Source organism: Desulfobacter latus (assembly GCF_013389365.1).
Taxonomy (GTDB): domain Bacteria; phylum Desulfobacterota; class Desulfobacteria; order Desulfobacterales; family Desulfobacteraceae; genus Desulfobacter; species Desulfobacter latus.
Map to the genome: position 1 here is coordinate 1 of NZ_JACADJ010000001.1, position 57,671 is coordinate 57,671.

General features: G+C 49.2%; 40 protein-coding genes, 2 tRNA genes and 1 pseudogene. 26 read left to right on the top strand and 17 right to left on the bottom strand.

Going from position 1 to position 57,671, the window contains the following annotated elements:
• Positions 1–241: 241 nt before the first annotated feature.
• From HXW94_RS00005 to HXW94_RS00035, 7 genes and pseudogenes are all read left to right on the top strand, one after another.
• Positions 242–1,429 carry a nucleotidyltransferase domain-containing protein gene (locus HXW94_RS00005; RefSeq protein WP_178364851.1) on the top strand — a complete coding sequence of 396 codons (1,188 nt, stop codon included), beginning with the start codon at positions 242–244 and terminating at the stop codon, positions 1,427–1,429.
• A 6-nt stretch (positions 1,430–1,435) separates the two neighbouring features.
• The gene (locus tag HXW94_RS00010) at positions 1,436–3,208 is read left to right on the top strand and encodes an ATP-binding cassette domain-containing protein (RefSeq protein WP_178364852.1); all 1,773 of its coding nucleotides are present in this window, start codon (positions 1,436–1,438) and stop codon (positions 3,206–3,208) included.
• Complete coding sequence (locus tag HXW94_RS00015) at positions 3,205–4,179, top strand: AAA family ATPase (protein WP_178364853.1); 975 nt, start codon at positions 3,205–3,207, stop codon at positions 4,177–4,179. The genes HXW94_RS00010 and HXW94_RS00015 overlap by 4 nt, the downstream gene beginning before the upstream one ends.
• Positions 4,176–5,852, top strand: coding sequence for a cobaltochelatase CobT-related protein (locus tag HXW94_RS00020; RefSeq protein WP_178364854.1), 1,677 nt, complete (start codon positions 4,176–4,178; stop codon positions 5,850–5,852). Before HXW94_RS00015 ends, HXW94_RS00020 begins: the two co-directional genes overlap by 4 nt.
• A gap of 2 nt (positions 5,853–5,854) precedes the next feature.
• Positions 5,855–6,283 carry a hypothetical protein gene (locus HXW94_RS00025; protein ID WP_178364855.1) on the top strand — a complete coding sequence of 143 codons (429 nt, stop codon included), beginning with the start codon at positions 5,855–5,857 and terminating at the stop codon, positions 6,281–6,283.
• A gap of 200 nt (positions 6,284–6,483) precedes the next feature.
• Positions 6,484–7,776, top strand: coding sequence for an RNA-guided endonuclease IscB (gene iscB / locus HXW94_RS00030; RefSeq protein ID WP_178364856.1), 1,293 nt, complete (start codon positions 6,484–6,486; stop codon positions 7,774–7,776).
• 102 nt (positions 7,777–7,878) lie between these two features.
• Positions 7,879–8,373 (top strand): annotated as a pseudogene (locus HXW94_RS00035) (reverse transcriptase domain-containing protein); the annotation flags it as partial.
• 668 nt (positions 8,374–9,041) lie between these two features.
• Here the strand turns inward: HXW94_RS00035 and HXW94_RS00040 are convergent.
• The 5 genes from HXW94_RS00040 to HXW94_RS00060 form a co-directional block, all read right to left on the bottom strand.
• Positions 9,042–10,982, bottom strand: a complete 1,941-nt coding sequence (locus HXW94_RS00040) for an asparagine synthetase B family protein (RefSeq protein WP_178364858.1) — start codon at positions 10,980–10,982, stop codon at positions 9,042–9,044.
• A gap of 66 nt (positions 10,983–11,048) precedes the next feature.
• The gene (locus tag HXW94_RS00045; RefSeq protein ID WP_178364859.1) at positions 11,049–13,259 is read right to left on the bottom strand and encodes a B12-binding domain-containing radical SAM protein; all 2,211 of its coding nucleotides are present in this window, start codon (positions 13,257–13,259) and stop codon (positions 11,049–11,051) included.
• A gap of 1 nt (position 13,260) precedes the next feature.
• A complete protein-coding gene (locus HXW94_RS00050) occupies positions 13,261–14,184 on the bottom strand; it encodes a hypothetical protein (protein WP_178364860.1) in 924 nt (307 codons plus the stop codon).
• Entirely contained in the window at positions 14,184–14,570 is a 387-nt protein-coding gene (locus tag HXW94_RS00055) for a lasso peptide biosynthesis B2 protein (protein ID WP_218576502.1), read from the bottom strand. The genes HXW94_RS00050 and HXW94_RS00055 overlap by 1 nt, the downstream gene beginning before the upstream one ends.
• A 37-nt stretch (positions 14,571–14,607) precedes the next feature.
• On the bottom strand, positions 14,608–14,892 hold the full coding sequence (locus tag HXW94_RS00060; protein WP_178364862.1) for a lasso peptide biosynthesis PqqD family chaperone: 285 nt from the start codon (positions 14,890–14,892) through the stop codon (positions 14,608–14,610).
• Between the two features lie 434 nt (positions 14,893–15,326).
• Here HXW94_RS00060 and HXW94_RS00065 point away from each other — a divergent pair, with 434 nt between their 5' ends.
• Positions 15,327–15,944, top strand: a complete 618-nt coding sequence (locus HXW94_RS00065; protein WP_178364863.1) for a GAF domain-containing protein — start codon at positions 15,327–15,329, stop codon at positions 15,942–15,944.
• 73 nt (positions 15,945–16,017) lie between these two features.
• On the opposite strand, the gene HXW94_RS00070 is transcribed toward HXW94_RS00065, so the two are convergent.
• The 5 genes from HXW94_RS00070 to HXW94_RS00090 form a co-directional block, all read right to left on the bottom strand.
• On the bottom strand, positions 16,018–19,167 hold the full coding sequence (locus HXW94_RS00070) for an NAD-glutamate dehydrogenase domain-containing protein (protein WP_178364864.1): 3,150 nt from the start codon (positions 19,165–19,167) through the stop codon (positions 16,018–16,020).
• Positions 19,168–19,186: 19 nt separating this feature from the next.
• Entirely contained in the window at positions 19,187–20,137 is a 951-nt protein-coding gene (locus tag HXW94_RS00075; RefSeq protein ID WP_178364865.1) for a helix-turn-helix transcriptional regulator, read from the bottom strand.
• Between the two features lie 88 nt (positions 20,138–20,225).
• Entirely contained in the window at positions 20,226–21,575 is a 1,350-nt protein-coding gene (gene gdhA / locus HXW94_RS00080; RefSeq protein ID WP_178364866.1) for an NADP-specific glutamate dehydrogenase, read from the bottom strand.
• 157 nt (positions 21,576–21,732) lie between these two features.
• Entirely contained in the window at positions 21,733–24,324 is a 2,592-nt protein-coding gene (locus tag HXW94_RS00085) for a PEP/pyruvate-binding domain-containing protein (RefSeq protein WP_178364867.1), read from the bottom strand.
• Between the two features lie 399 nt (positions 24,325–24,723).
• Positions 24,724–25,281, bottom strand: a complete 558-nt coding sequence (locus HXW94_RS00090; RefSeq protein ID WP_178364868.1) for a hypothetical protein — start codon at positions 25,279–25,281, stop codon at positions 24,724–24,726.
• Between the two features lie 337 nt (positions 25,282–25,618).
• On the opposite strand from HXW94_RS00090, the gene corA reads away from it, so the two are divergent.
• Entirely contained in the window at positions 25,619–26,683 is a 1,065-nt protein-coding gene (gene corA, locus HXW94_RS00095) for a magnesium/cobalt transporter CorA (RefSeq protein WP_178364869.1), read from the top strand.
• 4 nt (positions 26,684–26,687) lie between these two features.
• A complete protein-coding gene (locus tag HXW94_RS00100; RefSeq protein ID WP_178364870.1) occupies positions 26,688–29,285 on the top strand; it encodes a mechanosensitive ion channel domain-containing protein in 2,598 nt (865 codons plus the stop codon).
• A 48-nt stretch (positions 29,286–29,333) separates the two neighbouring features.
• Here the strand turns inward: HXW94_RS00100 and HXW94_RS00105 are convergent, their stop codons facing one another.
• Both HXW94_RS00105 and HXW94_RS00110 read right to left on the bottom strand, forming a co-directional pair.
• Complete coding sequence (locus tag HXW94_RS00105; RefSeq protein ID WP_178364871.1) at positions 29,334–30,512, bottom strand: thiolase family protein; 1,179 nt, start codon at positions 30,510–30,512, stop codon at positions 29,334–29,336.
• An 11-nt stretch (positions 30,513–30,523) separates the two neighbouring features.
• The gene (locus HXW94_RS00110; RefSeq protein WP_178364872.1) at positions 30,524–32,932 is read right to left on the bottom strand and encodes a 3-hydroxyacyl-CoA dehydrogenase/enoyl-CoA hydratase family protein; all 2,409 of its coding nucleotides are present in this window, start codon (positions 32,930–32,932) and stop codon (positions 30,524–30,526) included.
• 266 nt (positions 32,933–33,198) lie between these two features.
• On the opposite strand from HXW94_RS00110, the gene HXW94_RS00115 reads away from it, so the two are divergent.
• The 16 genes from HXW94_RS00115 (at position 33,199) to HXW94_RS00190 (ending at position 51,911) form a co-directional block, all read left to right on the top strand.
• Positions 33,199–34,239 (top strand): phenyltransferase domain-containing protein, encoded by a 1,041-nt coding sequence (locus tag HXW94_RS00115; RefSeq protein WP_178364873.1) that lies wholly within the window; start codon positions 33,199–33,201, stop codon positions 34,237–34,239.
• 3 nt (positions 34,240–34,242) lie between these two features.
• The gene (locus HXW94_RS00120; RefSeq protein WP_178364874.1) at positions 34,243–34,968 is read left to right on the top strand and encodes an acyltransferase; all 726 of its coding nucleotides are present in this window, start codon (positions 34,243–34,245) and stop codon (positions 34,966–34,968) included.
• A gap of 100 nt (positions 34,969–35,068) precedes the next feature.
• Positions 35,069–36,778: a DUF2868 domain-containing protein gene (locus HXW94_RS00125; protein ID WP_178364875.1), complete on the top strand. Its 1,710-nt coding sequence runs from the start codon at positions 35,069–35,071 to the stop codon at positions 36,776–36,778.
• Positions 36,775–38,184, top strand: coding sequence for a GTPase/DUF3482 domain-containing protein (locus tag HXW94_RS00130; protein ID WP_178364876.1), 1,410 nt, complete (start codon positions 36,775–36,777; stop codon positions 38,182–38,184). The genes HXW94_RS00125 and HXW94_RS00130 overlap by 4 nt, the downstream gene beginning before the upstream one ends.
• A gap of 103 nt (positions 38,185–38,287) precedes the next feature.
• Positions 38,288–38,363: transfer RNA gene (locus HXW94_RS00135), tRNA-Thr, on the top strand.
• 70 nt (positions 38,364–38,433) lie between these two features.
• On the top strand, positions 38,434–40,152 hold the full coding sequence (locus tag HXW94_RS00140; RefSeq protein ID WP_178364877.1) for a cache domain-containing protein: 1,719 nt from the start codon (positions 38,434–38,436) through the stop codon (positions 40,150–40,152).
• Between the two features lie 235 nt (positions 40,153–40,387).
• Complete coding sequence (gene tatA / locus HXW94_RS00145) at positions 40,388–40,576, top strand: twin-arginine translocase TatA/TatE family subunit (protein ID WP_178364878.1); 189 nt, start codon at positions 40,388–40,390, stop codon at positions 40,574–40,576.
• 389 nt (positions 40,577–40,965) lie between these two features.
• Positions 40,966–43,599, top strand: a complete 2,634-nt coding sequence (gene glnD / locus HXW94_RS00150; protein WP_178364879.1) for a [protein-PII] uridylyltransferase — start codon at positions 40,966–40,968, stop codon at positions 43,597–43,599.
• On the top strand, positions 43,586–43,924 hold the full coding sequence (locus HXW94_RS00155; protein ID WP_178364880.1) for a P-II family nitrogen regulator: 339 nt from the start codon (positions 43,586–43,588) through the stop codon (positions 43,922–43,924). The genes glnD and HXW94_RS00155 overlap by 14 nt, the downstream gene beginning before the upstream one ends.
• Positions 43,925–43,975: 51 nt before the next feature.
• The gene (gene glnA, locus HXW94_RS00160) at positions 43,976–45,388 is read left to right on the top strand and encodes a type I glutamate--ammonia ligase (protein ID WP_178364881.1); all 1,413 of its coding nucleotides are present in this window, start codon (positions 43,976–43,978) and stop codon (positions 45,386–45,388) included.
• 237 nt (positions 45,389–45,625) lie between these two features.
• On the top strand, positions 45,626–46,522 hold the full coding sequence (locus HXW94_RS00165) for a lytic murein transglycosylase (RefSeq protein ID WP_178364882.1): 897 nt from the start codon (positions 45,626–45,628) through the stop codon (positions 46,520–46,522).
• Between the two features lie 71 nt (positions 46,523–46,593).
• Positions 46,594–46,812 carry a PLDc N-terminal domain-containing protein gene (locus HXW94_RS00170; protein ID WP_178364883.1) on the top strand — a complete coding sequence of 73 codons (219 nt, stop codon included), beginning with the start codon at positions 46,594–46,596 and terminating at the stop codon, positions 46,810–46,812.
• A gap of 107 nt (positions 46,813–46,919) precedes the next feature.
• Positions 46,920–46,994, top strand: a tRNA-Glu gene (locus tag HXW94_RS00175).
• Between the two features lie 806 nt (positions 46,995–47,800).
• On the top strand, positions 47,801–50,524 hold the full coding sequence (locus HXW94_RS00180; protein WP_178364884.1) for a cation-transporting P-type ATPase: 2,724 nt from the start codon (positions 47,801–47,803) through the stop codon (positions 50,522–50,524).
• A 40-nt stretch (positions 50,525–50,564) separates the two neighbouring features.
• Complete coding sequence (locus HXW94_RS00185) at positions 50,565–50,933, top strand: pyridoxamine 5'-phosphate oxidase family protein (protein ID WP_178364885.1); 369 nt, start codon at positions 50,565–50,567, stop codon at positions 50,931–50,933.
• A 57-nt stretch (positions 50,934–50,990) separates the two neighbouring features.
• Entirely contained in the window at positions 50,991–51,911 is a 921-nt protein-coding gene (locus HXW94_RS00190; RefSeq protein ID WP_218576503.1) for a hypothetical protein, read from the top strand.
• Positions 51,912–52,108: 197 nt separating this feature from the next.
• Here HXW94_RS00190 and HXW94_RS19355 read toward each other — a convergent pair whose 3' ends face one another.
• The 5 genes from HXW94_RS19355 to HXW94_RS00215 form a co-directional block, all read right to left on the bottom strand.
• Positions 52,109–53,911: a HEAT repeat domain-containing protein gene (locus HXW94_RS19355; RefSeq protein ID WP_246293657.1), complete on the bottom strand. Its 1,803-nt coding sequence runs from the start codon at positions 53,909–53,911 to the stop codon at positions 52,109–52,111.
• Between the two features lie 148 nt (positions 53,912–54,059).
• On the bottom strand, positions 54,060–55,328 hold the full coding sequence (locus HXW94_RS00200; RefSeq protein ID WP_178364887.1) for a metal ABC transporter permease: 1,269 nt from the start codon (positions 55,326–55,328) through the stop codon (positions 54,060–54,062).
• Positions 55,328–56,089, bottom strand: a complete 762-nt coding sequence (locus HXW94_RS00205) for a metal ABC transporter ATP-binding protein (RefSeq protein WP_178364888.1) — start codon at positions 56,087–56,089, stop codon at positions 55,328–55,330. The genes HXW94_RS00200 and HXW94_RS00205 overlap by 1 nt, the downstream gene beginning before the upstream one ends.
• Positions 56,082–56,591, bottom strand: coding sequence for a hypothetical protein (locus HXW94_RS00210; RefSeq protein ID WP_178364889.1), 510 nt, complete (start codon positions 56,589–56,591; stop codon positions 56,082–56,084). Before HXW94_RS00210 ends, HXW94_RS00205 begins: the two co-directional genes overlap by 8 nt.
• An 11-nt stretch (positions 56,592–56,602) precedes the next feature.
• On the bottom strand, positions 56,603–57,544 hold the full coding sequence (locus tag HXW94_RS00215; RefSeq protein ID WP_246293658.1) for a metal ABC transporter solute-binding protein, Zn/Mn family: 942 nt from the start codon (positions 57,542–57,544) through the stop codon (positions 56,603–56,605).
• Positions 57,545–57,671: the final 127 nt, after the last annotated feature.

Below are 57,671 nucleotides of genomic sequence, written 5' to 3' on the forward strand. Positions count from 1 at the left end.
GACAAAACAGTACAGGGCATTAGCTGGAAATACTGCAGGCTGCTTCATGCATCTGACGGTTATTCTTACAATACGACGTGTTAAGGTCCGGTGCCTGGGCTACTATCTTAATTATAAGGAGGACGGCAATTCCTCCCCTGAGCTAAAGACTCAGGGGTTTCCTTGCCGCATTTTATGAAATTAAATTTGATTAACCCCCACAAAGTGGGTGAAACGATGATCAAGGCCATAAAAAAATAGTATGACTATATCTCAATTTCCGCCGGAACTTTCCCTCCTAACCACCTGCCTCAGGCAGTTCAACAGGGAGGCGCCTATCGATGGCTTTGAAAAACGGATCGGCAAGGGCATGGACTGGCACCTTTTTTTTCAGCTGGTGGAACGTCACCGTGTGGCTGTGCAGGCCTACCACAGCCTGAAAAGACTTCCCCAGGGGCATGTCGATCCCCATATTCTGAATCGGTTAAAAAATCAATCCGGACTTGTTGTCCAGAGAAGTCTGGCCATAACAGCACAACTGGCATCCCTGGCACAGCAATTTGACGATGCCCGGATTCCGTTCCTGGCGTTTAAAGGGCCGATTGCCGGGTATGATCTTTATGGAAATCCCGGTGTCAGACAGATGAGAGATCTGGATATCCTGGTCGATCCTGATCAACTGACCCGTGCAGAAACCGTTTTACGTGAACGGGGCTACCATAGGACGGTGCCGGATTTTACGATGACCGCCAGGCAGTTCAGCTACTACAAAAAGAACCAACACCACTTTGTGTATGCCCATCCCGAAAAAACCTGTGTGGTTGAGCTGCATTGGCGTTTGTTTAATAATCCGGCTCTGCTCCCCATGGAATACCGCACGCTATGGCAGCACAAAAGAGAGATCAAGGTGGGACATCAGCGTGTTCGTACCTTCGGGCCGGAACACACGTTCCTGATTTTAAGTATCCATGGATCAAAACATCATTGGAATCGCCTGTTCTGGCTGAATGACATCGCCCGCCTGATGCGAAAGGAGGTGATTTCGGACTGGTCAGAATTTATTGAAAGGGTCAAAGGGATGGGGCTTGAGCGTATGGTGGCCGAGGCAGTCTTCCTGTCTCACCGGATCTTGGGTACGTCTCTGCCGGAACCTGTTAGGCAGATAATCTCAGGCGATTCTGTCATTCAGAAAATGATCCATCGTTCTTTGTTTTTAATTGCTTCTCCAGAGGGACGGATATTCCCCTTTAGCCGGGCCTATTGGTACATAAGATGGCACAAGACATACCTGGTCCAAAATATCCGATATCACCTCTGGTATGCCGGTATGAATGCCGGGCCAAGACTTGGCGACATGAAAAATGTTCCCCTGCCTGACCCGTTATTTCCCCTGTATTATCTTATCCGTCCCTTTACCTGGTTTAACCGGTTTTTCATCCAGCGGAAATAATCTGCCGTGCTGAACCAATACCTTCGCGCCATTATCGCGTTTGATCTGAAAAAAATCTGTATCTCACTGGTCTTGACGGTTGCCCTGGGACTCGGCCAGGGGATCGGGCTGGTGATGCTGGTACCGCTGTTGACGCTTCTGGGCCTGGGTAAAACCGGAGAGCCTGCCGGCGGTATTTCCACGGCTGCAGTGGGGATTTTTGAATGGGTCGGCCTGCCGTTTACGCTTCTCAGCATCTTGTGTCTCTATGTGGTGATGGTTTCACTGCATGCCGCTGCCACCCGGTATCAGGCTGTCCTCAACACCCGCATTACCTCGGGATTCACCCAGGCGCTCCGCAACCGGATGTATCGTGCCCTGTGTCGGGCCGACTGGACCTGTTTCTTAGAGATGAAAACCTCAAGCGTGGTGCATGTCATGACCAGCGATCTCCAGAAAGTGGGTTTTGCCACCCAGCAGCTGCTGCAGTTGATCGGCACGGTCATGATCTCCCTGGTTCACATCGGGGTTGCCCTGCTTCTTTCTGTACCCATGACGCTGTTTGCCTTGGTGTGCGGCGGTATTTTCCTGATGATTCTGCGCCCCTTGAACAGCCGAGTCGGCCGGTTCGGGCACTATCTTCGTGATGCATCGGACAGCCTCTATGCCGCCTTAACAGAGCACCTGGGCGGCATGAAGGTGGTAAAAAGCTTAGGGCTTGAGCCTGAAAACATCCGCCGGTTTGAAACGGTCACCAACGATGTAACCCTTCAGACGGTGCGGTTTACCGCCATCAATACCGCGACCCGGATGTGGTATCAGGTCGGTGCGGCAACAGCCCTGTCCCTTTTTTTCTATTTTGCGGTAACTTTTGGCGGCATGGCCGCAACAGATCTCCTGATCATGATATTTCTTTTTGCCCGGATCCTGCCCCGGTTTTCAACCCTTCAGCAGCATGTCCAGCGGATTGCTCATGCCCTGCCCTCATTTAAAGGGGCTCTGGAGATGGAAAAACAATTTCAGACCCATCAAGAGGCCGTGATACCGGCGGGTGCAAAAAACCTCTCACTGAATCATGAGATCTGCTTTTCACAGGTCTATTTCCGATATCCTCAGACCAACGGGGCCTGGACCCTGGAAAACATCACCTGCTCCCTTCCGGCCGGAAAGACCACGGCATTGATCGGCCCTTCCGGTGGGGGGAAAAGCACTCTGGCGGATCTGCTGCTCGGTTTGATTACGCCGGACAGGGGCAGCATCACCATTGACGGCGTACCGCTCCAGGGTCCGCATATTCACCAGTGGCGGCGGACTGTCGGTTATGTGCCCCAAGACACCTTCCTGTTCCATGATACTGTCCGGGCCAACCTGATGTGGGCGATGCCGGAAGCCGAAGAAGCGGATCTCTGGCATGCCCTGTCCCAGTCTGCGGCAGAAGAGATGGTCAAAGGTCTTCCCGATGGACTGGATACGATTCTGGGTGATCGAGGTGTCCGCCTGTCCGGTGGAGAACGCCAGCGCATCGCTCTGGCAAGGGCACTGCTCAGGAAGCCCTCCTGCCTGATCCTGGATGAGGCCACTAGCGCCCTGGATCAGGACAACCAAGCCCGCATCATGGATGCGGTGTCACGACTCCATGGCCGGATAACGATTCTGATTATTGCCCATCGGCAGTCGACCATTCAGGGGGCGGACAAAATGATTGCGCTGCATAACGGTAAACTTTTACAGAAAACCAGGAACTTGAAGTCAATTACCCCTCGGCTGAAGACCAAGGGGCTTGAAAAGGCCCAAAAATGAATGATCATACCCCGGATAAAACCTGCCAGATTCGCCAAAGATTCGGCCTGGACACCGATCTTGAAGTCCCCTGTTTCAGTGCGCCTGGCGAGCATGTGCCAGACGTAGACCCTGATTATGTGCTGGATGCTTCCACCACGCTTTCCATACTGGCGGGGTTTGCCCATAACCGCCGGGTGCTGCTCCAGGGAAATCACGGCACGGGAAAATCCACCCACATTGAGCAGGTGGCGGCCCGGTTGAACTGGCCGTGCATCCGCGTGAACCTGGATGGGCACATCACCCGCATGGACCTCATCGGAAAAGACGGCATTGTGATTGAGAACCAAAAGCAGGTGACCCGGTTTCAGCCGGGCATCCTCACCTGGGCATTGGAACATCCGGTGGCCCTGATTTTTGATGAATATGACGCAGGCCGGCCGGATGTGATGTTCGTGATCCAGCGGGTTTTGGAAACCGATGGAAAACTGACCCTGCTGGACCAGAACCGGGTGATTACGCCCCACCCGGCTTTTCGCCTCTTTGCCACGGCCAACACCATCGGCTTGGGTGATGCCACCGGTCTTTACCACGGCACCCAGCCCTTGAATCAGGGGCAGCTCGATCGGTGGCACATCATCGCCGTACTCAATTACCTGCCTCCGGACCAGGAAAAGGCGGTACTCTTGGCCAAATGCCCGGAACTCAACACCCCCGATGGTCGGGAACAGGCCGAATCCATGGTGCTTCTGGCCAACCTTATTCGCAAGGGATTTGTGCAGGGAGATCTATCCACGGTTATGTCCCCCCGGACCCTCATTGCCTGGGCCGAGAATATGCGGATATTCAAAAACCGGGCACTGGCTTTTTCACTGACCTTTTATAACCGCTGTGACGACACAGAGCAGCCCCTGATCGCTGAATACTATCAGCGCTGTTTTGCAGAAGAACTCCCCCGGAGCGGAAAAAGTCCGGCTCTGTTTTCATCATGACGAACATTTCTCAACTCTCCGGCGCAACAGCGCCTGTGGGTCATGATATTATGCAGCAGGCCAATGCCGCTTGGGTCCGCACGCTTGCTGTTTCAGAACACCGGATAACGGAACAGGGGATATCAGATTATCCCGGCAAATCCGAGTCGGTTCACACCATCCGCGCCCAAGCCGATCTGGATGCCCTCTGGTCCCGCTACCACGATCCGCTCTGCCATGAAGCGCTGGGACTCAAGGACACGGGTACCAGACGGCTTCTGACAATACTGGAACGGGGCCGAATCCGGTCATTGGGCGCAAGTACCTTTCCCGGCGTGGGCCGGAACATGGCGAAACACATCTCGCTGGGGGGTCATCTCTTTACCCTGTTCGAGCAGTTGGAAGCCCTGGCATTTATCCGACTCTCCCCGGATTGTTTTTTGAGTTCGAAAGTCAGCCCGTTGCAAACCGAATTCGGTACACTGGATGATCTCTGGGAGAGACTTGCCGGTCTTGTTGAGGACCAGGAATCTTTCGGCCGTGAAGTGTTGGCGTTTTTGTTGGATACGTCGCCGGAAATCCACGTCCTTTTAAAGCGTCTGGCGACCGAAGCACAAAGGGCGGATCCTGATACGACGCCCACCATGCTGCCGGAAGATGGCCTTCCCCAGGAAATGCAACCGGACATTGAAAAAGAGCAGAACCCTCACGAGATCAAAGAAGAAACCCTGCTGGATCATAAAGGGGTGGCGTTCGATACTGATTACCGGGTATATACAACTGCCTTTGACCGGATAACTTTAGCTGAAACGCTTTTCAGCCCTGAAGAGAGAATATTTTACGCCCGGAAACTGGAACAGGAATCCATGTCCTACCGCCGCACCGTGACCCGGCTGGCCCGACGGCTCATGCGGCAGATCATGGCCTGGCAGCGACGTTCGTGGATTTTTGATCAAGATGAGGGGCGTCTGGACCCCAGACGGCTGGCAAGGCTTGCCGCGACCCCCCTGAACCATCGGATTTTCATGCGAGAGACCCAAGCGCCTTTCCCGGCCACCGTGGTGAGCCTGTTGCTGGATAACTCCGGGTCCATGAAGGGCCAACCCATTCAAATGGCGGCCATGACCGTGAAGGTGCTGTCAGAAGCCCTGGAACGCTGCGGGGTCAAAACCGAAATTCTCGGCTATACCACCCGCACCTGGAACGGGGGACGGGCCCGGAAACAATGGCAACAGGCGGGATTGCCAAGCCACCCCGGTCGACTGAACGAATCCCTGCACATTGTCTACAAATCTGCGGACACCCCCTGGCGACGGGCCCGGCACAACCTGGGGGGCATGCTGCACCCGGAACTGCTGAAAGAAAACATTGATGGGGAAGCCCTGGCGTGGGCCTGGGGCCGGCTCATGAACCGGCCGGAACCCCGCCGGATCATTATTATTCTATGCGACGGTTCGCCCCACGATGAAGCCACCCTTGAGGCCAATCCGCCGGATTATTTAACCCGTCACCTTCGGGATGTCATTGGCCGAATTGAGCAATCCCCCATCCAGGTTGCCGCCATTGGCATCCGGCATCAGGTGGGGCGGTTCTACAGCCAGGCCGTGTTTCTGGAAAAAATGGAAACGCTTGCAGAAACCCTCACCCGTCAACTTCTGCATCTTTTTGATCCTGACGCTGCTCCGGGGCTATAACAATGATTGATGACGGTGTGCTGATCAACCGGGTGGCTTCGGATGACATTCTGGATCAGGCCTATGACTGGGTGTGCAGTCGGCGCAGGGACTACTCCCACAACAGCGATATTTGGGAACTGAGACGGAACTGGCAGGACATTAAGCCGATTCTTCAGCAGGCTTTGCGATCGGGAAACTACTCATTTGGGACGCTGCGGGAAATCCGGACAGAATCAGGCAGGATGGCACTGTGGAATGCCCAGGATGCCTTAGTGTTGAAGGGGATGGCTCTGGTACTCGGAACGCATCTTAAAGGGATCATTTCGGACAACTGCCACCATGTGGAAGGACACGGCGGGGCAAAAAAGGCCATCAGAAATGCAACAGAAGCCCTTGTACCCGGTTCTCATGTGGTCAACTACCCCTCGGCTAAAGACCGAAGGGCTTGAAAAAGCCCCAAAGTTGACCAGTCTAAGTGCTTCGAGCACTACGTTAGATCGGAAACAGGTACCCTGGGGTGCTCGCCAGCTCCAGGTTCTACGGCAAGTGGTTAAACAGGTTTAAGGGGTTAAGCCGGTGCTGCTTGCGCCAAACCCGGTCATAACATTGACGAGGCAAACATTACCTTGGAAACAAGAGGATTTTTAAATTGAACGTATTTGTTCTGGATACAAACAAAAAACCGCAGAATCCGGTACATCCGGCAAAGGCAAGATTGCTTTTAACAGAAGGGAAAGCCGCGGTTTTCAGACAGTTCCCTTTCACGATCATTTTGAAAGAGACCGTTTTGGACGTGGCATCAAACCCATTGCGGATCAAGATTGATCCGGGCAGTAGAGAGACCGGAATTGCCGTGATTAATGACGATTCCGGAGAGATTGTTTTTGCCATGGAACTGAGACATCGAGGCCAACAGATCAAAAATAATCTGGAATCAAGACGAGCCATCAGAAGATCCCGGAGAAACCGGAAAACACGATACCGAAAACCGCGCTTTGATAACCGGACCAGGGCGGAAGGATGGCTGCCGCCTTCATTAAAAAGCCGGGTTCACAATATCGAAACCTGGGTCAACCGGTTATGCCGGTTTTGCAATATTCAGGCAATTTCAATGGAGTTGGTTCGGTTTGACATGCAGAAAATACAGAATCCCGAAATATCCGGTGTCGCGTATCAGCAGGGGGAACTCATGGGTTATGAGGTACGGGAATACCTTCTGGAAAAATGGGACAGAACGTGTGCCTATTGCGGAAAAACAGATATCCCATTGGAGATTGAACATATCGTGCCGAAATCGAAAGGCGGTTCCAACAGAGTCAGCAATCTGACACTGGCCTGTACGGCGTGCAACAGGAAGAAGGGGAACAAGCCCATAGAACAGTTCCTTTCAAGGAAACCGCGACTGTTGAAACGAATTCAAAAGCAGTCCAAAGTGCCGCTCAAGGATGCGGGCGCCGTCAACACGACCCGATGGGACTTGTTCCGTACCTTGAAAAAAACCGGACTGCCGGTTGAAACAGGCTCCGGCGGTCTGACAAAATTCAACCGGACGACCAGGGGACTTCACAAAACGCATTGGCTTGATGCCGCCTGTGTTGGGAAAAGCACACCTGAAAAGATTTTTCAGATCGACAAGGCCGTGTTGATTGTAAAGGCAGACGGTCATGGCTCAAGGCAAATGTGCAGAATGAACAAATTCGGATTCCCCCGGACAACAGCAAAGTCAACTGAGAAAAAAGTTAAAGGATTTCAGACGGGCGACATTGTCAAGGCGGTTGTCACTTCCGGCAAAAAGGTTGGAACGTACATCGGGCGTGTCGCTGTCAGAAAAAGCGGTTCGTTTAACATTAAAACAGTGGACAAAACAGTACAGGGCATTAGCTGGAAATACTGCAGGCTGCTTCATGCATCTGACGGTTATTCTTACAATACGACGTGTTAAGGTCCGGTGCCTGGGCTACTATCCTTAATTATAAGGAGGACGGCAATTCCTCCCCTGAGCTAAAGACTCAGGGGTTTCCTTGCCGCATTTTATGAAGTTACCCGGGGAATCTCATTGGGCTGTCCACTCTCCCCGCTTATGGGCGCACTTTACCTGAAACCTTTGGATGATGCGGTGGCGGAAACGGAACTCTTTTACGCCCGCTTTATGGACGACTGGGTCATTATCGCACCCAGTCGCTGGAAGCTGCGAAAGGCCGTCCGCATTGTCAATCAGACGTTGAACAGACTCAAGGTGGAAAAACACCCGGACAAAACCTTTATCGGCAGGGCCGACAAAGGTTTTGATTTTCTTGGATACCATTTGAGGCCTGAATCCATTGCACCATCTTGCCAAACCATCAAAAATCACGCTGAACAAATTTGCCGGCTTTATGAGCAGGGTGCGGATTATGTCCGCGTCCGGGAATACGTTCGACGGTGGATGATTTGGCTGCGAGCGGGAGTCCGCCGTTTATCAGTGGGTTTGTTTTATCTCCCGATCGTTATTTGGCTTTCGCCTGTTCTGCCTGACTGCGTCTGTCCTTTCGGCCACTAATTTCTTCGCTCCTTTTTCATTTCCCCTTGCCTATCTTCTTTCGCAACTTCAACTTCCGCCGAGTGCGTCCATGCTCTCGCCCGGATTGGTGCTGGTCCCATCGAGCAGTTGCAGGATTCTTCTTTGCGGCACCGCCCATTCCCCTCGGGTGGTCTCGGGTGGGATCATATTTGCCTTGTCTTTGATTGGAACTATTCTCTTATTCTCTGATCTATTACTCATCGTTCGGTTTCCTTCCTAAGAAAATCTATTATTATATCAATGTGCAATTGGGTAGGAATGGTTCAGAAATAACGTTCCCGTATTTATATCTCCGGGAGCGCGGGTGTCCCGCCCGCAGCAACGATGTAAGCGAGACGCCTGCGCTCCGAGGTTAAGTTATTTCCGCCTCCTCCTTAGTTCAAGCTAACTATATTTAGAACAACCCCGACTCTGTGCTATCGCAGGTTAGTTCATCTCAAGTTCCTCAGAAACTTAACTTTGGCCGTGATCAACGATTGAGCCAAAGCATTGCTTTCTAATTTAAGAGTGTAGGAATTTCCATTTCCCAGCACCCAGCACCCAACACCTACCAGCCCGCCCAAAGGGCGCTAATTTATTGATTAATCATTTTATTGAGGCGTTTGACCCCAGAAACAAATTACGGAAAAAATATAAGGTCAAACACATCACCGGTTACCGCCCTCAACATAGTGAATAAATGCCCCCACTGACAAGCCCCGAAGCAGACAGAGGCGATAGGTTTTAACAATATTATCCTGAGCCCAGCCCTTTTGAGGCCAATTTTCCACAAGTGTGCGCATGCGCTTCAGATCCAGATACCGGGGTACTTCAGTTGTGGATTCCAGCCGGTCCAGCCAGGCTTTGATTTCATCCCGGCCTGCCGTTGCGCCTTCATACCAGTCCACGGCCTGCAGCCCTTTGGTTTTGGCTTGCAGGATTTCCGGCGGCAGGATATGGCCGATCAATCGGTGTAAAAGCCGGCGGGACTGCCCGTTTTTAAAGTATTGATCTTCCGGGATAGCCAGGCAATAGGTCAGCAGGCGCAGATCGCTGGTGGGATCACGCATTTCGATTCCATCACCTCCGACACAGGCGCTCAAGTAATCCCCCGGATCCATTCGATAAATTACCGCCGTGCGCATTCGCCACCCATCGGCCCAGGGCCGATAGCTTAAATCCCACCCAGCCTGACAGGCCCGATCATGCAGATGGGTGCGGTTGATCAGATCGGGATGAATGGCCGTATAGTCATGAAGGCTTCCGCTCCCACGACCTTTCCAGGCGTTAAAGGCCCGCCAGAACGGCACCGGCAGAAAGGGTCCCAGCGACTGCATCATGGCTCCCCTGAGCCGCGTGTCCGTGTGTAGAGCCATGGCGTGAACTTCTTTCAACCATTCGAGAAACTGCCCCCTTCTCAGCAGATTGGGCAATCGGGGGCGACCGTCATAGGAAATGGTCATATTCCCCATCTGACCGGTCAACAACACCCTGGCTCCGCGCCGGGCGGCATCGGCCTGAATGCCCTCGATCCACACATGGTTACAGAGGTTCAAAGGTGCCCGGTCCAATGTTTCAACCTTTTCATGCAAACCGTCTACCGGGGTCCGGTTTTCCGGCCGAAACAGGATGTGGTCAATATTGGAAAATTTTGCCGCCAAAGCAGCGGCAGGCGGCCCTTCATCCCCGTGGCGACCCTTGGGAACCGGGCCGTCAAAGCCTTCCCGCGGCACTGAAGTGAAGGCCGTCAATCTCTTGCCCTGTGTTTCCAGCAAGCGTGCAGCTGTGGCGGTAACCGTGGAACTGTCCAGCCCGGAGCTGAGATGAGACGCCACACCGCCCGTACTGCGCAACCGACAAAAAACCGCTTTATCCAGCAGTTCACGGGCCGCTGCCACATAGTCATCATCGTTTTTCAGGTGTATCCGGTGTTCCGGGTCAAAAGCATGATAGCGATGTGTTCGAACGGAACCGTTTTCTAGGATCAAAAAATGCCCCGGTTCAATGCGATAAATGTCTTGGTAAAAACTTTCCGGCCCCTTCATGGGCAGCAGCGCCAGGTAGTCGGCCATGCGCGCCTCACAGAGTTGCCGGGGTACATCGGGAATGGCAAAAAGGCCTTTAGAGAGTGTTGCAAAGGCAAAAAAACGGTTGGTTTTGTGCCAGTACAGCGGTCGGAGTCCCAGCGGGTCCCGGGCCAAAAAAAGACGACGGGACTGCCGGTTCCAGACGGCAAAGGCAAAATCACCCAGGAGATAATCGAGGCACGCGTTATCCCACCGTTCAAAGGCTTTAAGTGCAAAGGCGCTATCTGCCATGATGCGGGATTGTCGGGGGGTAATATCCAGTTTATCGGCCAGTTCATCCCGGTTGTCGATGCGGCCGTCAAACACCACCACCCGGTTCCCGTCAGCGCTGATGAGCGGTTGCTCATCCATGGCATCTTCCGGCGTGATGCGGGACAGCATTCTCAGCACGCCGGCTCCCGGTTCTTTCCAGATATGCTGGGCATCCCGGCCATAGGGTTCCAGAATATTTTTCATCCGTTCCAGCACCCCTGGATCCACCGGTTTTTTATCAAAATAAATAATGCCTGCAATGGCGGTCATAACATACCCCTATTATTAGTGATCTGGGAAAATTGATTTTTTTTTTAAATCCATTGAAATTATTTGTCAACTTTCTGAAAACTTTTTGCGAAAAGCCATTTGGAATCCGATATGTTTCATTTGTTTGAGCAATTGGGGAAGTGTCTGTACCCAACTCTGCCCCATGGTGTCATAGGTTAATGCATTATAGGATGGTGGAATTTGTAAAACCTGATCGGATGCCAAAGTATCCCAGGGCTTTTCCATGCGTAATAGATCCATGGCATAATATACCGCACTGTTTATAAAAAAAATATTTTCACGCTTTTTGTTTTTTAGAAGATCTAATATCTTTAAAACGGTTATGGTATCACATTGATCTTCAAATCTCACCAATAGTTTAGGGTCATTTGTCATTTTACAAATTTGATTGATCCAGGCGATTGCATCCTCAGCTGTTCTGTCTTTGGGGATGTCAACCGCATATACGATTTCTGCTGACGTATTCCACGGTGAACGCTTGAATAACGTCTGCATCCCATTTGTTTGTTTTTGCGCCTGCACAACAGTCCCGGGAAGCACGATATATTGCTTTAAATAGGGTTCTTCCGTATGGTTAATTTTTTGACGACTCTCCATAAAAGGGAGCGATGCCGTTAATTGATCCATATTTTCCGGCAAAAACGGGTCTTCGGATTCAATGATAAGGTTAATTAAAATAAACGGATTGGCAGAAACAACACGATTCAAAAATGATTGGATCAAGGGGATCTCATTCTCAAAGCTTTCCATTTTAAACCATGCAGTAAAGGGCATATTGACAGTTGTTTCGGGGATGGATTCAAGGTCTATTTTGTTTGCGTCAATGCTGTCATTCCCAACACCATCCTGTCTATTTTTCATATCAATGATCAATTTGTTAAAGCCATTCATCTCACTGAGAGACGCCACTTTCTGCTCATCTGAAACATCAATACCAAAAATTAAACCGTTCAAATGGGAAAGAAAGGTATAGTTCACATCCGACTGTTGCGCCGGTATCCGTTGAAACCTCTTTTTAGCCTCTTCGATTTCTTTATTACGGATGGCAGCGGTTTCAATCAGGTAATACGGAGGGCGTTTCTGATGTTTCAGGCCCAGGGTTTCAGCCATGACATTGAGTTGGGTTCCGGGCATGATCATTAAAGGAAACGCCTGGATATACTTGACATTGTGATCATTCAGAAAATCGATGGTTTCTTTGTAATCAGAATAACTTTCACCGGGAAGCCCGATAATCGTATCAACATGGTAGGTTATGTCATAGGCTTCCAGCAATTTCAGGCCATGAAGAAATGATGCTTTATTCAGTCTGGGGCGACGAAGGATTTTGAGCGTCTCCTGATGAATGGTCTGAAGCCCGACCTCCAGAAATGTAAAATTGCACGCTTTTAACAATTTAACTTTTTCTTCAGTGAGATGTTCAGCATAAGCAAATCCAGAAAAACGGATATCCTGATTTGAAACAATGTCCTTAATTTGGGTAAAAAGAGGAACAAATTCAGGATGCAATGCGACATTGCTGTCGGTAAGCCTTACTTTTTGGACCTTTTGTTTTACAAAGTAGTCAATATCCGCACAGATTCTCTCAGCACCAAAATAACGAAACGGCAGGGTTGCTGTCTGGCAATATGCACAATGAAACGGGCACCCTCGATTGGTTTCATAGGAAATCATAGGATGATTTTTTACATTAATATAATCCAGCAAAAAAGGGGAACGGATCTGATCATGATTTTCCACATAATTTTTACCCGGGTTGACAACCGTCTTTTGATTTTTTTTGTAAAAAATTCCGGACAATTTCGCCAGATCAGGTGTACCGAAAAAAAACGATTTCAAAATTTCTACAAATATCGTTTCCCCTTCACCAAAACAACCACAATCAACAGCAGGATGTTGCAAAAGATAATGGGTTTCAGCACTCACTTCCGGCCCTCCCACCACAATCTTACTGTCAGGGCAGCGCTTTTTGATTTCAGAGGAGAGATAGAGGCTTCTTTTCGCATTCCACAAAAAAAGAGACCATCCGACAACATCTGGGGCTTTGGATGCAACCAGATCAATCAATCTGGCATCGGCCGAAAGGTTTGTATCATCTTCGTTCAGGATTTCAATATCAACCTTATCCAGCAGGCCTGCGGTAAATGCGGCTGCTTTGAGATACCCGGCTGCCAATGGGCTGTTTCCCCAATGTTTTTGAGTCTTAAATTCAGGGATCGGAAGTTGAATCAGGAGAACTTTAAATTTGGGTGTCATTTTACCAATGCCTTTTAACAAAATTCATGAGTTCACCCAGTCGAAATCCTTTTTGGGGCCGTGACAGCCTGAAAACAGGTACTGTGTCGGCTAAGGCCGCACACTGTCGAAAGTGGTCCTGTTTGGTCCCCATTTCTTCCAAAATCTCCGGTCGATAGGTGTTCTTGAGGATCGGCTGGATCCGCTTCATTCCGACCAGTGTTTCAATGTCAAATTCATCGCTATGGGTACTTTGCAGAATAAAAATAGAACGAATGGGTGCAGGGCTGTTTGCTCTACTATTAAAGGGGATAAAGTATTTGTTCAAATCCGGGGCCTGCCGAACCTGTTTAAGTCCCTCCGGGGAAGTCTCCAGTTTTTTCAGGGCATCGGCCCAAAGTTTCAGGCGGGGAAAGCCCGGAAGAACTTTGACACCGTTCTTTTTTTCAGCTGAAACAGCGCAGACATCATCCGCCAGGATGGGAAATCCCTGCTGCTGAAAAACGGCGGTCAGTGTGGATTTACCGATGCCGGACGGTCCGGCAAGAATCACGGCGCCCTGATCGGTCAACACCGCTCCGGCATGCAGAGGCAGGATATTTCTCTGGTGCAGCAGTGCGCCCATGACAGAGCCCATGAGGAAAAGAAGAATTTCTTCCGGAACGGCTGCCGGGGCCGCCTGAACAACGATTCGTCGGCCCTGGGTGACATGATATCCGGCAATGCCGTCCAATTTCAGTAGAAAAGTGTCGGGGCTGGCCTCATATCTTACCCCTTTGATTACGGCATCCGCCAGGGTATCAGGAATATCTCCATATTTGATGATCACATCGGGAACTCCCTGGATCGTCTCCATATCAAGGAGCGGGATTTCAGAAGCGATATTTAAACCAAATGCGTTGTATACGTCTGTGGTTTTTATGTCCGGGGCGGGTCGGGTCAGCATCAAGTCAGATCTCCAAATGTGCTGATGACGGTGAACCTGCCATGGCCTAAGCCGCCGGTCAGTATCCGGCTGCCGCAGCGCAGCCAGGCATGGGCGCTCAGCTCGTTATCCGCTTTTTTGGCAAGGCCAAGATAAAGGGTGGTGGGATAGCCCCGGCGTTTAAGCATGATCCGGGCGCTCATGGCCTGGGCCAGGCATTTGCTCTCCCACGGGGTAAACCGGGCAGCCGTGCGAACGGCCCATGATATCTGTAACGGACGGGTCATGTCCGGCAGTTCATAATCCGGTGTGATGGTCATGGTACGGCCCAGCAGGGGCGCAATCCGCCGGAAGGGGATCAGAAGGATAGCGGCCCGGGATAGCCCCAACCAGACATACGCCTCCAAAAAATGCCCCTGCTCCCGAGCTGAGCGACGGAAAAATTTACCGGTCAGCGTCAACAATCCGGATGGTGTTATCTGATGCCAGATCTTCGAGAAAAGAGAGAACATCTTTTTCACATACATCCCTTTCAACATCATAGCGGCTCATCATAATGTCACAGATTTCAGAAACCGTTATGGGTTTTTCCAGAAGCTCCCAGATTTTGCTGCCGATGGCATCCAGACCGGAATAGGTGCCGGCATCAATGCTCATCATCACGACTTCTCCATCCACTTCCGATGTCAGGACCTCGTCAGAGCGAGTAACCTTGGTGTCAAGTATCATAAGGCCTCCACATATCAATTGAAGCGATACAAAAAATAGTGATTCGTTTTCTATCAATAAAATGTACTTTATGTCAACCGTTGAAAGATTGGCATGATTTCCTTTGACCTTCTTGAATGAATCAGATATATTAAAAGCCATATCAAATTAAACGGTTGACCATCACTCTATCTTAATTATTGCTAAGCATAACTGACTGCACAACTGATTTTTGTTCGCCTTTACTTTTCCTGCATCGTGGTTGTGTGATTATTATGTGTCCCTGAAACCACCTTACGACGCGCTTAAACCGGTTTGATTTTATTATGAAACGCTCTGTACCCCCAAGAGATGTTTCAATTTTCGTTGTGGGTTGAATCTCGCTGAAATATCAGATCAGCCCGTGGTTGTTATCATGACATCTTTTAATTTTAAAAGAAGAAAAGGAGAAAGCTATGGAGACCCACGAACTTCATTACGAAACCCTTACCCGTTTGACCACTGCGATTTCCCAGAGTAAAGATCCGGAGGAAGTTGCCATGCTCACCGCCGAAAGTGTGAAAACCGCGTTCAATGCCAAAGGGTGCTGTGTTTTTCTGGTCAACCGAGAGACCGGAGAGTTAGGCCTGGTGGGATCTTTCGGTTTGAGCCGGGAGTATCTTGAAAAAGGCCCGACTTATTTTAAACAGGCAATCAAAGAAGCCAAGGATGCAGTTCCCATTGCTATTTACGATGTCATGGATGATCCCCGGATTGAGTATCCTGAAGAGGCGAAAAAAGAAGGAATCGCCTCGTTGCTGGGGGTGCCCATTATCAGCCATAATAAAGTTATTGGTGCATTGCGGGTTTACACTGCCGAACCATGGGAATTTTCACAAGAAGATGTCACCATGATCCAGGCGGTTGCCTTGATCTGTGGTATGGCCATGGATATGTGCCGGATGTACAAAGGGTATAAAACCAGCATTGAGGTATTGAAGAATATGAGGGATTCATCAAGTTTTAATGTTAACAAATGGACCCCGTATGAAGGCGTCCCGACCAGTGTTGATCAGTCTATTTGCGACTATTAGTCAATAAAAGGCGCTTAGCGGTTGCATGGGAATCTCCTTGCAACCGCTTTTGAGTTTAGCGCCATGGTCAAGGTTATGCCTTTTGTCGAGGGGCGGTGGGGGAAGCAACCAGGTCTGCCACTGTGCCGGTAAAGTCTTTTTCCAGCGCAGCCATAAAATTTTTCCATTCCAGACCAAACCGGTAAAAGGCCATAGCCGCCAGTTTTTTGGTGATGATGGCGTCCCGGTATTCCTGCATGGCATCGGTATTCAGAATGTCTGTGATCCGCTTTTTGCCCATTAGCTTGACCAGGGTCTTGGGAATATAGGCGGCCAGAATTTTCCAGACCAGGGTTTTCTGTTTTAGTATGGTGTTGAGCCGGCCGCGGAATATTTCCTGAAGGTCCAGGATTTCTTCTCCGGCCTTGTCCGATTGGGCAAAGAGCGGGATGTCCGGATTTGCTTTACAGCGATGGATCAATATCTTTGTTTCCGCGGCGGCATGGGTTTCGATAAGCGTTAGGATTTCCTGAATCAGGTCACTGCATACGCCGGTATTTTCAAGTATGGCGGCTTCGTATTGGTCCCCGAGAAGGAAACCCGGCAGGACTTCGGCCATGACCGAAGAGAATACGCCGCCTTTGTTGGCAGTGGTCTCCTTGAGATGACGGATGTCGGTGTTTGCGGCAATATGCCGACGGGCATCGTTGTCGAAAAAAAGGCCGGCACCTTCCACGATGAACTCAAGTTCCTTGAAATTTTGCAGAAAGGATGTGACGGTTCTTCCGGTGACGCCTTCTTTGAATCCGCCGCAGGGCAGGCAGGCCCGGATATCGGCCCTGCGGATGTACGCTCTCATTTCCGGGTTAACGAGAAAATTCCTATGGAAGAGGGCGCTCTCTTCGACTACGGTACCATCGGGCAGGAAGATGCGCGCAGCTGTGGCCGGTACTTTGAATCCCTCGGGAGAGAGCAAATCCGAAGGAAAGGCCAGGGTGCCGGCGGCAATGCCGGTACGGGCGGCTAAGGCCAGCTTTTCCAATTCGCCGGGATCCAGGCCGGCCGGGTCAAAGAGCAGGGCCTCATTGTCTATGGCCAGGCAGATCCGCCCCTGGTAGCAGAGCAGTTCATTGCCCCCCAACCGGCCGCCGGGTCCGCCGATGACCATGAGATTCAAATCTTTTTCCCGGGCGTTATCGTGGTGGATCAGGGTCCGGAAGGCCGCCAGCCTGGCCGTGGTGGTCATGCCCAGAGTTTTAATCTTTCCACTGATTCTTTCCGAAAGTTTTTCCAGATCCTGGGTGACCAGCTGGGATTTTCCGTTGATTTGCAGGTCACTCAGGCCTTCTCCGGCCGGCAGCAGCCCGAACAATTTGCCGTTGTTCAGCAAGCCGTAATTGTCGTGCAGGATGCCGCAACCTTTTTCCGTGGCAATGGTCCGCCAGTGAGGATAGCCCCGTTCCTTTGCCCTGAGGGCCACAGTATCCATGAGGCCGGCCGTGCCCCGGTCCGGTTCGAAAAAGAGCATTTCAGGTCGGCCGTAATAATCCACGACAGTCTCATTGGGAAGCGTGAGATCCAGAATACCTTCGGTGAAGTCCAGTACGGCATCCCTGGGGTATTCCCCGTAAACCGGGTGAAGAACGATCACGCCTGCCGCGCCGTCTTCGCAGATATCCTTATGTTTGAGCCGGCGGTCCCGGGGGCCCAGGATAAAGCTGAGCCGGGCCGCATTTTCCATCTGTCTTTCGTGGGACGCCGGACCGCTTGTTACCAGACGTAACCCGCCCCGGGCAATGTCGACGGATCGCATATGGATGCCGGCGGCATAGTGGCCGTTGATAAAGAAAATTCCGTAGACCGGCCGGTTGTATACCAGGGTGTCCAAAATGCCGCTGTCCAGACGGAAGCTGTAGGCCCGTTTGCCCGGGGTGTAAAAATTGGTTTTCTGGCAGTTGGTCACAAGTTTTGCCATGAACCGGAAGATTTGCAGGGCGGTGGGGTGTTCTGTGAGACGGGTGCGGCACATCCGGTGGAACGTGTCAAGTTTTTCCGAGGGGGCCTCTGTCGATTGACGTGGCATCAGGGCCGGATCAAAGCGTTGGGCAAATAATTGATATAACGCTTTGAGCAGGCAGGGGTGGGCCATCGCAGCCGTTTCAATGGCTCGGGCGTCAAAGGCGGTCCGGGCCGCTTTGTGAATCCGATCGGCAAAGGCTTCTTCACAGGCCTTGTCATCCAGACGGGACATGATGGCACGATCGCTTTGGGCCTTGCTTTCCGAAAAAATAAATATCCGGGCAAAGTCAATGGCATTGCCGGCAAAAAGCATTTCTTTGTAAGTCAGTTTATTTTCCACGTAAAGATTTGTAACCGATCCGACACGAAAGGCCAGGAAATCCTGGATATCCCGGGTCAGTTCGGTTTCCTGGGTCCGTGAAATTTCTCCCCGGATATAGAGGGAACAAATGGACGTGGGCACATCGGTGCCGTCCCAATACGGTTCCCAATAGGCCCGCATGAGGGTGAAACCGTGGTCCTTGAGCAATTGCCGGAAGATGGGGATTTGGGGGGTGGCAAAATTTGAGTTAAACATGATCCGGGTTTCTGCGGTGGCCGGCAGATTAAAGGCTTTCACCAGGTGGGGTACCGATGCCTTACAGTCCTTTAGAAACTTTTTATACCGCATGCGGGTGGCTTCGGGGGTGGCAGTATAATCCCCGGCGAGATTAAAAAGAAAAGGAGACGCCTTGAATTCATGTTTGGTAAAATCATTTACTGTTTCCGGTCGAAAGATATAGGTGTAGTATTGATTCTCCCGGCTGTAGTAATATTCCCTGCGGTGCCCGGATATCATGTTTTCCATAAGTTTTTCCATGACATCCCGGGTTTCCCGGGTCGCGATGCGGACCCGCTGGACCTCACTGCCTTGCCCCAGGTCAAAGTCAATGTGGGCGACCCGGCCCACCAGAACCACCCGGTCATCCTGGAGGGCAATACTGGAGGTGATGGAGGAGAGGATCTGTTTGAGGGACTGTTTGGTGATATTTTCAAAAAAATAGCTGGGAAGCCCCAGATCATTGAGCAGGATACCTGCGGCCAGATTGATGCAATGGGCTGTGATCAGGCCCTGGGCGGAAAGGTCGATAACCGCTTCGTAGAGAATCCTGATGTTAAGGTTGAGTGCGTCGGCGCGGTCAATGATATGGGGGGCCTGGCTGATGTCGGGCAGCAGGTTGGACATGGGTGTGCCTCCATGCGGGTTACAGGCCGGACAGGTAAGATGTCAGGTTGATTTGTTTATTGGTGATGCCCAGCTTTTTGCGGATGTGGTTTCTATAAGTTTCCACGCTGCGGTAGGAGAGGTTGAGCATTTTTCCGATTTCCTTGGAACTTAGACCGGTGCGGATCATATTGCAGATTTCGTTTTCCCTGGGGGTGAGGCGCTGGTGAAGTCGGCATATTTTGGTACCAAATGAAGAGGTCAGCTGTGCGATGTTGTCTTCCAGCAGTTTCAGGTATTCTTTGTCCAGATCCGACCCCTGTTCTCCCATTTTTTTGACCAGGGGCAGCAGCAAATTTTCCACATTGGCCAAGACCCGCTTTTCCAGGTCGACTTTTTCTTCTCGCAGCTGGCTCATTACTTCCCGCAGGGCAATATTTTTTTCCTTGAGTTGCTGATTTTGTTCCTTGAGCTTGCGCCGTGATTCCCGCAGTTCGGCTTCTGCCTGTTTCCGCTTGCTGGTTCGCCCGAGCAATTGGGCTATCGCATCAATCAGTGAGCGTTCTTCGGCCAGAAACGGTCCCTCATCCATGTCGGGCCGCTTTTCAAGGTAGCAGACCGTGAGGATACCAATGGGCTCACCATAGGCCGTAATTTCCGCCTGCTGTTTCCAGAAGGTGTTTTTGTAATTGTCGGTGCGAAAACTCTGGTCGTTGATAAGGAGCTGGGCGCATGTAATCTCCGGGTACTGCCAGGAGGGGGGAATAATATTCACCACCTGCTGGAAGGTATCTTCCAGGGAGAGTCCGGTTTGTTCCAGAATTTTGGAAATACCGTACAGGCAGTTAATTTCCTTCATACGTTCCTGGAGCTTGTGGGCCTGCTGCTTGAAGATCAACTCCATGCGCCGGTGGTCTTGCTCCAATTGCTCCAGTTCCCGGTTGCGGCGGACCAGGGCATCAATGTCTGGCTGCTCCACGGTGTGATTCATTTCCCCCCCCCCAAGCGTTTTCCAGCCGCCCGGATACGGACAGGGCGGCTGATTCCGATATGAACCGGATATACCAGGAATTTACAGGCTAGACAAGACCCTGATCCAGCATGGCGTTGACGACCTTGGTAAAACCGGCAATGTTGGCCCCGGCCACGTAGTTGCCTTTCTCGCCGTATTCGGCACAGGCGTCCACGCAGGAGGTATGGATGGATTTCATAATGTCGTGCAATCTTTGATCGACCTCTTCCTTGCCCCATTTCAGGCGCATGGCGTTCTGGGACATTTCCAGGCCGGATACGGCTACACCGCCGGCATTGGCTGCTTTGCCCGGCGCGTAGAGGATTTTGTGGTCCACAAAAATGTCGACGGCGTCCGGGGTGGAAGGCATGTTGGCGCCTTCAGATATGACAAAGACCCCGTTTTCAATAAGGTTGCTCGCATCTTTGCCGTTGATTTCGTTCTGGGTGGCAGAGGGGAAGGCGCAGTCGGCCTGAATGTTCCACAAGGGATTGTAATCCAGGCCGGCATCTGTTTCAGTGTATACGGCTTCCGGATATTTTTCAGCATATTCCTTGATTCGGCCCCGCTTGATGTTTTTCAATTCCATGACCCAGGCCAGTTTTTCCCGGTCAATGCCTCTTTCATCGTAGATAAACCCGGTGGAGTCCGACAGGGTGACAACCTTGCCCCCCAGATCCAGGATTTTTTCCACGGTGTACTGGGCCACGTTGCCGGAACCGGAAACCAGGCAGATTTTATCTTCCATACTGCCATGGCGGGTGGCCAGCATTTCAGCGGCAAAATAGACCGCACCATAGCCCGTGGCTTCCGGGCGGATGAGGCTGCCGCCCCAGTCCAGGCCCTTTCCTGTAAGCACCGGGGAAAATTGATTGGTCAGTCGTTTGTACTGCCCGAAAAGAAAGCCGATTTCTCTGCCGCCGACACCGATGTCCCCGGCGGGTACGTCGGTGTCGGGGCCGATGTGGCGGTAAAGTTCGGACATGAAAGACTGGCAGAAGCGCATGACTTCATTGTCGGATTTTCCTTTGGGGTCAAAGTCGGACCCGCCTTTGCCGCCGCCGATGGGCAGGGTGGTCAGGGCGTTTTTAAAGACCTGCTCAAATGCCAGGAATTTGAGTATGGACAGGTTTACCGACGGATGGAAACGCAACCCGCCCTTGTAAGGGCCGATGGCCGAGTTCATTTGGATGCGGTAACCGCGGTTAACCTGGACGGTGCCGGTGTCGTCTACCCAGGGTACCCGGAAGATGATGACCCGTTCGGGTTCGGCCAGGCGCTCCAGGATTTTGGCCTGGCGGTATTCGAGGTTCCGGTCCAGTACAGGTTGTACCGTCTCGATCACTTCCTGGACGGCCTGGTGAAATTCTTTCTGATCGGGGTCTTTGGCTATGATTTTATCCAGTTCTTCTGACATGGTCTACCTTTCTTCTGTGAGTAAGTATTGTAAAATTGGGTTAATGAGATCAACGCACGAATGGGGTCTAACGAATAAGGTATCGTCTAAACGCGGTATAGTCGACTCTAATTGTATTGTTAGGTTGCATCCATAAAAATGATCGGCGCAGGAGAACTCATTCTGCCTGTATGTGATTGTCTGCTTTGCCGGCGTTAATGATGACACTGCGGGAATGTTTTCCATCGACTTTAATCAGCAGGGGGCGTTTCAGGCGCATGTGGCGGATAAACCCCTCATCCCGGACAGTGCGGCAGCCGGTGAGATGTTCCAGGTCGATGCGGTCTGCTGCCCCGGGATTCACGGTGATATAGGGCACGCCCTGGGACGTGATGGTGTTAAAAAAATGGGAGCCTTTGGAGGCATCGGCATGGATGGTGCCGTCTCGAATTTCCACAATGGCACCGGCGCCGGAGATCTGCTGCCAGTCTACAGGGATCCCCAGCCAGGGGTCCGATGATCCCCATCGGCCCGGCCCGGCCAACAGAAAGCGGCGGTTGTTTTTGGCCAGATCTGCATTGATACGGCTGATCTGCTGTGCCATATCCGAGGTTTTGCTTCCTTCAAAGGTTTCCGGGTTGACATAGACGATGTCCCGAATGGTGTCCAGTGTGCAGTTCCCCAGGGCCGAGGTGGAGACACAGACGGCTTCGTCAAGATCTTTTTTGGTGATCAGGCTGGTGTCCCGTGGACTGAACATGGGCCGGACCTGGACCAGGGAAACGTTCCAGGGGTCGCCTGATTTTTCGGGGATGTCGGCGGTAAACTCCAATTCTATTGGGCCGCCGGCATCATGGGCCAAAGCCTTCATGAGATCGTTTACCAGGGCGGTAAGGGGTGGCGTCCCGTATTTCAGAACCTGGGCAAAGGTGAGGATTTTGGGGCCTTTGCAGTACCAGGTATCCCGAATCCGGTCTTCGACAGGCAGATAGGTTGAGGTCAGGGTTTTGACCGGCGCCTCTTCTATGGCCTGGGCCAGGTCCCGGCGTTCCAGGTTGGAACACATGCCGAAGCGCAGGGTATCCGGATAGCCTGCCATTCTCAGGGCATAAAAGCTGTTTTGTGTGTTTTCCAGAAAATCCCGGGTGCTGGAAAACTGGGGTGTGGCCTGGGGGTGTTCGGGAAAAACCCTGAAACTCTGCTCCCCCTGGGCCAGGGTACGCCCTAATCCCAGCGCCAGGTTCAAGACCCCCTCATCAGCTTTGGCATTGGCCGCAGGATAAAAATTCAGGGAATGGGCCGTGCCTGAAATGGCTGGGTAGAAAAAGTCTCCGTATTGGCTGCCGGCGACTTCCTGGATCATAACGGCCATGCTGTCCCTGAAGGGGTGAACTGTTGTGCTGCGTACAAAGGCCTGGGCTTTTTTATAGTATGCCGAGGCATAGACCAGCTTGACTGCGGTGGCAAGGTGCGATAACCGCATGTCAGGGTCGGCATGGTTGTTGGGGATCATATAGGTTTTGTGTAACCCGGCGCAGGGGTGGTTGACGGCATCTTCCAGAAGGCTGGAGGAGCGCACGACCAGGGGGACACTGTTCGCAGCCAGATAGGTTTTTAAATGCCGGAGAACCTCCCGGGGCAGGGGGGCGTCGATGAATGCCTGGACCAGTTCCGTCAAGGGGCGGTCGGTAAGTTCGGCCAGGCCGTTGTCACGGATAAAGTCGTCAAAAATGTCTGTACAGAAGACCAGGGCCTCTGGGATGTTGACGGCCATTTCCGGATAAGCCGTTCCAAGGTCGGGGCGGCGGTCAAGGGTCTGGGCCAGAAAGGCCAGGCCCCTGGCTTTACCACCAATGGATCCGCGTCCGATTCTGGTAAACCCGGCAGGACTTATTTGAACAGGATACGGGTCTTTGGCGTGGGGGGGGCTCCCCTGGGCCGGGCGGTCTGATGCCAGGCTGTGGAAAAATTCATGGAGGTCCCGGTCCAGCTGGTTGCCATTTTTATCCAGAAAGGGGACTGAGATGCCTTGGGCCATTTTTTTGTTTGCACTTTCCGCACTCATGAGCATGATGGGGAGGCCGGGCATTTCCCTGTGAATGGTTGACAAAATGTCAATGCCGGCCTCGGGTGCCTCTTTTCCCTGAAACGGCAGCCGGGTATCGGAAAGAACACAGTCAAGGCGTTGGCCCAATTCACGGAACCGCTCCATGGCGGTTTCATGGGATCCGGCCAGGACAAGCCCGGCACCGGGGAAGGCGGCGTCTATGCCTTTATATATTTCAGGAAGCAAAAACGAGGTGTATTCAAGACTGTCTTCCACCAGGAGAACGGCACGGCGGGTGATGTCCTTGCAGCGTTGGTCTTCAACAAAACGAACCATCGCCTGGAAGAGTTCAGGTGTTCCGGACCAGATAAAAATGTGACCGGCTTCCCGTTCTAAAGGCTGAATTTTGCAACAGCCCGGCTGCACCAGGAAGATGACCTGCAGGCCGGAACAAAGGGACTTGAGATGCTGTACCGTTATTCCTGTGCTGTCATCCAGGGCCTCAATTTCAATGAAAAGGAGGTCAAAAGTCTTTTTACGAAGCAGTTCGGCAGCCTCTTCCATGGAAACCGCGTGGGTGATCTCCCAGGCAGACGGGTGGATATCCACTTTCAGTCCCGGCAAATGGTAAGGCGCGGAAACAAAGAGGATATTCCTTACTTGAAAACCGGGAGGGGATGAATTTTCAGATCCGGCGTTTATTTTTTTTGTAATTTTATCCATTTTTATTCATTTCGGCCTATTTAAAGTTTTTAACATGATAAAAATGCGATGTTTTGCATTTGCTTTATAATTAATGTTTTTATTTGAATATCAAAAAGAAAACAACGCGATAAAAATTAGATTAAAATGCGTATAAAAACATCGTAGTTAAAGGACTTTGCAGGCAAGCTAAACCGCTCTCAAGTCCCGTTGAATGGCGGTTTCGACGTTCGGATATGATTTTGGGGAAGGGCCTGGGGCGACTGACCAAACAGCCTCCCGGCCTGAGATGGGCGCTTAAAAATCAAACATTCAGTTCCCCCTACACACCCTGGTGAAATATTGCTTGAAGAGATAAATTGAAAAAAGAAGTTAAGCCGTTTGACCCTGCTGCGTGATTGTTAACATCCCCAATCCCAATCATAAGCAAAAATGTCTTGATGTGTAGCGGGTTTCAAAAAGGGTTCTTTGCCAATAATTACGGGTCAGAAGTATCCCGGGCCTTGAAAAAAGTACGCCGGGCAAAACATGGTACCATTTGAATCCCCGGGCTTGATAATGTTCTATGATTTCAGGCCCGATCCCTAAGTCCTTTGCCGCCACAACAGCGGCATCACGCTGGCAGCGTGAACCGGCATACAGATTTGCAATCCTGGGGTTGAACCCGTTTTCATAAAACAGGTCTTTTGCCTGTTTGTAATTTTGAAACCGGCTTAACGCATCCAGTTCTGCAAAAAAGGGGAGAATAAACCCATAGGCGGTCAGCCATCCGTATCCGGCCAGGTGAGACCATTTTTTCTGATAAAATGCGTCCATGGCCAGGGGGCAAAAGGTGCAGAACAGCATAATCCCGAGACAGGCGGCCAGGTGGAGCAACCTGCCGGTTTGAATCAGTTTTATGATTCTGCAGACATAAACGATATATCCCCTGGCACCGGCTGTATTGCCGGGCCGGAGCAGTCTGTTTCTTAAAATCATTTGGTCATGTCTCGGATTTATCGTTGTATTCTGAAATATTTCAGTCCCTTTAGTTCTTTTGTTCGGATATAAATATACCCTTTCCAGATAAAGGTGTAAACATTGCAGATTCCGGGGACAAACACAAACAGTCCAACAATTCGCCGAGAAAAAATTCCCCAAATTGCCTTTGGATGGGTGTGTAAAAAGCAGGCGGTGAATTTGGGTTTCCCCTGGATATTTGACAAAAATCGTATTCCCTGTTTTAACTATTATAACTATCCGTAATCCTGTGGTCATGATAATAAGGTGGTCTTAAATTAATCTCTGCAGTTGTAAATTCAATGAAAGGTTTGCCATGCCCAGATTTTTCAGAAAGTCAGGAAAAAAAGCCGGATCTTCGCCGGGCCTGCAGATTGATCTCCCGGCCGCGTTGGGCACACAGCCTGATATCTGTGTTTTAATCTATTCTAAAGCGTCTCTCGAAACCTACCATCCTCAGAACATTGACGCAGCCCTGCCTTTGATCCAGAAAAATAAAACCGCATGGATTCAGGTAACCGGCATACATGATCATTTTGCCTTTTCAAGGATGGGTGCGTTGTTTAATATCCATACCCTGACCTTGGAGGATATGGTTGACCCGGCACATCCTCCCAAATTTGAAGATTTTGACACCTATTATTATGTTACACTCAAACAACTGGCCTTTGATCCCGAGAATCATGAGATATCGGAAACCCAGGTCAGTATGGCCGTTATGGAGAACCTGGTGATTTTTGTCCAGGACAAACCGTCCCCTTGCCTTAAAGCAGTGGAGAAAAGACTGCAGGCCGGCAGGGGAAACATACGTACAGGCGGTCCCGGTTACCTGGCGTATGCCCTGATTGATGCTGTCGTTGATCACTCTCTGGATGTGATCGGGCAGATTGCTTCGGCCGTGGAATCTGTTGAACGTGACATGCTCGAAGATTTAAATCCGGGCCACCTTGAACAGATACATCGGCTGAAACGTGAGGTGATATTTTTCAATAAGCAGCTCCGGCCGGTGCGCGGGGCAATTCTTGGCTTGATGAAATCCGAATCCCCGTTTGTTCCGGATGCCGTCATCCGTTTTTATACGGATATTCTGGATCATGTTAATCATATTCTGGATGCGGTTATGTCGCTTCAAGAGCTTTTGTCCAGCATGCTTGATTTTTATATGTCAGCCCAGGGTAACCGCATGAATGAGGTCATGGCAACCCTGACCATTATCTCCACTATTTTTATACCGTTAAGTTTTCTTGCCGGAATTTACGGTATGAATTTTAAATTTATGCCTGAATTGGAGTGGCAGTGGGGATATTTCATTTTACTGGGGGGCATGGCGGTGATTGGCGGTGCAATGGTTGTATTTTTTAAAAAGAAAGGGTGGTTTTAAAATAATGAAAAAATTGGACGTTCAATTTATTTCCAGATCTTTTGTGATCCTGTTTGCCGGATTTACTCTTTTCAGTGGATTTACCCTTGCTTTTGCCGAACCAGAGCAGGATTCGACATCCCAGTTGATTGATGAAGTGGGGATTATCCTTGAAAAATCTTTGAATACTGAGCTCAATGACCTTGAAAAATATAAAAAACGGATAGCAAGCGAAGCGCAGAACCAGGTGTATTTGACAGCGGCCTATAACGGGTATCGGGTTCAATTTTCCTCTTTCTGGAATTTACTGCTGTCCGAGGATGTTGATATTGTCCAGCTTCAGAAAAGCAAGGCTGAACTGAAAACCGTCATGGTTGACGCCCAGAATATGTTTCAGGACTTGATTCCAAGAAAAGAGGCCGTGAAACAGGAACTTGAGCACCTGGAAAATCAGAAACTGCTTGTTGACAGACAACTGGCGGAACTTGCCGGCGTTAAGGAGAACACGCCTTCCAATAGTCAGCCCCTGACCATTGAAAATATGGCAACCCGTCTGGCCCGGGTACTCAAAGAAAAAGAGGCGCTGTTATCCCGGCTGGACCAGATATACACGGGCAGTCTGGATAAATTGAAGGAAATAAAGGAAACGTATACGAACCTGGATGCACAATTTGAAAAAAACATTGAGCAGAAAAAAGCAAAAGGGTTGTTTGAGCGTACAAATAAGGAGACGCGGGTTGGTGCCCTTTATTCTCTTGAGCAGGAATTCAGAACCCTGATTGAACAACTCTTTATCATTTCTGATCCCCAGTTCTGGATATCGGGCGTTGAAGAACTGTGGCAGGACGCACAGCTTCTGGCGGTATCATTTTTCTTTGTCCTGGCTGCGGTGTTTGCCATTCTATGGCGCCTTCGGAAAGAGGCCTCTGGCTTGACGACTCTGCCTGTTGTGCAAAACCTGGGCGCCTGGCATCAGATGGCCGCGGAACTGCTGATCATGTCCATTATACCGGCCGGGACTGCGCTGACAATTTTTCTTTACAGCCGTCTGGATCGAATGGTTCTGGTATCCAGAATTTTTTTAGAGGCCGCGCTGGTGATAATGATTTTGCTGGCGTGCAGATGGATCTGCCGGTCCTTGAAAACGGTTTTTGCTGAAGCCGTCGGCGGAGAATCCAATGCCGGGTATTTAATTTTTTTCACCCGGGCTGTTGCTGTGTTTATTCTTACCCATGGGGTGTTGCGCGACGTTTTGGGGCAAAGTTCGGGGCTATTGATCCTGCTGCGCATGACAGGGGCATTTATCATGTTTGTCTGGACCCTGAAAGCCTGGCGGGATGTTGACTTCAATACGCTTAAGTCCCCGGGGGAAAGTCATCAGGATAGAAATCAACTGATTCGGCTTTTGACCACCAAGTATGTGATGCTTCTGCTTTCCGGTGTTTCACTCATGCTGGACATGATTGGTTATGAACTGCTTGCCTCCCACTGGGTACGTTCCTGGATCGAGAGTCTTGTCGTTTTTTTCTGGTGGGCGATTTTTCTTCACCTGCTCCAGGAATGGGATCTCTATTACAGGGAGAAAAGCCATAACCGCACGGACGCGTTTGCTTATGATGATTATCCTTTCCAGTGGCTGCTCATCCGGGCAGGTCAGTTCTGCTGGATGGTTACCCTTTCAATTTTTATGCTGTTGATTTGGGGTAATTCTCAGACCGTGCTGGGTCACCTGTATCGGGTTCTGGCCCTGCCGTTGAACATCGGCAATATGCAATTCAGCTTTTTAGGGGCGATTTTTGCGGGACTGGTAATTATTTTCACCTATGCGCTGGTGCGGATATGGAAATGGCTGTTTCAGAAAAAATTTTTAAGTCGTTCAGGCATGGTCCAGGGTCTGCAGGAATCCATTACAACCATCTCTGCTTATATTATTTGGGCCATAGGTCTTCTCATCGCCCTGCATGTCTTTGGACTGAACACGGCGTCCCTGGCCGTTGCCTTCGGTGCCCTGGGTATTGGTATTGGGTTTGGCCTGCAGAACATCGTCAATAATTTTATATCCGGCATTATCCTGCTGTTTGAGCGGCCCATCCAGGTGGGGGATGATGTAGAGGTTAACGGCACCTGGGCCAGGGTAAGAAAAATAAATGTCCGGTCCACAGTGGTGCAAACCTATGACAATGCCTCCCTGATTATTCCCAATGCCGATTTCATCAGCAATCAGGTGACCAACTGGAGTTTCAAGGATAAACGAATCCGTCGCAAAATCAGTGTCGGTGTGGCATACGGATCTGATGTGGAACTGGTGAGAAAAGTTTTACTGCAGGTTGCCGGGGATGCGCCCAATGTCCTTCGCTACCCGAAACCGGACGTGCTTTTTACGGATTTTGGCGACAGTGCATTGATTTTTGTGCTGCGGCTCTGGACCGATATAGACCATATGCTGGAGGTAGATACGCATGTCAGATTTGAGGTCGATAAAAATTTCCGGGAAAACCACATTGAGATCAGCTTTCCCCAGCGTGATATTCACATTCGGTCCATTGAAGGGGCGGAGCGGTTTTTTCCTGCCAAAGCACCGGAATCGCAACCCCCGGAACAGGAGAAAACACATGACGATTGAAATTAATATGGAGCGCGGGTGGGACGCCCGCGCTCCAGGGTTAAGTTATCAAAGTTTTTCAAATACGGCTGCCGCACCCATGCCGCCGCCGACACACATGGAGACAACACCGTATCTGCCGCCGACTTCTTTGAGGTTGGCAATACATGTGGCTGTCAGTTTGGCACCGGTGCAACCTAACGGATGGCCCAGGGCGATGGCGCCGCCGTGAATGTTGATTTTATCCATGTATTTTTCAAGGTTGAGTTCCCGGATGCAGTGGATGGCCTGGGCGGCAAAGGCTTCATTGATTTCATAAATATCGATATCGTCAATGGTCATGCCCACCTGTTTAAGCACTTTGGGGATGGCATATTTGGGGCCTACACCCATTTCATCCGACTTGCAGCCCACAGTGGTATACCCAACCAGCCTGGCAATAGGGGTCAGGCCAAGCGCCTCACACTTTTCCCTGGAGGCCACGATGCCGGCTGCGGCCCCGTCCGTGGTCTGGGAGGCGTTGCCGGCGGTCACGGAACCGTTCACTTTGAATACCGGTCCCAGTTTTGCCAGGCCCTCGGGTGTGGAAGCCCGGATCCCGTCATCATGTTCAACAGTAAAGGACTCTTTTTTATACGTCCCGTCAGGCTGTACAATATATTTGTAGGCCGGGGTCGGGATGATTTCAGTGAATTTTCCGCCGTCTCGGGCGGCCATGGCCTTGGCCTGGGACTGGGAGGCAAACAGGTCCTGGTCTTGCCGGGAGATGTTGTACCGTTCAGCCACGTTTTCAGCGGTAATCCCCATGGATACGTACATGTCGGGATGGGTTCTTGAATATTCCGGATGGGGCCGGGGGACATTGCCGCCCATGGGGACAAACGTCATGGACTCGCAGCCTGCCCCCACGCAGATTTCCGACCAGCCCGCAGAGACCCGCACAGAGGCCAGGGCAATGGCTTCAAGGCCGGACGCGCAGAACCGGTTTACCGTGGCACCGGAGACCTTGTCCGGGAAGCCTGCCATTTTCGCCGCGATCCGGCCCAGGTTCAGGCCCTGTTCCGCTTCGGGGAAGGCGCAGCCCAGCATGACATCGTCAATGTCTTCGGGTGTCAGGTTAGCGGTTCTTTCAACCGCTTCTTTCATAATAAAGGAAATCAGTTCTTCGGGCCGGGTCTGGCTGAACATTCCTTTTTTTTGCTTGCAGCCCGGGGTCCGTACGGATTGTACGATATATGCGTCTTTCATGATCTTATCTCCTAATTTCTTAACGGCTTTCCGGTTTTCAGCATGTGGTCAATTCTGGCAATGGTTTTTTCTTCCCTGCAGAAGTCCACAAACGCCTCTCGTTCGAGTTTGAGGATGGCTTCTTCGGCAATTTCACTGCCCTCGCCGGCATCGCCGCCGCTGACGACATAGGCAATGCGTTTGGCCAAAAAGGCGTCATATTCACTCATGAATTTGCCGTTGAGCAGGTTGAACACCTCCGCATTCACCATGCCCTGACCCGCGTTGCCGATCACTTTAAGTTTCTTTTTCAGCGGGGGAATATATCCGTCATCCACCATTTTAAGGACTTCTTTTTTGGCTTCGCCCACAAGATTGTCCCGGTTCATGACAATCCGGTCGGCAGGGCCGAGAAATCCGTTATCCCGGGCCTGGGCCGCTGACATGGATACGGCGGCCATGGCGATTTTCATGAATGCCTGGATAAAGAATTTGGCCAGATCCACCTCTTTTACGGTTTTGCCCGGCAGGGCATCCACATATTTTTTCCACAGGTTCATACAGCCGCCGCCGGCGGGCAGCAGGCCCACACCGATTTCAACCAGCCCCATGAAAAGTTCGGTATGGGCAACGATGCGGTCAGCGCCCAGGCAGGTTTCGCAGCCACCACCCAAGACCATGCCGTAGGGTGCGGCAACAACGGGGAAAGGTGCGTACTTGACGCGTTGGATGCCGCTCTGGGCCTTTGCCAGGAATGCATCAATTTCAGCATATTTTTTTTCGTGGCACAATTTGGAGACAAAGGCAAGGTCCGCACCGGCGGAAAATGCGCCGGGCATCCCCCCGGCTTCGTTGCCGATAACAAGGCCGGCACCGTGTTCTTCGACATAGTCAAGGGATCTGCCGATGGCATCAACGATTTCAGCGTTAATGGCATTCATCTTGGTGTGGAATTCAATGCAGAAAACGTCATCTCCAATATCCACCAGGGATGCCGACGCATTTTGAAAAACTATTTTATTATTGCCTTTGGCGGCAGCAATCGAAACCATATTTTTAGACACCGGAACCGCCTTGTATTGACCTGACGAAAAATCAAAGTAGCAGCGGATACCGTTTTCAAGTTTGTAAAAAGATTTGTTGCCCTTGGCCAGCATGTCCGTGACATTGGCCGGGATATCAAGCCCTTCGTTTTTCATTCTTTCTACGGCGTCTTCAACACCATAGGCATCCCAGGTTTCAAAGGGGCCCATCTCAAAGTTATAGCCCCATTTCATGGCGTTATCGATTTCAACGATGGTCTCGGCGATTTCAGGTATCCGGTTGGCTGCATACTGGAACGCGTTGGCCTGGCATCGCCAGGCAAATTGGGCGCCTTTGTCATCGCCTTTGAGTATGCAGGCCACCTTCTCTGCCAGGGTGGCTTTTTTCCTGGCCTGGTCCAGGCAGGGAAACGATGCTTTTTCAAAATCTTCATATGCCAGGGTGTCAACATTAAGCACCTTGCGCTGTTTTTTCCATTCCGGGGTCAGTTCTGTTTTGTAAAATCCCCCCTGGGTTTTGTTGCCCAGCATTTTTTTATCGACCATTGTGGTGATAAATTCAGGCAGGACAAGTGTGTCGCGCTGCTCGTCGTCCGGGCACAGGTCATAGGAATTTTTGGCCACATGAACCATGGTGTCAATACCGACCAGGTCCGCGGTTTTGAAGATGGCGGTTTTAGGGCGGCCCAGGGCCGGTCCGAACAGGGCATCCACTTCGGGGATGGTCATTTGGTCTTCGCGCATGAACTTGATGCAGGCACCAATGCCCTGAATACCGATTCGGTTGCCCACAAAGTTCGGGGTATCCTTGGCCCGGACAATCCCCTTGCCCAGGTTTCTTTCGCCAAACCGGGCAATGAAATCCATGACGTCGGGGGTGGTTTCAGCGCCGGGAATCAGTTCGAGCAGGTGCATGTAGCGGACCGGGTTAAAGAAATGCGTGCCCATGAAGTGTGCTTTGAATTCCTGGGAAAGACCTTGGCTCATATCCTTGAGGGGAATCCCGGAGGTGTTGCTGGTAACAATGGCGCCTTGTTTTCTGACCTTGGCAATCTTTTCGAACAGCGCTTTTTTGATATTCAGGTTTTCCACGACCACTTCCACGATCCAGTCGCATTCCGACATTTTTTCAATATCATCATCCAGGTTTCCCGTGCTGATGCGCGAAGCGTCTTTTTTGCTGTAAAATAGAGAGGGGTTCGTCGCCAATGCCGCTTCCAAACCAGCCTGAACAATGCGGTTTCTCGCCCCAGGGTCTTTTTTTTCTTCGTCAGTTAAATCAAAAGGGACAATGTCCAGCAGCAGCACCTCAACACCGGCGCCGGCAAGAAGGGCGGCAATTCCGCCGCCCATGATTCCAGACCCGATAACTGCCGCTTTTCTGATCTTTCTTACCATTGTTTTCTCCTCAATTTGGGTATAAGAGCTTGTTTAAATAATAGACATTATACCGATTTTAGCTAAGTGCTTGATTTTATTAGATTTGCAAAAATTAACTTCCCAATAAAATCAATAGGTTATGAAAAATCGGTATAATGTCTAATCAAAATCAATTGCCCTGAAGGATCATTCAGTTTTGTTTGCATAAATCTTGTAAAATAGATAGGGGTTTGATAATTTAGCCCTGTTTTTACAAAGGATATTATTATTTTTTAAGAGAGTCAATGCGCCCGATAAATGCAACGCTGCATCCCAACTCGTCTCTGGACCCCGGCTCAGTTGCCGGCATGATTGCCGGTCTTCAAAGGGAGAATGGTGATATCCCCTGGCATGCCGGCGGGAAAACCGATCCCTGGGATCTTGTGGAATCCGTCATGGGACTGAATATTGGTGGGTTGCATGACCAGGCCATGGCCGCCCTGGACTGGCTGGTAACACGCCAGAATGAAGACGGGTCCTGGTATTCATCCTATATGGATTCCGTTCCCGAGGATCGGACCACCGAAAGCCACATGGCCTGTTATCTCGCGGTGGGGTTATTCCATCAGTTTTTAATAAAGGGGGACAAGGCTGATCTGGAAAAATTCTGGTCTGTCATGTCAAAAGGGATCGCGTTTGCTTTGGCGCTTCAGGCACCCACAGGAGAGATTTACTGGGCAAAAAGTCCGGCGGGAAAGGTGGATCCCATGTCTCTTTTGGCCGGCAGTTCTTCCATATTCATGAGCCTGAAGTGTGCCCTGGCCATTGCCGGCATCCTGGGCCGTGAGCGCCCGGAATGGGAGGATGCGCTTAAACACCTTGACAGATCCATCAGGGAAAATATTTTTACTTATAATGTATCCAAGTCCAGATTTTCCATGTACTGGTTTTACCCAATACTGTCCGGGGCATTGCAGGGACGCCGGGCAAAGGCACGTATTGACAGATACTGGCATAAATATGTCATTGAGGGTCAGGGATGCCGCTGTGTGTCCGACCAGCCCTGGGTGACCATTGCCGAAACCGCGGAGCTGGTGCTTGCACTTCACGCCATGGGGCGTCATCAAAAGGCCGGTATTGTTTTTTCCTGGATTCACAACCGGGTGTTTGAGGATCAAACCTTCTGGTGCGGCTACACCTATCCGGATATGGTGATCTGGCCGGAGGAGAAAATATCCTGGACCAATGCCGTGGTTTTAATGGCCGCCGATGCCCTGTATCGTCTGACGCCCGGGGCCCGGTTATTTGATCATGATGCCTGGGACGGCAGTATATTTAAATATTGAACAATGATTCGGGATAAACGCCCATACTATATCAAACAGGCCTGGTACCGGCTCCAGAATATTTATGTCCGCCGTTATCTTGTCCCACAGCTCAGCGCCCTGGGGCCCCATGCTTATATAATTAAACCCTGGTATATCGAATTGTTCGGCCGCCCCATCTCCATCGGCACTCATGTGACCCTGCTGGGATGCCCGGACAAAAGAACTCGGTTGACCGTGTGGTCCGAAAAAAAGGATATTGACGGTATCCGTATCGGGGACCATGTGCTTATCTCTCCGGGCGTGCGGATCTCAGCGGCCAATTCCATTTGTATTGCAGACTCCTGCATGCTGGCCAGCCACGCCTATATTACGGATTCAGACTGGCACGGTATTTACGACAGATCCTTGCCGCCTGCCGGCCGGTCAAGGGTGGTCCTGGAAGAAAATGTGTGGATCGGTGATTCCGCCATTGTGTGCAAAGGCGTAACCATTGGGAAAAATTCAATCATCGGGGCCGGTGCCGTTGTCACCAATAATATCCCTGCCAATGTTGTGGCTGCAGGCAATCCGGCCAGGGTCATCCGGAAACTTGATCCCGACCGGCAAATCATCACCCGCAAAGACCGCTATGGAGATACGGAAAAAATGACAATGGTTTTGGCCACTGCTGAAAAAGATTGCCTGGAAGGAAATACGTTTTTAGGATGGATTCGCAATTTTATCGCCCCCGGCAGGGACTCTCGTTAGGGCCGGTATGCCGGCCTGCCCCTATAGCGGCCGACGTTAGAACCAATCCCTCCCTGTAATACGGATTGTGAAAATTATGACAATTTGTTAAAGAATTATTATGATTTTGTCTCTTAAAGATATTATTGATCTTGATTTTCTTATGGGTCTGGATGAAGATCCGGAAAATATAGATACGACCGCCATTGCATCCCGGGACAGAGATATCTTCCGTCAGATTAAAGATGGCGACCGACTGGATGATACCGGACTGATTGCGGGATGGCTGGAATACCGGCGTCTGTTGTTTTTTCAAAAGACCGCGAACGGCGGCGGCTCCGGGGCTAAGCTTCCAGGTGCGTTATTTGCCTCTTTTTATGCCTGGATCGCCAAGGTGGTCTTTGCCTGTGGCCTGGCTGCCGGAGGTATGGGCGCATATTCGTTTCTGGCTTACCATGGCAGCCGGCCTGTGAATGTGACCTTGTTTGTTGCTGTGTTTATCCTTTTTCCGGCTTTGCTTTGTTTGGGTGCAGCACTGGTGGGCTTCCATCAGTTCCGGTCGGGCCCTGCCGGGTCAGGCTGGTCCGGCGCGCTGCACCGACTGTCCATGCGTCTGTTTATTGATAAATTCATGGGGCGGATGCAGACGTGGGCCGCACCTGTTCAAAAACATTTTCCTCAATTTTCAACAGATGCCGGTGAGTTGCTGCATCTGGATACCCGGTCTTTTCGGCGTATTCTGTTCTGGCCGGTGTTCATTGTACTCTCCCTGGGTGCGCTGGGGGTTTCAACCGGGGTACTTGGCGGCACGTTTTTCAGGGTTATGGTTACGGACTTGGCTTTTGGCTGGCAATCTACACTTTTGACTTCCGGGGAGAGTGTGTACCGCCTGGTATCCTGGATGGCATTGCCCTGGTCCTGGGCCATGCCTGATATTTTTGTGCCTACCCTTGAGCAAATAGAAGGCAGCCGGATTGTACTCAAGGAAGGCCTTGCCGGACTGACCAGTGAACATTTAACTGCCTGGTGGCCGTTTCTATGCATGGGGCTGCTGGTATATGCCATTATTCCCCGAATTGTTATCGTGGGTTTGGCCCATGCCGCCAGGATGCTGGCTCTTGCCCGGTTTGACCTGTCCCGGCCTGGGTACCAGCGCCTGCTCATGCGGATGCGAACTCCCCGCATGGGTATGGATATCAAAAAGACCGGCGGCTCCCGGGCGGAATCCAGAACGCCTTTGCCCAGGCCGGACAGGCCGGAACCCGCGTCTGTGATGGAAAAAGATAAAGCCCCTGTTGTTATGCCTCAATCCGATAGGATTTTAAGCACACCAAAGCCTGAGTCTGAGTCAACGTCTGAACCAGAATCTGAAGTCCGGCCTCCGGCTTTATCTGATGCCCCCTGTGTTAAAAAAAATAGGCCTGATGCGCTTGTGCTTGGATCGGCCAGGGGATTTGAGGAAAATGATATGGAACAGATTCGGGCTGGTCTGGAACAGCAGTTTGGTATTCATATTGCCGCTACCGTCGGCATTCATTATGATTTTGATGAAGATCAGGACCAGATAGCAGCCCATATTAAAGATTTAAGCCAGGGGCCTTTGATCTTGCTTCAGGAGGTTTGGCAGCCACCTATCCGTGGACTGCTCTATTATTTTGTTCAAATTCGTGAGATGTTTTCTGATTTTCCCCTATGGATCGTAATGATTCAGACAATGGCGCCGGGTGAAAAAGATGTGGCGCCTTCTGATGTAAATTTTCAGGTATGGAAGAGTGCCGTAAACCAGCTTAACGATCCGTGGGTGGTCATTGAAAGGTGGGTGTCGCCATGATGGCATTGCCTGAATTTGCCGTTTTAGGGCACCCCAATGAGGGAAAATCCTCGGTGGTCTCCACATTGACCGAGGACGACCGTATCCAGGTCAGCCCGGTGCCCGGTGAAACCAGGGTTTCCAAGTCCTATTCCGTGACCAGGGATGACAAAGAGCTCATCCGGTTTATTGATACACCGGGGTTCCAGGCGCCTCGGCAGACCCTGGCCTGGTTCAGAAAAAATCCCGGGCCGGACATGGTGGCCCGGTTCATTGCCGAACATGAAAATAACCCGTTTTTTGCCGATGAGTGCGAACTGTTGACACCGGTGGCCAATGGGGCCGGCATTATTTATGTGGTGGACGGATCCCGGCCTGTAAGGGAAGATGATCTGGCTGAAATGGAGATCCTGCGGCTCACGGGACAGCCCAGAATGGCTGTTATCAATGCAAAGTCCGAGACCCGGGATAATACAGAGGTGTGGAAAGAAGAGTTTCGCAAATTTTTCAACGTCATTCGGATCTTTAATTCCAACCAGGCTGATTTTTATGAGCGCATCCGGCTGATGGAAAGCCTTAAAGCCATTGACCAGGACATTGAACCGTTGATGGAAGGCGTGATCCAGGCCTTTAACGTGGAATGGGAAAAGCGTAACCGTTTGGCCTGTGCGTATATTGTTCATGGTATGGAGCAGGCGTTGCGTTTTTCTTTGACCCGCAGACTCAAAGCGGACATGGATTCTGTGACGCTCAAGGAAAATCTTACCCGGGAATATCAGGGAAACATCCGGGAGATTGAACAAAAAATGTTTGGCCATATCCGTTCACTGTTCCGTCATCACCTCTATGATTATCCATTGCCTGCCTGTTCCATTCTCAAGCATGATCTGTTTTCAGAGCAGACCTGGGAGATGCTGGGTTTGACCCGGGCCCAGGCCGCTACCGCCGGTGCGGTACTCGGAGGTACCCTTGGGGCGGTGTTGGATACGGCTGCAGCCGGACTGACCTTTGGAATTTTTACGGCCATTGGTTCCGCCGTGGGTGCAGGTTCCGCTTTTATGGGGCTCCGGCGTCTGGCGAATGCCTCATCAAGGCTTGGGGGGGACCGGATCCAGGTGGGGCCCAATGAAAATATTCAGTTTTTGTATATTCTTCTGGATCGGGCGTTGCTTTATTACACCCATATGAGTCGGCGCGCCCATGGCCGGCGTGATGTCCCTGAAACAAAATCCCACCTTATTTCCAATGGAGAAAAGGTGGGGATTTCCACCCTTTTGACAACAAAGCAGCACCGGGTCTGCATGGAATTCTTTAAAGCCGGCCGGAAAAAAGATTCAACATCCGGTAAAAAACATTCGATATCCTTTGATCATCTGGTGGCCTCTTTGTTGGAAGATATCCTTAAAAGGCGTATCAATCCTTTGTAACCGCCCCGGGCTGATCTGGTTTTTTACCGTGATTCACCCCACCGCGGGCGTTAAATCTCTTGAATTTCCAGGGACGCCCTGATATAAATTGGGGGTCAAAAAAGCCGGCGTAACTCAGTTGGTAGAGTATCTCACTCGTAATGAGAAAGTCGTCCGTTCGAATCGGATCGCCGGCTCCAATAAAATCAATGGGTTACAGGGATTTGCCTGTAGCCTGTTTTATTTTGTGTGACTTAAAGGGCGGGGTGTATGCTGAAAAATATGATACGGAAAAGATTCAAGACCACCTCCCGGCGAATTGCCGTGCCGGCACTTTTGACGATCGTTCTTTATGTCATCACCATGTTTATGCTTTTTCTTCCGCGGATTGAACAAAGCTTTATCAACAGAAAGAAGGAAATGATCTACGAGCTGACCGAAACGGTCTGGAGTCTGATTGACAACTATCATGCACGGGAGCTGTCCGGCGAACTGACCCGGGCCGATGCTCAACACCGGGCAATTCTCCGGATCAGTAATCTCCGGTACGGTCCTGAAAAAAAAGATTATTTCTGGATTAACGACATGACGCCGCAGTTTATTATGCATCCGTATCGCCCGGATGTTGTGAACAAGGCCATCAAGGATATCAAGGATGTTCGAGATTCAAGTCTCAAAAATATTCTTTTAAAATTTAACGAGGTGGTTGCTGAGAAAGGCGCCGGGTATGTTGATTATTACTGGCAATGGAAAGACGATCCTGACAGAATGTCTCCTAAATTGTCCTATGTTAAAGGTTTTCAACCATGGGACTGGATTGTGGGTACCGGTATGTATCTTGATGATATTTATGCTGAAATCACCGCCATACGTAATAAGTTTATGGCCATTTCCACTGCCATCCTTGGCATCGTCCTCATGCTGTCCCTGTATTCCATTCGCCAGACCATGAAGGCTGACAAAGAATTAATGCGAGTCTCCATTGAACGCAAGAAATTGAACGAATCGCTCAAAGAAAGCAAAGAGCGCTTTCAAAGCCTTCTGGAAAACACCAGTGACTGGATATGGGAAATCGATGGAAAAGGGCAATATACCTATTCAAGTCCCAGGGTGGAGGCGTTGCTGGGTTTTTCCTCGGATGAAACAATGCATAAAACCATCATGGATTTTGTGCCCATGGATTTAAAAAATCGGTATCAGGAAACCTTTAAAAATCTGCTTGGCAGCCAAAAGTCATTTAAAGGGTTTGAGACGACATGCCGGAAAAAGAACGGCCGGCATGTGGTTGTCGAAAACAATGCGGTACCGGTTTTTTCAGAAAACGGCGGACTTTTGGGATACAGAGGGGTGACGCGGGACATCACGAACCGGAAATTGGCCATGGAAGCGCTTAAAAAGAATCGAGACGACCTGCATGCAAACCTTGAAGAGACCGTGAAGTCGTTGGCGCTTGCTGAAGAAAAACGTGATCCTTATACTGCCGGCCATCAGACACGGGTTGACCGATTGGCCTGTGCCATTGCACGGGAACTCGGACTTTCAGATCATCAGATTGAAGGACTGCACTTTGCTGCACTTCTGCATGATATCGGCAAAATTGCCCTGCCATCCGAATTTCTGTCTAAACCGACCCTTTTGTCCCATCAGGAGCATGAAATCATTAAGTGCCATGCCCAGGTTGGGTATGATATTTTGAAAAACATTAATTTCCCATGGCCGGTTGCACAAATCGTATACCAGCACCACGAATATCTTGACGGTTCGGGTTATCCCAGGAATCTGACCGATAAGCAAATTCTTCTTGAAGCGAAAATATTGACGGTTGCCGATGTGGTCGAAGCCATATCATCTCACCGTCCGTACAGGCCGTCTCTCGGCGTGGAAGCTGCACTGGAAGAGATACGGAACGGCCGTGGCGTTCGATATCATGCCCCCAGCGTGGACGCCTGCCTCAAGCTCATCAGAGATAAAAAGATAGATTTATCGTGATGCCTAGATCAAAAAAATTGCTTATCATTCGACTATCAAGTTTTTAGGAAATTTGTTCAAATTCAAGGCGGAAACAATTTTTAACCGGAGAAATATACAATTTATTACAAAAATGAAATATCATTATGTGTTTCCATGAATCCTTAATGATTGACTTCATACAGGTTAAATGCTAATGACCTGATTTGATAACTTTTTTACTAACACCATGAACAAAATATGAGGAGCGTGAATCATGATTGGTGGTATAGGAATGCCTGAATTGATAATAATTCTGGTGATTATCCTTATTATATTCGGTGCCGGTAAATTGCCCGAAATCGGTGCCGGTTTAGGAAAAGGCATCAAGAATTTCAAGAAAGCAACAAAAGAGCCCATTGAAGATGACGATGAAAAGGAGCCTAAAAAAATAGATGAAGATTAATGGGGGAGCGTCGCCGTTTTTTTAGTTTTCCACAGCCAAGCACGTCATGTGCCTGGCTGATTATTCATGCCTTTTCAAAAAATCGACATATCATATACCCGCTTGCTGGTTTTTAGGATCCTACCCGATAGTAGTTACAAAAAAGTAATATACTGCTTCTCAAAATAGACATTACTGTAATAAATATTATTCTTTTCATTGATTTGTAGGCTTCAGTTGCCTGCGCGTTTTATAACTTATTGAAAATAAAAGGATGGTACAACCATTGCAAAATATGAAAACAGTAATGAAAAACGTTTTAAGGTATTGGTCTGGTGTATGAAATGTTTTTGTCGAAAAAGGACATATATTTATTATTAAAAGATCAAAATTAAAGATACTGAACAGATATGGAAAGTCCTGAAGCCAAAATATTAATTGAACAAAAACAAGAGCTGATAGATCAGTACCTCCAGGGGCAAGAAATTAATTTCCTGGAAAAGATGACTACCCGTCTTGATGAATACTTTTACAGGGTGTTTGAAAAAAGTATTGCAGCCAGAAAAATGGTTATCTCGGGAAATCCTTTTGCCATCATTGCCTTGGGGGGATACGGAAGAAAAGAGCAGTGTATCCATTCAGATATTGATCTGCTCATTCTTTTTGATAAGGCCATTCCGGCGGATGTGGAAGCCTTTGTCCAGGAGCTTTTGTATCCCTTATGGGATGCCAGGTTTGAAGTCGGGTATGCAGTCCGGAACATCAACGAATGTATTAAAATGTCTTTTGATCGTTTTGATATCCTGACCACAGTGCTTGATGCCAGGTTTATCTGCGGGGCCTCCCTGATCTATTCCGAATTTATGGAAAAATTCAGGCAGCAGTTATCCGCAAAGCATTTGAAACCCACGCTCAATTATTTGTACGAAAACGGAGAAAAACGCCTGGCGGATTTCGGGGACTCGACCTATCTGGTTTCCCCTGATTTAAAATCAGGCTTTGGCGGCCTTCGGGATTATCACACCCTGCTGTGGTATGCTAAAATTAAATCCAACATCAAGACCCGTCGGGATTTGGCCTATTATGGGTTTCTTTCCCATTTTGAATACGAAAATCTGGAAGATGCGTTAACTTATATCTGGGATGTGCGCAACCGTCTGCATTATATCAGTCAGCGCAAAAATGATACGCTTCATTTTGAACACCAGGCAGAAGTGGCCGGTTTGATGGATTATGTGGATACCTCGAGTTTACCTCAGGTGGAAGTTTTTCTAGGTGAACTGCATGAAAAAATGGATTTTTTAAAGCAGATTTACCAGATCACATTTGAAGATATCGTATCCAGCTTCCGGGTTAAAAAAGAAACTGTCGGCCCACGGCCCACCAAAACTGAGGGGTTGGTCGTAAAAAAACGCCGGCTTTACTTTGCCAACACCGTTTCAATTATTCAACACCCTGATTTGCTGCTTCGCATTTTCCTTGAAAGTGGTCAGACCCGGATACCAATGTCGATTGAGGCCAGGCGGATCGCATCCGAATTCCGTCACCTTGTGGATGATGAGGTTCGCACGGATCCCGGATGTATCAAAATTTTCAAACGGATTCTGGGCATGTCGATTTGGAAATTCAACGTGCTTAATGTCATGCTTTCCACCGGCATTCTGGCACAGTTTATTCCGGAATTCGCACCGTTAGTGCATAAAATTCAGTATAATCAGTACCACCTGTTCCCTGTGGACAAACATTCCATCCGCTGTGTACAGATCCTTAACGGTTTCAAAGATCCCGCAGACACCATAATGGGAACCCTTTATAATTCGGTGTTCAAGGAGATAAGGAATAAAAATGTTTTGCTCGTGGCAGGTCTTCTGCATGACATCGGTAAGGCCGATCCTGCCAAAGAGCACTCTCGCAGAGGTGCCAGGATAGCCGAACCTGTTGTTGATCGTCTTGGATTCAGCCCCGTGGAAAAGGAGGATATTCTTTTTCTCATCGAAAACCATTTGTTTTTGGCAAAAACCGCTACTCGCCGGGATATTTATGATGAGGAAACAGCCGTTTACACAGCGAATAAAATAGGAAAAATTCGATTGTTGCGCATGCTTTTCCTGATTACGGTGGCCGATTCCAAGGCCACCGGACCCAAGGCCTGGAACGACTGGACGGAAAATTTAATTAAAGACCTGTTTTTTAAAACCATGAGCATCATCAAAACAGGGGAACTGGCGTCCAAGAAAACCCAGCGTCTTATTGAAAAAAAGAAAAAAGATGTCCTGGCCCTGTTGCGGGAAAGTTGGCGGGAAGAAGAGGTTACCCGGCAATTATCCGCCATGTCCCGGCGCTATCTGCTTTATGTGCCGCCCCAAAACATTGTTGATCATATTAATCTATTCAGAAACCTGGGAGACCGGGAGTATATCTGGCAGATTACAAAGGATAATGAGGCAGATATGAGAACCGTGTCCATTTGCGGCAAGGACAAGCCCGGGTTCTACTCCAAGCTTGCCGGGGTTTTTTTCCAGAATAATATTGATATCGTCGGCTCCCAGGCCTATTATCTGGGAGACAGCTATTTTCTGGATATCTTTAATGTCCGTCCACCCCAGGACCGTCTCTTTGAAAAGGAAAAATGGGAAAAGGCCGGACAGGATTTGAGCATAGCGCTTGAAGATGACCACTATCTGGATAATGTGCTCGATAAAATTCCCACTGAGGTGACCATATCCAGCGGCAGCAGACCCGAAGAGAGCCAGGTTCGCATAGACAATGAAACATCCAGTTTTTTTACGATTATTGAAGTGTTAACCTATGATTTTCCAGGACTCTTATTTGCCATTACCAATACCTTATACCGGGCCGGCATCAATGTTAATGTCGCCATGGTCGCCACCAAGGTGGATCAGGTGATTGACGTTTTTTACGTCCGGGATATTGAAGGGGACCAGAAAATAGAATCAGAAGAAAAATTAAATCAGATAAAAAACGCGATTATTAACCGTCTTCCACAGATGCAGTCAAAGGAGGTCATGAATGAAAAAAATTGAGGCAATTATTAAACCCTTTAAGCTGGATGATGTCAAAGAGGCGTTGAGCGAAATCGGCATCTACGGCATGACCGTTACGGAAGTTAATGGGTACGGCCGGCAGAAAGGACACAAGGAAATTTATCGCGGCGCGGAATATGTCGTTGATTTTGTTCCGAAAATAAAACTTGAAATTGTTGTAACCGACGATCGCCTTGAAGAAACCGTGGAAACTATCCGGTCTGCGACCAATAGCGGTAAAATCGGTGACGGTAAGATTTTTGTACTGCCGGTTGAAGGGGCCATGCGGGTCAGAACCGGTGAGCGCGGAGATGATGCAATTTAACGGTTAACTAAGTCTTTCATATAAACTTAATATAGATAGAAAGGTAAAAAAATGACACCAAAAGACGTATTGGCAATGGCCAAAGAGAATGACATTAAAGTCGTTGACATTCGCTACATGGACTTTATCGGCACTTGGCAGCACTTTAGTGTGCCTGTATCAGAATTGACGGAAGCTTCCTTTGAAGACGGATTTGGTTTTGACGGGTCTTCCATGAGAGCATGGCAGAACATTGATAACTCCGATATGATCGTAATTCCTGAAGCAGGTACAGCAAAAATTGATCCGTTTTTCAAAGTACCGACCATGGTTGTTCTCGGCAACATCCATGATCCCATCACCAGCGAAGGTTACTCCAGAGATCCCCGCGGTATTGCCAAAAGAACGGAAGCCTATATCAAAAGCACCGGCATCGGCGACACCATATTTGTAGGTCCTGAGCCCGAGTTCTTTATTTTTTCCAATATTCGTTACGCGTCAGATCCCCATGCTTCCTTTTTTGAAATTGATTCCCCGGAAGCACACTGGAACACCAGTGACGGTTCCGAACCCAACCTGGGATACAAAATCAAACCAAAGCACGGGTATTTTCCGCTGCCTCCCGCAGACAACTATCAGGACATGAGAACTGAGATGATGCTGACCCTGCAGGATCTGGGCATTGACATGGAATGCCAGCATCACGAAGTTGCTTCTGCCGGACAGTCTGAGATTGACCTTCGGTTTGACTCCCTGCTGAACATGGGTGACAAGCTGGCCTGGTTCAAATATGTATTGAGAAATGTGGCTGCAAAATACGGACATTGCGTGACCTTTATGCCTAAACCCCTCTATGGTGACAATGGTACCGGCATGCACACCCATATGAGTTTCTGGAAAGACGGCGAGCCTACATTTGCCGGCAATAAATATGCAGGTATGTCCGACAATGCCCTGTGGGCCATCGGCGGCATCATGAAACACTGCAAAGCCCTGTGCGCCATCACCAATCCTACCACCAACTCCTACAAACGTCTGGTGCCCGGTTTTGAAGCGCCTATTAAACTGGCTTACTCCAGCCGGAACCGTTCTGCGGCCATCCGTCTGCCCATGTACTCCGGATCTCCCAAGGCAAAACGTCTTGAATTTCGTACACCGGATCCCTCTGCCAACGGGTATATGGCCTTCTCCGCCATTGCCATGGCCATGCTGGATGGTATCCAGAACAAAATTGATCCGGGCGATCCCATGGATAAAAACATCTATGATCTGCCGGTTGAAGAACTGGCTGCTATTCCGTCCGCACCGGGCTGCCTTGAAGAAGCCCTGGAAGCCCTTAAGACGGACCATGACTTTCTGCTTAAAGGTGATGTTTTCACCAAGGATGTTATTGAACACTGGATTGAGTACAAAATGGAAAACGAAGTTAAACCGGTTATCAGCCGTCCGCATCCTCATGAGTTCTATCTGTACTTTGATATTTAAAAAATCAGCCTCCTCCTGTTGGGGATTGACCTGACAAACGGGCCCGGAACGCTTTGGCTGTTTCCCGGGCCCGTTTTTTTTTGCGATATCTGCCTGTCTGTGCCGCGTTTTGATATTTCACTTTTTTAATGCAATCAGAAACAAAATACGCTATATAAATGGTAGCAACGCAGACCTTGGAACAGGAAAAAATATCTTGCCTCAAACTATCAGAGCAAGGGAGCAGATACCCCAAATATGAAAAATTCCGACCTATTTTCCAAATTTATCCTGAACATTGTACTGGTGCTTAGCATCTGTTTTTCTGTTAATTATTGCTATGCCCAGCAAACTGCTGCGCCGGACAGTACCGGTCAGACCAATGAATTTGAATTGCTTACCCAGCGCCTTGTCCAGGATGGGTTTGATCAGGAAAAGACCAAAGCCTTGTTTGACAATGAATCGGTTTGTTTTGACCCGGATGGTGTTTCTCTGTTTTTTATCCATTCGGAATCCAGTCTTAACTATGACCAGTTTTCTTCTCCAAAATCCATCGCCAATGCCCGCAATTACATGGTTACGCATAAAGAGAGCCTTGATAACGCCCAAGAAGAATTTTCAGTGGACAAAACCATTATTACAGCCATTCTTATGGTAGAAACCCGTCTGGGCACATACCTTGGCAATCGCACGGTGATAAACACCCTGTCCACCATGGCAGCGCTTGCGGACAAAGCGCTTGCCGAAAGGGTCTGGGGGGCTATATCAGATAATAAAAAACCTGAGCGGACCACGTTTGATAAAAAGGTGGACCGGAAAAGCAGATGGGGGTATGAGGAGCTTAAGGCGCTGATCAGCTATAGCAATCGTGAAGGCATTGACCCTGTTGCCATTAAAGGATCTTACGCCGGCGCCATGGGTATCCCTCAGTTCATGCCTTCCAACGCTTTGACACTGGCAAGGGACGGAAACAAGGATGGGCGGGTGGATTTGTTTGACCATGAGGACGCCATTTTTTCCGTAGCCAACTATTTAAAACACCATGGCTGGAAATCAGGCCTCAGCCGTCAACGCCAGCACAAAGTCCTGTTCAAATACAACCATTCCAACTATTATGTAGATGCGTTGCTCAAAATTTCAGATAAGTTGAAATAATGGTAACTGTTTAACCCGCAACAAAAACGTAAAACCAGTTTCGTTGGTTTATAAAAAATCGGAAAAATTAAATGACACCGGAAAAACTTATTTTATATATCCTTCTCATTGTCGGCATATCCTTTATCCTGACCATGCTGGCTTTAATCGACCTGCTGAAAAAAGATTTCTCCACATTAAAAGAAAAGTTTGTCTGGCACCTTGTGGCCATCGTTCCGGTCATTGGCTGGCTTTTCTATTTTGCCCTGGGCGCCAAAAAGGGAACCCGTAAGAAGTTTGATTCAAATTAAATTCAGCGTGTAAAGATGGGGACCCATTGGCCCAAGATGGTTTGGTTTTAATTTTTATTGACTTTTAAACCCAATCATTATAGATATTCATCTTTATAAAGAGATGTGGTCCCATCGTCTAGCGGTTAGGACGCTGGCCTCTCACGCCGGAAACCGGGGTTCGATTCCCCGTGGGATCACCACTTAGAGTATCAAGGTTTTCAGCGATTTGCTGAGGGCCTTTTTAATTTCTCAAAAATAAATTTTCCAACCGTATTTCCAACCTTTCGCTTAAAAATCAGGGTAATTCCAGGTAAAATAGTTGGCATCCTTCATTTGCCGCTTTACACTTTCCAGATGCCGACCCCCATTTTTCGGGAACCTCCATTCAAAAAGTGTAAAGTACTTTTGGGATCATATGAAGGATGCCAAATAGTTTTGCTTTAATTACCCCGGGTAAGGGTAATTGGCCTGTGAGGGGACAATAAAACGGGGTGCTGCCACAGCATCCTGCTAAGAGTATCATCTCGCATGACAGCCTGGTCACGCCCTAGGTTCAACCTAGACCGTTCACACCAGGGGGCGTCGGCTGAGACGACGCCCCCTATAAAAAAAGTCCGAACAAATGACGCACGAGGTTGCATAGAATATTTTGCAACAATTCCGGCTCGGACAGGGTTGAGTTCAATATACCTGTAAACTTCAAGTAAATACCTGTCGGATTGTATCAGAGAGGATTTATAACACCCCTCCCAAAGGGTTCCGGTACGCTTGTATTCATAATTAAAATATCGCTCTGACCCCAATTATCCTTTTTGTTATTGAACGCTTTTTTCTGGGAGGCCTTTATGATAGATTGTACTATTAGTCTCTACTCTGGCGGGCGGCGTGGATAATTTCTATGCGTCTGCATTTATCGCTCTTGTGGAAAGAAGCCGATAACAACAGACAGTGGAACGAAATGTCCAGTAAAAAAAACGTGAAAGAATAGAAATTGCGGGAGCTGAAAATGCAAAAGTTTCCTGAAAAATCATGGCATAGTCTGGCATCAACTGATGCGGTTTCCATATTTGAATCTCATGAATCAAAAGGGCTGAGTGAACAGGAGGCAACCGATCGCGCCGAACAATTCGGCCTCAATGCGCTTTCACACGCTAAGGGGCAAGGCGCGGTTACCCGGTTTTTGTTACAATTCAAACAACCGCTTGTCATAATACTTTTAATCGCTGCGTTGATTACCTTGTTTCTGGCGGAATATATTGATGCCGGGGTTATCTTTGCCGTGGTCGTTGTCAATGCCGTTATCGGCTTTATCCAGGAGGATAAAGCAATGAAGGCGATTGAGGCGCTGTCTCACGCGATGACCAGTGAAGCCATCGTCATAAGAAATGGAGAAAAAAAACGGATTGCGTCTGAGTACCTGGTCCCCGGCGATTTGATTTTGCTTCAATCCGGCGATAAGGTGCCGGCGGACCTGCGCCTCATTCAAACCCGGGAGCTACAGATAGATGAAAGCGCTCTGACCGGAGAAAGCGTGCCGGTTCAAAAAGACGAGAGCATGCTCGAAGAAGACATCGTCATTGGTGACCGGCGAAACATGGCCTATTCCTCCACCTTGGTAACCTTCGGCAGCGGTCGTGGTCTTGTTGTCGCAACGGGTGATAACACAGAGATCGGTCGAATTAATCAGCTTATTGCCGCGGCAGATATATTGGAAACACCCCTGACCCGGAAAATCCATCACTTTTCCGGTATCCTGCTTTATGCCATTCTGGCCATGGCCGCCCTGACTTTTTTTATCGGCATAATGCGTGGCCAGGACTTGGTGGAGATATTTATGGCTTCGGTTGCCCTGGCGGTCGGCGCCATTCCCGAGGGGCTGCCTGCAGCTATCACGATCACCCTGGCCATTGGCGTATCAAGGATGGCCAAACGCCACGCCATCATCCGCAAACTTCCCGCTGTAGAGACGTTAGGCTCCACCATGATCATCTGCTCGGATAAAACCGGCACCCTGACCCAAAACCAGATGACGGTTCAAGATGTCGTGGCGGGTGGGCAACACTATGCAATATCCGGCATCGGTTACCATGCTGACGGCAAAATTACACCTGTGGCTGATTCGTTGGATACGACTGCCAATTATTCGCTGCAGATGCTCTTGAAAGCCGGTTTGCTATGCAATGACGCCACCCTGAGAAAGGACGGCAAAGGCTGGCGTGTGGAAGGCGACCCTACCGAGGGCGCATTGATCGTATCTGCGATGAAGGCAGGCTATGATTCGCGTACACTGGAACAGGAAATGCCGCGGCTGGATACCATTCCATTTGAGTCCGCCCGCCAGTATATGGCCACCCTTCATGATCAGGGTGAAGGAAAACCCAGATTACTCCTGATCAAAGGCTCCATAGAAAGTATCTGTGTGGATTGCGCAACCATCATGGGGCCGGACGGCGAACCTGATATACCGGACCCGGGAGCCATTGCAGACTGGGTTGAATCAATGGGTGAAAAAGGCCTGAGGGTACTGGCCTTTGCACAAAAAGAGATGCCTCCCGACACCACCCGGATCACCCATGCGGATGTAGAAGCGGATATCCTTTTCATCGGCCTTCAGGGGATGATCGACCCACCCCGGCAGGAAGCGGTAGAAGCGGTTGCTGCGTGCCAGGCGGCGGGCGTCCGTGTAAAAATGATCACCGGCGATCATGCTGTTACTGCCGGTGCGATTGCCCGTCAAATTGGGCTGTGCGGTGACACGTGTTCATATCATACCCGGGAGGTGCTGACAGGCCGTGATATCGGAGAACTGGATGAAGCGCAATTGAAGGACGTGGCTGAAGATACGGCTGTGTTTGCCCGTGTATCACCGGAACAAAAGCTGCGCCTGGTTGAGGCCCTGCAGAGAAAGGACTATGTGGTGGCCATGACCGGCGATGGTGTTAACGATGCCCCCGCCTTACGCCAGGCTGATATCGGGGTGGCCATGGGTCTCACAGGTACCGAGGTATCCAAAGAGTCCGCCGATATGATACTGACCGATGACAACTTCGCGAGCATTGAGGCCGCTGTGGAAGAGGGTCGCGGGATATTTGATAATTTAATCAAATTCATTACCTGGACCTTGCCCACCAACGGCGGTGAAGGTTTAGTCATTCTTATTGCCATTCTGCTTGGCACAAGGCTGCCTATACTGCCCTTGCAGATTCTCTGGATCAATATGACCACGGCCCTGCTGATGGGGTTAATGCTGGCCTTTGAACCCAAAGAGAAAGGTATCATGCTGCGCCCACCGAGGGATCCTTCCATGCCGATTCTCACTGCGCCTTTGATCGTACGTATTTTCATGGTTAGTTTGCTGCTTGTGATCGGGGCATTTGGCCTGTTCAAACTCGAACTGGTGCTTACCGGTGGTAATGAAACCCTGGCCCGGACCCTGGCCGTCAATGTTTTTGTGTTTGGTGAGATGTTTTACCTTTTCAACTGCCGTTCCATGACGCATCCGGTCTGGAGACTGGGGCTGTTCAGCAACCCGCTGCTCTGGGTCGGCGTGGGGATCATGATTATCATGCAATTGATCTATACGTATCTGCCGGTTTTTAATACCATCTTTCAGAGCGCACCGATGGGTTTTAAAGAATGGGGACTTGTCTTAACAAACAGTTCGCTGATTTTTATTCTGGTTGAAATTGAAAAAAAGATCAGCCGTAAACATTCTGAAGTAAATCGATAGTTGTTACAACGAGAAATAAATAAAACAAGGAAGCTGAAAAATGGAACTTAAATCTTATTTTGAGAGTACGGACGGAACAGGTATTTTATCAACGGCAGACAGCAATGGTAATGTCGATGCGGCTATTTATTCACGGCCTCATTTTTTGGAAGATAAGATTGCATTTATAATGCGGGATCGCTTAACGCACAAAAACCTTGAGTCCAACCCCCATGCCGTCTATCTGTTCATAGAAAACGGGCCGGGCTACAAGGGGAAGAGAATCTATTTGACTAAGGTCAAAGAAGAGAAAAATTCAGAGCGGATCGCTTCTCTGAAACGCAGGCAAAAAGATTCAAATCCTGATGAGGATAAATTCCTTGTATTCTTTGAATTTAATCGTGAACGACCTCTGGTTGGTGATCATTAGCCCGCCTGTTTAAAAATGAATGTGATCAATATTGGCTTTTCGATTCATCGGCCGGAAATGATTCCGATCACCGAAAAGATAATGGGGCAGCATGATATTATTTACTTAGAGGAGCCGCCTGACAGCCATTTTACAGAAATGTTGAACGGGACCCTTGGGGTAGATGACTATCTGCTGCCAATGGATCTGGAATATCCAGAGTTCAGCCGGGCCATGTGCCACCTGGAAAGAATTCTGTTTAAAAATGGGAAACAACTGTTTCAGGCAGATCCATTTGTCGAGGCATTATTGTTGATTCATGACTCATTTGCAGAAGGTAAGCGTCCCGAGGACTTGGATAAAGGGTCCATGTTGTACTATGTTTATTTGGCTGAACGAGACGCTACCGGCGCGTTATTGCATTTTTATAAAACATCTGTTGCCGGTACGTTTGAAAAAACAACTGCTGCTGTTAAAAACTTTGCACGGGCAGATGCCGCACGTTTGAGATTGCGTGATTCACTTAGAGCCCAGGAGATCGTCCGAGATATAAAAAATGGCGGCAATATTTTTATTGAGGCCGGAATGATACATTATTCGATCTATCGGAGAATTTGGAAAGAACTCAAAAACACCTTTATTGTTCGACCACTGTTTTTGAATCGTATTCTAATGCCGAAAAATAATTCATACCAAGGCCTTTACAGTCCTGGTGATTTGTTGACCCTGGCATATGTGTTCCACCCCGGACTGAACAAAGACAAATGGGCGTCTCTTCTGGCGGCACGTTCAATTGTTTATTCAAAAATAATTCAAAAAGAGGAAAATCAACAGGACGCAGATAGCTTTTTCCATTTAAAAAATGAAAGTGATTGTATTGGCATTTGCAGAATGCTTAACATGGGCGATTGCCAATATCTTTACCCGATTATTCGAAAGAGAAAAACAATGGATTCCTTTAATATTGTCAGGGAATACATAGAAAAGAATAAGATTTAACCGGCAAAGGTTTTTATTCCGATCATGGGCCTTATTCAATTATCTGCTTGGTTGCACTCAATCGTATCAGAAAACTTGTAAATTCAAAAAAGGAATTTTGAAGACCGGCAAAAAGACAAACCTTGTGTAAATTTTATTGTTTCCATGGCCCTTAATGAACCATCAGTACTCTCTTACTCTCTACCCCGATGTCAGAGCTAAGCTTTATTTAAGCAACATTTTTTGTATTTTTTACCACTGCCACAAGGGCACGGGTCATTTCTTCCTATTTTTTTGGATTTTTTTTGAAATAAAATTCCTTTTCCTTTATTCTTACTATCTCCCATATTACTGAAAATATCACTCATTTTTTTTGCCCTTAATGCTTTTTGTTTCTCTGCTTCTCTTCGTTCTGCTCTAATTGCTGGGAGTTCTGGAATATCCGTATTATGAAGCAAACTCAGGCATTCTAACGGACTACCAACATCATCGGCATTATTTTCATTGTTATAAATATCTTGCAGAACGGCGATTCCCCTGTGGTCACCAATCCCCTGCAAACAATAGGCAAACATCTCGTAAGAGTCTACTTCACTATTCTCGTCGTTCCATGTTTCCATGATCAGGTTAAACGATTCAGAATATGGAAGATGTTCAAGAATCGAAAAAAGTTCCCACTCTTTAATTTCATTATTCTGTGCGGCATTTAAAATTAATTCATCCGCTGACTCGTCCAAAGCATTTAAGGCTGTTATGGCCATTCCATAAATATAATCCAGACTGTCAGCATCCTTTAAAACACGGATCAAATCAGGTACAAAATCTTTTTTACCGATCCGACCCATGATTTTTACAATCTCAATGTCGCCCCAGGTATTCAAATCGTCTGTTAAGGCCGCTTTTAATTCATCGACAGGAGCAATATCAACTATTTTTTGAGACAATTCGTCCGGCAATTTTGAGCCGGTATTTTGTATGGCCAAGATTAAGCCGGAGCTGTCTTTGTCTTCCATTAACGCTTTTACATAAGCATTTCGTTCTATAATAGTGTAGTACACTGACAGTGCCAAACCAATTAAGGCCTCTATATCTTCAAAATTCTTAGATGTCCTGAGTTTATGCCATAAAGCCGGTTGTTTTGATAATTCTTTAAATAAAAATACGCCTGCAGAATCTATATTAAAAAATTTTTGGATGTCACCAGGTACGGTTTTGTCCGGATATCGTTTTTGTTTGATATTTTCGGTTTCAAACAGCAGGGTTTTAATCAGTTCATGGTATTGTTTTTTCGTGATTAAAGAATTCGTCTTATCTTTTATCTCTTGCGCAATGGATAGATGATCATTTCTGTTAAAAAAGAGATCAAAAACCGCCACTGAATCTTTAATAATGCTTTTACTTCCCAGGTTCTGGGTTAAATCATTAAAATAATCACGGGCACACAAATAATTTACGAGCGCTTTTAACAAAGCGTGTTCTATACCTTTTCCTTTTTTTACAGGGTTCAGAATGCTATCTATGATCCAGGTAATATCCTCCTGATGATCATGCCTCAACAAATTCAAAGCAGCATCACCTTGAAGCATGGGATCTTGAATCTGCTTTACAGCGGAAATTAATGTCTCTCTTGCGGTCTCTTTATGGATACTTCCTAAGTAATTAAAAATCCCCAACAATGAATTAGTGTTTGGATTATTTGACAATGATTCAATGATCTTTTCCAAAGCAGGCTCATATTTCATCTTTGATAATGCCAGAACACAATTGGATGGAATATTCCCCGAATCATTCAAAAAGCTATTCAAAATAGCCGGAGCATGTTGGACGGCTTGATGTTTAGCAAGATACTTTGGTGCCATACATGCCAGGTGCGAATCCTCATCCGAGATTAATCTGCTGACTTCGTCAGTATATCTATTCGGATATTGTTTTTCTATGGCCTCAAAAGCCCATTTCCTGACAAGGCGATTGTCATGGGAAAGAAACTTTACGTAATCTTCATAATTCCATAATCTATCCATTATTACTCCTTTTCGTTTTTTAAATTAGCGCCCTTTGGGCGGGCTATTAGGTGCTGGGTACTGGGTGCTGGGTGCTGGGAAATGGAAATTCCTATACTCTAAATTTATATCATGCCCCTTCGAATTTCTTCCCAATTTTTCACAATCACTAGGGTATTTTTGCTGGAATTTCTTTTCCATGGGGACCCGTTTTGGGACTGCCTAATTTTTTATCCAGGTAGGCCGAAGTCTGGGCCTGGTCCAGATGTTCAAGCCTGTGGGCGATGGAATGAACCTCTGTTTCCGGGGTGCCGATGCTCTCAAGGTAGGACTCCCACAACCGGTGCGCCCGCAGGACGGTATGAGCCTCTTTGTAACCCTTGTCTGTCAGGGCATAGTCCTGATTCTGCTGGGTGAGCAGGCCATCCTGGGTCATTCGTTTTAAAACCTTGACCAGATTTTTTCCTTGAACTGCATATTTTCGAATGATGTCGACAGACGCCGGTTTTTTGTTGCGCAGCACCGTGGTCAGGACATCCTCCACCGCCTGCTGGGGAACGAGGTTGCGCAGCCGCATCCACCTGAAAAACAAGCCGTATTTAGGCGCAACGAACAGTACCACCAAAAACTGGAGGGTGCAAAATAGCATAATCGCACCACCACCGGCGGAATCCAGCCAGACGCAAAGGTAAAGCCCGCCCACCACGGATGTTACCCCGAACAGGGCGGAAAGCGCCATCATTTTGTCCAGGCGATCACAGAGCAGGTAGGCGGTCGCGGCCGGTGTGATTAAAAGCCCGACCACCAGGATCACCCCGACCATACTTACGGCCGAGACCACCACCAGGGAAACACAGGTGGTGAGCAGATAATCCAAAAGCACCACAGGTAGCCCGATTGATGCGGCCATGACCGGATCAAAGGTGGCCAATTGGAAATGCCTGAAGAAAAGGATGAGAACGCTAAGTACGCCTGCGCCCACAAAGGCGGATACCCAAAGATCAATGTCAGCCACCCCCAGGATGTCCCCCATGATGAAATGCATCAGATCAATGTGGATATAATGCCTGAAAATAGAAACCGCCACCACGCCCAAAGCAAAAATACCCGTGTACATGATTCCGATGGCTGTGTCCTCCTTTACCCTTGAAATTCTGGAGACAAATGAAATCAGAGCCACGGTGGTCACAGCCGCAATGAGCGACCCCAAAAGCATGCCCGGCGCATGGGCTTCCAGGCCAAAGGCAAGCTTCATAAACAGATATCCGCCGGCGACGCCTGCGATCATGGCATGGGAGAGGGCATCGCCTAGAAAAGCCATGCGCCGAAGCACCACAAGAGATCCCACAACCCCTGCTACCATGGCAATAATAGAGCCGCCGATCAGCGCCTTTTGAAAGTAAGTTTCCGTCAGCGGGGCATAAAAAAGGTCAAGCATCAATTTTCCTCCTTTTTCACCACATCTTTGAAAATTTTAAGCTTCCCCTCGTAGACCTGACTGAGCAAGTCCTCATTAAGTACCATATAGGGTTCTCCATATGCGTAGAGGCGCTGCTTGATGAGCAGCAGTTTGTCAAAATATTCTGCTGCTGTGGACAGATCATGATGGACCACCACCAGGGTTTTGCCTGACCTTTTGGCCCTTTCCAGCACTTCCAGGATTGCCCTTTCTGTTGATGCATCCACCCCGGCAAAGGGTTCGTCCAGCAGCAGGATATCACTGCCCTGGGCCAGGGCCCGGGCCATGAAGACCCGCTGCTGCTGGCCGCCGGAAAGCTCTCCGATCTGGCGGTGGGCAAAGTCGGTCATGCGCACCATGTCAAGGGCTTCCATGGCAGCATCCCTGTCTTTTTTTCGTGGAGACGTGTACCAGGGGATTTTCTGGAACCGCCCCATAAGGGCCACCTCCCGAACCGTGATGGGAAAATCCCAGTCCACAGCCCCCCGCTGGGGAACATAGGCGACCCGGCCTTTGGCGTTTTTAACGTGGGTGCCCTGGATTTTTACGGTGCCGAGATCGGGCTTTACAAAGCCTAAAATCGCCTTGATAAAGGTGGATTTCCCTGCGCCGTTGGGGCCGATGACACCCACCAGCTGATCTGCCTCAATTTTTACGTTCACATCCAAAAGCGCAGGCTTTGCATTGTAGCTGACAGTAAGATGGGCCACTTCTATGGCAAAGGACGTTTCCTTAATCATGAACCTCCTCCTTGTGGGCAGCCAGGGAAAAACTTACGGTGCCGGCCACCACAGACCCTGAACTGCCCCATACGGTCTGGTCAACCACAGGGCCGCCCCGATCTAAAAGCCGGACCCGCAGGCCATGGTCCAGATCGGTTTCAGCCATGGGCGGGCTTGCCTTGACATAAAATTCATTAAAGCCCTGGGACAGGTTTAGATTTTTCGTAATTCGGATCACCTGCCCCCTTTTGATTTGCTCAGCATTCACCTCCAGGAGCCGGCCATTGAGGCGGATTTCAAGGCCTGGGGGTTGTGATGCATCATCGTCCAGGGCTAGGGCAAAGGGGTCTTTTTCAATGGAAAAGCTTGGGGTGATCTCCAGCACATAACTGCCGCTGAGCACCTTTGGTGCTGCCGGCTGGGCAGGGCCTTGGGGCAGGGCGGCATCCCGCTGGGTTGTATACCCCCACAATCCCCCTACAAAAACAATCCAAATTAAACCGGTAAGTAAAAAACGCATATAACACAGGCCTATTTAAGTGAATTAACAATAAGCAGGGTGTTTTCCCGCATCATGCCGATATAGGTTTCAGCGGCAGATCCTTTGGGCCCCATGGAATCCGAGTAAAGTGTACCGCCTATTTTAACCCCGGTTTCCTTGGCGATTTCCCTGATTTGTTTAGGGTTGATGGTGGTTTCCACAAAAATGGCCGGGGCGCCTGATGCCTTGATGGACTCGATCACTTTGCGCCTGCGTTCCGGGGTGATGCCGGCCCCGACTTCGGCACCGGTGGACCATCCCACAGGGGCGATGGATAAAAAATCATTTTGTTCGTTGAGGCGGTATTCCCGGCAAAAATAGTTAAAGGCATCATGGGTGGTGACCAGAATTCGCTGCTGGGGAGAAATGACATTGATCTGTTCTCTGATCCAGGCGTCCAGCACCCGAAGCTGCTGCAAAAAAAGTTTGGCCCTTGCCCGATAAAGTGCTTTGTTCCCAGGGTCCAGAGCAATGATGCCCCTGGTGATGTTATTGACGTACACAGCCACATTTTTTGGCGAAAACCAGGCATGGGGATCGGGGATGGACTGGCCGCCTTGACTTATGGAAAGTGCCTGGATACCGTTGGTGGCCGTGATCAATGGTTTCTGGGCATCTTTGGCCAGGGTGCTCATCCAGTTCTTTCCTTCCAGGTGAAGGCCGTTTTCAATGCACAAATCTGCACCAAGCACGATCTGGACATCATTCGGGGTGACGTTATAGGTATGGGGGTCAGCCCCGGGCGCCAAAATGCTTTTGACTAAGGCCTGGTCTCCAGCCACCTGGCGTGCGAAATCGGCAATCTGGGTGGTCGATGCCACGATTACCGGCTTTTTTAATTCAGTCGCGCCTGTGAAACCTGTAGAAAGTATGATTAAGTTGAACATTAGAAGAAAAAACAACAGTGCGTATTTTTTGAACAGAAAATTCATAACACTCTCCCCAATTAAATTGAAGCCTTAAATTTTGAATATTATATCTAAAATCAAATTAAAGATTACATTAACATTTTCGAAAACATGATCCTACCTTAAAGATTTTGAGTAAAATCTGTTTGAG

What these genes read in the sequence shown, in the direction of transcription:
- tatA (WP_178364878.1), top strand. Translation starts at nt 40,388, where the DNA reads ATGATTGGTGGTATAGGAATGCCTGAATTGATAATAATTCTGGTGATT.
- HXW94_RS00155 (WP_178364880.1), top strand. Translation starts at nt 43,586, where the DNA reads ATGAAAAAAATTGAGGCAATTATTAAACCCTTTAAGCTGGATGATGTC.
- HXW94_RS00215 (WP_246293658.1), bottom strand. Translation starts at nt 57,544, where the DNA reads ATGAATTTTCTGTTCAAAAAATACGCACTGTTGTTTTTTCTTCTAATG.
- HXW94_RS00085 (WP_178364867.1), bottom strand. Translation starts at nt 24,324, where the DNA reads ATGGATAAAATTACAAAAAAAATAAACGCCGGATCTGAAAATTCATCC.
- HXW94_RS00115 (WP_178364873.1), top strand. Translation starts at nt 33,199, where the DNA reads ATGCGCCCGATAAATGCAACGCTGCATCCCAACTCGTCTCTGGACCCC.
- HXW94_RS00140 (WP_178364877.1), top strand. Translation starts at nt 38,434, where the DNA reads ATGCTGAAAAATATGATACGGAAAAGATTCAAGACCACCTCCCGGCGA.
- HXW94_RS00015 (WP_178364853.1), top strand. Translation starts at nt 3,205, where the DNA reads ATGAATGATCATACCCCGGATAAAACCTGCCAGATTCGCCAAAGATTC.
- HXW94_RS00185 (WP_178364885.1), top strand. Translation starts at nt 50,565, where the DNA reads ATGGAACTTAAATCTTATTTTGAGAGTACGGACGGAACAGGTATTTTA.
- HXW94_RS00060 (WP_178364862.1), bottom strand. Translation starts at nt 14,892, where the DNA reads ATGATACTTGACACCAAGGTTACTCGCTCTGACGAGGTCCTGACATCG.
- HXW94_RS00110 (WP_178364872.1), bottom strand. Translation starts at nt 32,932, where the DNA reads ATGGTAAGAAAGATCAGAAAAGCGGCAGTTATCGGGTCTGGAATCATG.
- HXW94_RS00065 (WP_178364863.1), top strand. Translation starts at nt 15,327, where the DNA reads ATGGAGACCCACGAACTTCATTACGAAACCCTTACCCGTTTGACCACT.
- HXW94_RS00040 (WP_178364858.1), bottom strand. Translation starts at nt 10,982, where the DNA reads ATGACCGCCATTGCAGGCATTATTTATTTTGATAAAAAACCGGTGGAT.
- HXW94_RS00130 (WP_178364876.1), top strand. Translation starts at nt 36,775, where the DNA reads ATGATGGCATTGCCTGAATTTGCCGTTTTAGGGCACCCCAATGAGGGA.
- HXW94_RS00025 (WP_178364855.1), top strand. Translation starts at nt 5,855, where the DNA reads ATGATTGATGACGGTGTGCTGATCAACCGGGTGGCTTCGGATGACATT.
- HXW94_RS19355 (WP_246293657.1), bottom strand. Translation starts at nt 53,911, where the DNA reads ATGGATAGATTATGGAATTATGAAGATTACGTAAAGTTTCTTTCCCAT.
- glnD (WP_178364879.1), top strand. Translation starts at nt 40,966, where the DNA reads ATGGAAAGTCCTGAAGCCAAAATATTAATTGAACAAAAACAAGAGCTG.
- HXW94_RS00165 (WP_178364882.1), top strand. Translation starts at nt 45,626, where the DNA reads ATGAAAAATTCCGACCTATTTTCCAAATTTATCCTGAACATTGTACTG.
- HXW94_RS00200 (WP_178364887.1), bottom strand. Translation starts at nt 55,328, where the DNA reads ATGCTTGACCTTTTTTATGCCCCGCTGACGGAAACTTACTTTCAAAAG.
- glnA (WP_178364881.1), top strand. Translation starts at nt 43,976, where the DNA reads ATGACACCAAAAGACGTATTGGCAATGGCCAAAGAGAATGACATTAAA.
- HXW94_RS00120 (WP_178364874.1), top strand. Translation starts at nt 34,243, where the DNA reads ATGATTCGGGATAAACGCCCATACTATATCAAACAGGCCTGGTACCGG.
- HXW94_RS00045 (WP_178364859.1), bottom strand. Translation starts at nt 13,259, where the DNA reads ATGACACCCAAATTTAAAGTTCTCCTGATTCAACTTCCGATCCCTGAA.
- HXW94_RS00105 (WP_178364871.1), bottom strand. Translation starts at nt 30,512, where the DNA reads ATGAAAGACGCATATATCGTACAATCCGTACGGACCCCGGGCTGCAAG.
- HXW94_RS00090 (WP_178364868.1), bottom strand. Translation starts at nt 25,281, where the DNA reads ATGATTTTAAGAAACAGACTGCTCCGGCCCGGCAATACAGCCGGTGCC.
- HXW94_RS00075 (WP_178364865.1), bottom strand. Translation starts at nt 20,137, where the DNA reads ATGAATCACACCGTGGAGCAGCCAGACATTGATGCCCTGGTCCGCCGC.
- HXW94_RS00050 (WP_178364860.1), bottom strand. Translation starts at nt 14,184, where the DNA reads ATGCTGACCCGACCCGCCCCGGACATAAAAACCACAGACGTATACAAC.
- HXW94_RS00205 (WP_178364888.1), bottom strand. Translation starts at nt 56,089, where the DNA reads ATGATTAAGGAAACGTCCTTTGCCATAGAAGTGGCCCATCTTACTGTC.
- HXW94_RS00180 (WP_178364884.1), top strand. Translation starts at nt 47,801, where the DNA reads ATGCAAAAGTTTCCTGAAAAATCATGGCATAGTCTGGCATCAACTGAT.
- gdhA (WP_178364866.1), bottom strand. Translation starts at nt 21,575, where the DNA reads ATGTCAGAAGAACTGGATAAAATCATAGCCAAAGACCCCGATCAGAAA.
- HXW94_RS00005 (WP_178364851.1), top strand. Translation starts at nt 242, where the DNA reads ATGACTATATCTCAATTTCCGCCGGAACTTTCCCTCCTAACCACCTGC.
- HXW94_RS00210 (WP_178364889.1), bottom strand. Translation starts at nt 56,591, where the DNA reads ATGCGTTTTTTACTTACCGGTTTAATTTGGATTGTTTTTGTAGGGGGA.
- HXW94_RS00070 (WP_178364864.1), bottom strand. Translation starts at nt 19,167, where the DNA reads ATGTCCAACCTGCTGCCCGACATCAGCCAGGCCCCCCATATCATTGAC.
- HXW94_RS00190 (WP_218576503.1), top strand. Translation starts at nt 50,991, where the DNA reads ATGATTCCGATCACCGAAAAGATAATGGGGCAGCATGATATTATTTAC.
- HXW94_RS00100 (WP_178364870.1), top strand. Translation starts at nt 26,688, where the DNA reads ATGAAAAAATTGGACGTTCAATTTATTTCCAGATCTTTTGTGATCCTG.
- HXW94_RS00125 (WP_178364875.1), top strand. Translation starts at nt 35,069, where the DNA reads ATGATTTTGTCTCTTAAAGATATTATTGATCTTGATTTTCTTATGGGT.
- corA (WP_178364869.1), top strand. Translation starts at nt 25,619, where the DNA reads ATGCCCAGATTTTTCAGAAAGTCAGGAAAAAAAGCCGGATCTTCGCCG.
- HXW94_RS00020 (WP_178364854.1), top strand. Translation starts at nt 4,176, where the DNA reads ATGACGAACATTTCTCAACTCTCCGGCGCAACAGCGCCTGTGGGTCAT.
- HXW94_RS00170 (WP_178364883.1), top strand. Translation starts at nt 46,594, where the DNA reads ATGACACCGGAAAAACTTATTTTATATATCCTTCTCATTGTCGGCATA.